Source organism: Streptomyces sp. NPDC037271 (genome assembly GCF_055603605.1).
Genome location: NZ_JBVJVN010000023.1, coordinates 54,048 through 104,995 on the forward strand (window position 1 = coordinate 54,048; position 50,948 = coordinate 104,995).

The window sequence follows — 50,948 nt, forward strand, 5'->3', positions numbered from 1 at the left end:
CCGAAGACCCTACGGAGTCCCCCGCGATGCACAGCCCCCACGACCCCTACGTCCGGGTGCGCGACGCCCGCGAGCACAACCTCAGGGGCGTGGACGTGGACGTCCCCCGGGACGTGGTGGCGGTGTTCACCGGTGTGTCGGGGTCGGGGAAGTCGTCGCTCGCGTTCGGGACGGTCTACGCGGAGGCGCAGCGGCGCTACTTCGAGTCGGTCGCGCCGTACGCCCGCAGGCTGATCCACCAGGTCGGCGCCCCGAAGGTCGGCGAGATCACCGGGCTGCCGCCCGCCGTGTCGCTGCAGCAGCGCCGCGCGGCGCCCACGTCCCGTTCCTCGGTCGGCACGGTCACCAACCTGTCCAACTCCCTGCGGATGCTGTTCTCCCGCGCCGGTGACTACCCGCCGGGCGCCCCGCGGCTCGACTCCGACGCCTTCTCGCCCAACACGGCGGCGGGGGCGTGCCCCGAGTGCCACGGGCTCGGCCGGGTGCACCGCACGACCGAGGAACTGCTGGTTCCGGATCCGTCGCTCTCCGTCCGGGACGGCGCGATCGCCGCGTGGCCGGGCGCCTGGCAGGGCAAGAACCTGCGGGACGTCCTCGACGCGCTCGGGTACGACGTGGACCGGCCGTGGCGGGAGCTGCCCGCCGGGCAGCGGGAGTGGATCCTGTTCACGGACGAGCAGCCGGTGGTCACGGTGCACCCGGTGCGGGACGCGGGCCGCATCCAGCGGCCGTACCAGGGCACGTACATGAGCGCCCGCCGGTATGTGATGAAGACCTTCTCGGACTCCAAGAGCGCCACGCTGCGGGCGAGGGCCGAGCGCTTCCTCACCAGTGCGCCCTGCCCGGTCTGCGGCGGCGGCAGGCTGCGGCCCCAGGCTCTGGCGGTCACCGTCGGCGGCCGTACCATCGCCGAGCTGGCCGCGCTGCCGCTCACGGAACTCGCGAAAGCCCTGCCGAGGGGCGGCGAGACGGCCCGGGTACTCGCCGGGGACCTCACCTCCCGGATCGCCCCCGTCGTCGAGCTGGGGCTCGGCTATCTGAGTCTCGACCGTGCGACGCCCACCCTGTCGGCGGGCGAGCTGCAGCGGCTGCGGCTGGCGACGCAGCTGCGCTCCGGGCTCTTCGGGGTCGTGTACGTCCTGGACGAGCCGTCCGCGGGACTGCACCCGGCGGACACCGAGGCGCTGCTGACGGTGCTGGAGCGGCTGAAGGAGGCCGGCAACTCGGTGTTCGTGGTGGAGCACCACCTCGGCGTGGTGCGCGGCGCCGACTGGATCGTGGACGTCGGTCCGCGGGCGGGCGAGCACGGCGGGCGGGTGCTGTACAGCGGCCCGGTCGCCGGGCTGGCCGACGTCGGGGAGTCCGCGACCGCCCGCCACCTCTTCGACCGCTCCCCCGCGCCCGTCCGCGCGGTCCGGACCCCGCGGGGCACGGTGACGGTCGGCCCGGTCACCCGGCACAACCTGCGCGGGGTGACCGCCGAGTTCCCGCTCGGCGTCCTCACGGCGGTGACGGGCGTGTCCGGTTCCGGGAAGTCGACGCTCATCGGCGAGATCACCCAGGACCTGCCGGGGGTGGGCCGGCTGGTCTCCGTCGACCAGCGGCCGATCGGACGCACCCCGCGCTCCAACCTGGCCACGTACACGGGCCTGTTCGACGTGGTGCGCAAGGTCTTCGCGGCCACCGACGAGGCGCGGGAGAGGGGTTACGGTGTCGGCCGCTTCTCCTTCAACGTGCCGGGAGGCCGTTGCGAGACCTGCCAGGGCGAGGGGTTCGTCGGCGTCGAGCTGCTGTTCCTGCCGAGTACGTACGCGCCGTGCCCGGACTGCGGCGGGGCGCGCTACAACCCCGGGACGCTCGAAGTGGCGTACCGGGGACGGAACATCGCCGAAGTGCTGGACCTGACGGTGGAGGGCGCCGCGGAGTTCTTCGCGGACACGCCGGCCGTGGCGCGCAGCCTGGCCGCGCTGCTCGACGTCGGACTGGGCTACCTGCGGCTCGGCCAGCCGGCGACCGAGCTGTCCGGTGGCGAGGCGCAGCGCATCAAGCTGGCGAGCGAGCTGCAGCGGGGGCGTCGCGGCCACACGCTGTATCTCCTCGACGAGCCGACGACGGGTCTGCATCCGGCCGATGTCGAGGTGCTGATGCGCCAGTTGCACGGTCTCGTCGACGCCGGGCACACGGTGGTCGTGGTCGAGCACGACATGGCCGTGGTGGCGGGCGCCGACCGGGTGATCGACCTGGGGCCGGGCGGCGGCGAGGCGGGGGGCCGGATCATCGCCGAGGGGCCGCCGGCCGAGGTGGCGCGCGCGGGCGGGAGTGCCACCGCCCCCTATCTGGCCGAGGCGCTGCACGGGGGAACGCGCCGGTGAAGGCACTTCGCCGGCGCGCGCCCTCGCGGTGACGGCGGGGACGCCTACGTGCGGCCCCGTCGGGTGTCGTCGTCGGTGGTGGCCTCGGTCTCGGCCTCGATCCGCTCCTTGCGGACCTGGCCGCGTACCGTCTCGTTCTCGGTGTGCTCCTCCGTGGTCATCCGGACACGCTCCACCGGCACCGTCTCCGTGTCGACGACGGGGCGTTCCTCGTGCAGCGTGACCTCGTGCTCGTCCTCGCTGATCTCCGGGCCGGAGAGCGCCGCGTCACGGTTGGCGTCCGTGATCGGTTCGCGCTCCACCCTCACTTCCTCGTGGCTCACCGGGACGGTCTGCTGAACCTCTTCCGTGACCACGTACTTGCGCAGCCTGGCCCGGCCGGACTCACGCCGTTCGACGCCTACGTGCATCTGCTCCTCGGAACGGGTCATGGCGTCGTCGCGCATGCCCGTCCGCTCCGGGGCGTCCTGGTAGCCGGTCGTGCCGGCCGTACCGGCGGCTCCCGCGGCTCCGGCCGTGCCCGTGCCCGCGGCCCACCGGCCGTCGTCGGTCCGCTCGGCCTCGGAGAGCACGCTGTCCCAGTTGATGCCGTAGTAGTCGTAGAGCCGGTGCTCCTCGGTCTCCGACAGATGGCCGCCCGCGTCGACGTCGACGTTGGGCGCGTCCTTGACCTGGTCCTTGCGGTAGGGGACCTCGATGTGGTCCTGCACCAGCGAGGCGTCACGGATGGGTACGAAGGACTCGTTGGAGCCGAACATGCCCGTCTTGACGCTCACCCATTCGGGGCGCCCGGTCATGTCGTCGAAGAAGACGTGCTTGGCGTCGCCGATCTTGTTGCCGTCACCGTCGTAGACCGGATGGTCCAGGACGTTGGCGATCTCTTCACGGGTGATCATCTGGCATCACCCTCCTTCCGGAGTGCCTGCCTTCCGATTGTCCGCATCAGCAGTACGGAAACGGCACATACATCACAAAGCGCACATACTTTTCGAAGGTGCTTTCCCCTGGGCGGCGCGGGCGAGCGACCGCCGGTCGGGGTGCCGGCCCGCTCCGATGACCGGCCCCACCTCCACCTCGGCGGTCAGCCCGCGCGCCGAGGCCACCCGCCACAGGGAGGCGAGCAGGGTGTCCTCCCCGACGAACGCGGGCGCCGTGCTCACCGCCCGCTCCCCGCTCCGGTACCGGATACTGACCGGCTGGACCGGCACCGCGGCGTCCAGGGCGGCCTGGAAGACGGCCCGGTGGAAGTGTCCCTGGGCCCGGCCGCACCACGTGCTGCCCTCGGGGAAGGCGGCGACCGCGGCGCCCGCCCGCAGTGCCCCCGCGATCGCGGCGACCGTGTCCGGCAGGGCCCGCAGCCGGTCCCGTTCGATGAACAGCACGCCCGCGCGCGCGGCGAGCGGGCCCGCCACCGGCCAGTGCCGGATGTCGCTCTTGGCCAGCATCCTGGCCGGGCGCACGGCGGCCAGCAGGGGGATGTCGAGCCAGGAGACGTGGTTGGCGACGAGGAGCAGCCCGCCCTCGGGCGGGGCGGCCCCCGTGACGCGGACCCGGACGCCGGCGGCCCGCACGAGCCACCGGCACCAGTGCCGCACCACGGCGGCGGGGATCCTCCGCCGCGAGCGGGGGCTCCCCCGGCCGAGCGGTGTCAGCACGACCACGATCGCGGCGAGGAGCAGCACGGCGAGCACGGTGAGCCGCAGTACGGCGAGCGGTACGGCCGCCGCGGCCCGGGACGGCTCCACGCACGCCCCGGGGGTACAGGGCGCGGCGGGCAGCCAGGCGCTCATCAGGCCGGGACGAGCGAGAGGAAGTGCCGCAGATAGCGCGGGTCGACCCGGCTCATCGGCAGCAGCACGTACAGGTCGGCGACGCCGAAGTCCACGTCGTGCGCGGGTTCCCCGCAGACCCAGGCGCCGAGGCGGAGGTAGCCGCGCAGCAGGGCCGGCAGTTCGGTGCGGGCCGCCGGCCCCGCCGCGCGCGGGATCCACGGGAGCAGCGGCCGTACCCGGTACTCCTCGGGTGCCAGGTGCTTGGCCCGCACCCGGTCCCAGGTGCCGGCGGCGAGGGCGCCGCCGTCGGCGAGCGGGATCGAGCAGCAGCCTGCCAGCCACTCGTGGCCCTGGTCGGTCATGTAGCGGGCTATGCCGGCCCAGATGAGTCCGATGACGGCGCCGTCCCGGTGGTCGGGGTGCACGCAGGAACGGCCGACCTCGACGAGACCGGGCCGGATCGCGTCCAGCGCCGCGAGGTCGAACTCGCTCTCCGCGTACAGCCGCCCGGCGACCGCCGCGCGCTCCGGCGGCAGCAGCCGATAGGTGCCGACGACCTGCCCGGTCGTCTCCTCCCGCACCAGCAGGTGGTCGCAGTACGCGTCGAAGGGATCGACGTCGTACCCGGGCTGCGGGCCGGCGAGCAGCGCGCCCATCTCCCCGGCGAAGACATCGTGCCGCAGCCGCTGCGCGGCCCGCACGTCCTCCTCGTCACGGGCGAGGGCGACGGTGTAGCGGCGGGGTGCGGCAGGCTTCGGGGGACGGTCTGCGGTCAGTACGCCGGGCATGGCACTCTCCTGGTCACGGGCCGGGGCGGCGACGGCGGACCGACGGTGTACGGTCTGCCGCCCCTGTTCTTCCGCTGCCGGTTGGCCGGTGCGTGACCTGGGCCGGGAGAGTGGATGTGGGCCTGTTGAATGCCAGGAGCGGGAAGCGAGACGGGGCCGGGAGGAGCACCTCTCCCGGCCCCGTCCGTCCGCACCTTCCGGCGAACGTCCGGTCGGGCCTTGGCTAACGCCTGGCCACCTTGCGCGTGGCCCGCAGCCACTCCTTGTTCATGCTGGTGATGGACACCAGGGGGATGCCCTTCGGGCACGCCGTGGCGCATTCGCCGGCGAGGGTGCAGCCGCCGAAGCCCTCGTCGTCCATCTGCGCCACCATGTCCAGCACCCGGGTCTCGCGCTCGGGCGCCCCCTGCGGCAGGACGTTCAGGTGGTTGACCTTCGCCGAGGTGAACAGCATCGCCGCCCCGTTCGGGCAGGCCGCGACGCACGCGCCGCAGCCGATGCACTCGGCGTGTTCGAAGGCCAGCTCGGCGTCCGGCTTCGGCACCGGGGTCGCGTGGGCCTCCGGCGCGGCGCCCGTGGGCGCGGTGATGTAGCCGCCGGCCTGGATGATGCGGTCGAAGGCCGAACGGTCGACGACCAGGTCCTTCACCACCGGGAAGGCGGACGCCCGCCACGGCTCGATGTCGATGGTGTCGCCGTCCTGGAAGGACCGCATGTGCAACTGGCAGGTGGTGGTGCGCTCGGGCCCGTGGGCGTCGCCGTTGATGACCAGCGAGCAGGCGCCGCAGATGCCCTCGCGGCAGTCGTGGTCGAAGGCGACCGGGTCCTCGCCCTTGAGGATGAGCTCCTCGTTGAGGGTGTCGAGCATCTCCAGGAAGGACATGTCCCGGGAGATGCCGTCCACCTCGTACGTGGACATGGCGCCGTCGGCGTCGGCGTTCTTCTGCCGCCAGACGCGCAGGGTGAGCTTCATGCGTAGCTCCGCTGAGTGGGGTGGACGTACTCGAAGACCAGGTCTTCCTTGTGCAGGGCCGGGGCCTGTCCCGTACCCGTGAACTCCCAGGCGGCGGCGTACCCGAACAGGTCGTCCCTGCGGGCCGCCTCGCCGTCCGGGGTCTGGGACTCCTCCCGGAAGTGGCCGCCGCAGGACTCGGCCCGGTGCAGCGCGTCGAGGCACATCAGCTCGGCGAGCTCCAGGTAGTCGACGATGCGGTTGGCCTTCTCCAGGGACTGGTTGAACTCCTCGCCGGTGCCGGGGACCTTGATGCGCCGCCAGAACTCCTCGCGGATCTGCGGGATGCGCTCCAGGGCCTTGCGCAGGCCGGAGTCGGTGCGGGCCATGCCGCAGAACTCCCACATCAGTTCGCCCAGTTCGCGGTGGAAGGAGTCCGGCGTGCGGTCCCCGTCCACGGAGAGGAGCAGGTTGAGCCGGTCCTCGGTCTCGGCCAGCACCTCCTGCACCGCCGGGTGGCCGTCGTCGACCTCGTCCTTGTGGGGGTTGCGGGCGAGGTAGTCGTTGATGGTGGCCGGCAGGACGAAGTAGCCGTCGGCGAGGCCCTGCATCAGCGCGGAGGCGCCGAGCCGGTTGGCGCCGTGGTCGGAGAAGTTGGCCTCGCCGATGGCGAACAGGCCCGGGACGGTGGTCTGGAGGTCGTAGTCGACCCACAGTCCGCCCATCGTGTAGTGCACGGCGGGGTAGATCCGCATCGGTACCGTGTACGGGTCCTCGTCGGTGATCCGCTGGTACATGTCGAAGAGGTTGCCGTACTTGGCCTCGACCGCCCCCCGGCCCATGCGCTTGATCGCGTCGGCGAAGTCCAGGTACACGCCCTGGCCGCCGGGCCCCACTCCCCTGCCCTCGTCGCAGACGTTCTTGGCGGCGCGGGAGGCGATGTCGCGGGGGACGAGGTTGCCGAAGGACGGGTAGACGCGCTCCAGGTAGTAGTCGCGCTCGTCCTCGGGGATCTTGTTCGGCGGGCGGTCGTCGCCCTTGGCCTTCGGCACCCAGATCCGGCCGTCGTTGCGCAGCGACTCGCTCATCAGCGTCAGCTTGGACTGGTGGTCGCCGGTGCGCGGGATGCAGGTGGGGTGAATCTGCGTGAAGCAGGGGTTGGCGAAGTACGCGCCGCGCCGGTGCGCCCGCCACACGGCGGTCGCGTTGGAGTTCATCGCGTTGGTCGACAGGTAGAAGACGTTGCCGTAACCGCCGGAGGCCAGGACCACGGCGTCGGCGAAGTACGTGTCGATCTTCCCGGTGATCAGGTCCCGGGCGACGATGCCGCGCGCCCGGCCGTCCACGACGATCAGGTCCAGCATCTCGGTGCGCGGGTGCATCTCGATGTTGCCCGCCGCGATCTGCCTGCTGAGGGCCTGGTAGGCGCCGAGCAGCAGCTGCTGGCCCGTCTGGCCGCGGGCGTAGAACGTGCGGGAGACCTGGACGCCGCCGAACGAGCGGGTGTCGAGGAGGCCGCCGTACTCGCGGGCGAAGGGCACGCCCTGCGCCACGCACTGGTCGATGATCTCGACCGAGATCTGGGCGAGCCGGTGCACGTTGGACTCGCGGGAGCGGAAGTCGCCGCCCTTGACCGTGTCGTAGAACAGGCGGTGGACGGAGTCGCCGTCGTTGCGGTAGTTCTTCGCGGCGTTGATGCCGCCCTGCGCGGCGATGGAGTGGGCCCGGCGGGGCGAGTCCTGGTAGCAGAACTGGACGACGCGGTAGCCCTGTTCGGCGAGCGTCGCGCCGGCCGAGCCGCCCGCGAGGCCGGTACCCACCACGATGACGGTCTGCTTGCGCCGGTTGGCGGGGTTGACCAGCTTCGCCTCGAAACGGCGCGTGTCCCAGCGCTCGTTGACCGGCCCGGCGGGGGCCTTGGTGTCGGCGACCGGCGCACCGGTCGTGTAGTCGGCGTAGGTTGTCATGTCAGCTCACCACTCCGGTCATGACGCCCACGGGTACGGCGACGAAGCCGGCCGTGAGCAGCAGCGCGAGGACGTTGGCGACGGTCTTGAGGGCGCGGTCGCGGGTGCGGCTGCCGGCGCCGAGGGTCTGGGCGGCGCTCCAGAAGCCGTGCCGGACGTGCATGCCGACGGCGAGCACCGCGACGATGTAGATGACGTTGCCGTACCAGGTGGAGAAGGTGTCCACGACGTTCTGGTAGGGCTTGCCCGTCTCGAAACCGCCGGAGTGCACGGTGCCCGTGGTCAGGTCCAGGATGTGCCAGACGATGAACAGCGCCAGGATGATCCCGCCCCAGCGCATGGTGCGCGTCGCGTAACTGGAACGCGGCTTCCTGTGCACGTACTTGCTGGGCCGCGCCTTGATGTCGCGGCGGCTGAGCTGGTACGCGGAGACGGCGTGGGCGACGACGGCGACGACCAGCACGACGCGGACCAGCCAGAGCGTCCACTCGTAGTGCATGAACGGTTCGCCGACCGTGCGCAGCCAGTGGGCGTAGTGGTTGAACTCGCTCGCCCCGAAGAAGATCTTCAGGTTACCGATCATGTGGGCGACCAGGTAGAGCAGCATGACGAGACCGCTGACCGCCATCACTGTCTTCTTGCCGACGGTCGAGTCCCACACGGTGCGCGCCATGGACGGCCGTCGGTCCGTCCGCGTTGCCAGAGCCATGGCACAGGACGCTACGGGTCCACGACCCCATCGGTCCAAGACATGGAACGCCTTGTTTCCATAGTTGATCCCTATCAACCCCGTATGCTTGCCGTATGCAGCTGCAACAGCTCCAGTACTTCGTGGCGGTCGCCGAGACCCGGCACTTCACCCGGGCCGCGGAGACGGTGCACGTGGCCCAGCCGTCCCTGTCCCAGCAGATCAAGGCGCTGGAGCGGGAGCTGGGCGCCGACCTGTTCCTGCGTGCGCGGGGCAACATCACGCTCACCGACGCCGGCGAGGCACTGCTGCCACTGGCCCGGCGCATCCTGGCCGACGCGGACACCGCCCGCCACGAGGTCCTGGAGCTGGTGCAGCTGCGCCGCGGCCGGGTCCGGCTGGGCGCCACCCCGAGCCTGTGCACGGGGCTCCTGCCGGACGTGCTGCGCGCGTTCCACGACCGGTATCCCGGTATCCGGCTGCTGATCGAGGAGGGCGGTTCGCACGACCTCGTACGCGGGCTGGCGCGCGGCGCGCTCGACCTCGCCCTGGTCGTGCTGCCCCTGCCCACCGCGTCGCCGGCGCTGACCACGGTGGAGCTGCTGCGGGAGGACCTGGTGGTGGTGTCGTCCCCGGAGTCGCCCCGGCCGGGCGGCGGACGGCGCGCGGTGCGGATCGCCGACCTGGAGGGCGAGCGGCTGGTGATGTTCCGGCACGGATACGACCTGCGGGAGCTGACCGTGGCCGCGTGCCGTGCCGAGGGCTTCGAACCGGACTTCGCGGTGGAGGGCGGGGAGATGGACGCGGTGCTGGGGTTCGTGCGGGCGGGGCTGGGGATGGCCGTGGTGCCGCGCATGGTGGCGGCGCGGTCGGGGCGGGGGCTGCGGGTCACGCCGCTGGTCCGGCCCGGGCTGCACCGGACGATCGCGCTCGCCCACCGCAGCGATGTGGCTCCGCCGCGGGCGGCTCGGGAGTTGCAGCGGATGTTGCTGGAGCGGTGACGGTTCGAAGGCCATGGGTGCCCCGCGTGGGCGGCGAGGTACGCCTCCCGCAGCCTTCGCGGGCAGGCCCCGGGGGCGCCCCCGTTGTCCGGCGCCCCCGGTTCGTCGTGGCTGGTCGCGCCCGCGCGGCGGAGCCGCACCGTGTCACAGCCCCGCGCCCCTCGCGGGGCGCTCCCCGACGCCCGCGGCCGGGCGCCCCGGGAGTCAGGCCGTCGCGTCCACCAGTGCCAGTTCGTGGAGGCGTTCCGGCGGGCCCGGGCGGGCGTAGTACCAGCCCTGGGCCGTGTCGCAGCCGAGTATGCGGAGCTGCTCGGCCTGGGCACCGGTCTCCACGCCCTCCACCGTGACCGTGAGGTCCAGGCTGTGGGCCAGGGCGACGATGCCCTCGACGATCTTGAGGTCGACCGGGTCCGCCGGGAACCGCTGCATGCTCTGGGTGAACGAGCGGTCCAGCTTGAGGACGCTCACCGGCAGCCGGCGCAGGTTGGCGAGGTTCGAATAGCCGGTGCCGAAGTCGTCCAGAGCGATGTCGACGCCCATCTCGGCGAGCCGGCGCAGCGGCTTCAGCAGGTCGTCGTCCGCGCCGATCAGCGCCGATTCCGTGACCTCCAGGCAGAGCGCGTCGGGCGTGACCCCGGTCCGCTCCAGGATGTCCACGGTGTCCTGGACCAGGCCGGGATGGGTGAGCTGGCAGGGCGAGAGGTTGACGTTGATCCGCAGCGGACCCGCGGGGGTCGTCCCGCCGTACCGCTCCCGCCAGGCGCGGGCCTGCCGCACGGACTGCTCCAGCACCCAGCGGCCCAGCGGCACGATCAGCCCCGTGTGCTCCGCGAGCGGGATGAACCGGTCCGGGCCGAGCACACCGTGCTGCGGGTGCAGCCAGCGCACCAGTGCCTCGGCGCCGTGCACGCTGCCGTCGCCGAGGTGCACCAGCGGCTGGTACTCGATGAAGAACTCACCCCGTTCCAGGGCCGCCGGCAGCGCGGTGGTCAGGCCGTGCCGGGTGATGACGCGGGCGTCGGCCTCCGGGTCGGCGAGCTCGAAGCGGTTGCCGCCCGCCGACTTGGCCCGGTACATGGTGATGTCGGCGCTGCGCAGCACCTCCGCCGGGCTGCGCTCGCCCGCCGGGCCCTCCACGACGCCGATGCTGCCGCGCACGGTCAGTTCGCGGCCGTCGATGCTGATGGGGGCGAGCAGCGCGTTCATGATCCGCCCGGCCAGCTCGTCGGCCTCGTGCCGGGTGTCCGTGCCGGTGGTCAGCGCGACGAACTCGTCGCCGCCGAGCCGGGCCACCATCTCGCCGGGCGCGGTGGCGCAGGCCTGCAGGCGGTCGGCGACCTCCACGAGGAGCCGGTCACCGGCCGCGTGACCGAGGCTGTCGTTGACGGTCTTGAAGCCGTCGAGGTCGAGATAGCACAGGCCGAAGCGCCGGCCGGGCCCCGCGCTCAGGGCCTTCTCCAGGCGTTCGAAGAAGAAGCTGCGGTTAGGCAGGCCCGTGAGCGCGTCGTGCGTGGCCTCGTAGCGCAGCCGCAGATTGAGCAGCCGGCGCTCGGTGGTGTCCTCCATCAGCGCGAGCTGGTACTGCGGGGTGCCGTCGGCGTCGCGCAGCAGGGAGACGGTCAGATTGGTCCACAGGACCGTTCCGTCGGGCCGGTAGAAGGCCTTCTCCACGTGGTAGTGCTCGCGCTCGCCGCGCACCAGCTCGTCGTAGAGCCGCCAGGTCTGCGGCGCGTCGTCGGGGTGCGTCCACTCCACGGCCCTGCGGCCGCCCAGGGTCGGGTCGGCGATGCCGAACATACGCATCAACGCGTCGTTGACCTGGAGGATGTTGCCCTCCAGGTCGGCGATGCCGATGCCTATGGCGGCGCCCTCGAAGACCGCGCGGAAGCGGGCCTCGCTGGCGTGCAGGGCCTCGGCCACCACACCCTGTGCCTTCAGGGCGGCCTGCGCGATGGCCTCCTGTTCGGCCAGGGTCCGGGCGCGCAGCGCCCCGGCGAAACCGGCCGCCATGGCGTGCTGGAGCCGCGCCGAACGGGCCAGCAGGTCCTCGGGGTCGCCGCCCTCCCCGCAGTAGAGCACGAGGTAGGCGTCGACGCAGTCCAGGGTCCGGGCGAGCGCTTCGGGGTCGGTGCAGTGCGAGTCGACGAGCGCCGCGCCGACCGCCCTGGCCTCCTCGGCGTCGAGGCTCCGCGCCCGCAGCACCTCGCTCAGCCGGCGGGCCAGCGGCAGCAGTTCCTCCTCGAACTCGGGCCGGGTCGACGACGTCGAGGTCACCGGGAACACCGCTCGGCTCCAGATCGTCGCGAACCGGCGCAGTCTGCCCTCCGGCCCGTCCGGCTCCGCGATCACGCCGTACGCCCCACGCCGGCGAACCCCGAGAACGCATACGGGTCCTCGTCCTCCGGCACCCCTTCGGGCCGCCAGCGCGGCATCGGAACCAGTCCGGGTTCCACCATGTCGTACCCCTCGAAGAACCGCGCGATCTCGTCGCGCGAACGCATGATCAGCGGATGGCGGATGCCCTTGTACACGTCCACCGCGCCCCCGGCCCGCTCGGCTGGCAGGGGGATTCCCTCGTACGAGGCGTGCGTGAGGACCAGCAGGCTGCCGGGCGCGAGCGCGTCGCTCAGCTCGGCCACCGCCGCGTACGGGTCGTCCGCGTCTTCCACGAAGTGCAGTATGGCAACCAACAGCAGGGCCACCGGCCGATTCAGGTCGATCAGCCGCTCCACCTGCGGGCTGGAGAGGATCTCCCGCGGCTTGAGGAGGTCGGCGGCCACGACGTCCGCGTCGTCGTGGCCCGCCAGGACGGCCTCGCTGTGCGCGACCGCCACCGGGTCGTGGTCGACGTACACGACACGGGCCCCGGGGCGGCTGCGCCCGGCCACCTCGTGGACGTTGCCGAAGGTGGGGATGCCGGAGCCGATGTCGAGGAACTGGTCGATGCCCTCGGCGGCCGCGAAGCGCACGGCGCGCCGCATGAACGCCCGGTTCGCCTGCATGATCTTGGGGAGTCCCGGCAGGAACTCCATGGCCTCGCGGGCCGCTTGCCGGTCGACCTCGAAGTTGTGCGAACCGCCCAGGTAGAAGTCGTAGATCCGGGACACGCTGGGCACCGAGATGTCGATGCTGCGGGGGGCCCAGGCGGGACGCTCCATCTAGCTCTCCAAGGCATAGGCGATCCGGTGTTCGAGGTGAGGCTACTGATCGTCCGGCAAAGGGGCGAGCCCAAACGGAAATTGACAGTCCGTTCCCGGTCACTGCCCGGGGCACGTGCCGCGCGCCAAGACACACCAAAGCACGCGAACGGGGCCGCTCCCTCCGCCTTGGTACGGAGGGAGCGGCCCGCTGTCCGCGCTGGGGGCGTCTCCGACGCCCACGGGCCGGTCCGGGGACCGCCCTCGGCGCCGGCCGACGCCAGGTCCTACTTCCTCGGCGCGCCGACCGGCTTCCCGTCGGGCGCGACGGCGTACCAGGTGCCGCCGACGCCCTGGCCGTTGGTGTCGCCGGCCTTCTTGTCACCGGCGAAGGTGTAGACCGGCCAGCAGTCCACCGTCTGCTGCTCGGCGCCGTCGGGCCGGGTGAACGTCATCAGGTCCTCCTTCACGACTCCCTCGGTGTCATCGGGCTCCACGGGCGCCACGACCGGCCACTTCTCCAGGCAGGCGCCGGTGCACGCCGAGACCGGCTTCGGCCAGGCCTCGTCCTTCATGAAGCGGTAGACGGTCATGCCGTTCCCGTCGACGACGATCTCGCCGAGCTCCGGATCGTCGCGGGTGGACAGTCCGGGCCGGTCGGCCGCCTCGGCCTTCCCGCCGTCGGCGGCGAGGGCGTACCACGTGCCGCCCACGCCCTGGCCCTTGACGTCCCCGGCGGCGGTGTCCTTGGCGTAGCGGTACGCCGGCCAGCCGCCGATGGTCAGCTGCTGGGTGCCGTCGGGCCGGGTGACCTCGCCGAGCAGCGCCTTGTCGATGCCCTCGCCGGCGAGGGCGTCGTCCGCGGCCACGGGGGGCCATGCGGTGGCGCAGTCGGCCTCGCACGTGGTTTTGGGCGGCTTGGCGGTGTCCTCGTCGAAGCGGTAGAGGGTGCGGCCCGCTCCGTCGGTCACCAGCTCGCCGATCTCGGCGTTCGTGGAGACGGACAGCTTGCCCGCGGGCTGCGGCGGGCTCGCCGGCGCCTGTGCGCCGTCCGTGCCGGTCCCGAGTCCGTCGCCGGCGCCGATGGTGCCGACATCGCCGGGCGCGGCCGTGGCACCCACGTTCTGGCTGCCGGTGGCGCTGCCGCCGTCCTGGCCGCACGCCGTCGTCAGCGCCAGCACCACCGCGGCGCTCGCCACGAGTGAGGCGCTCCGCCAGGAGGTCTTCATCGTCAATCCCCGATCATCACGAAGGTGTTGGGACGGCCGCTGCGCCGCCGCACGACACTGGGTACGCACGGGAGAGCGGGTCGTGTTCAACGGGGCGCGGTTTTCCTTCCGGGGCCTCCCCGGCCCGCTGCCGCGCCCCGTACGCCCGGTACACCCGGTACGCCCGCTCGTACGCGGGTGCGAGCCGCGGCGCGAGCGGGTGTGCGCCGGTCAAACCGCCAGGGGGCCCGTGTACCTCCTTCGGGTCAATCGTCCGGTAATCGGGCGTGGCCCCGCGCGTCAGGCTTGATGATCTGCGTCGTGCATGGACTCGAACCGACCCGACCCGCCTCTGCCGGACGGGTGCTGGCCCTGGTGACACTGACGTTCACGCTCGTCGGTGCCCCCATCGGCCCGGCGCAGGCCGACGCCTGCGCGTACGTGTCGACCGGACCGGGCGGCATCGACGTGGTGGCGGTCGCCGGAAGCGGCTCCTGGCCGACCTTCCCGCCGTGCCCCGAGCCCTCACCGCCGCCCCCACCCACCCCGACTCCGACTCCGCCGCCACCACCGCCTCCCCCTCCCCCTCCCCCTCCCCCTCCCCCTCCCCCTCCGTCACCGTCTCCGCCGAAGCCCACGCCCCCGCCCCCGCCGAAGCCCGAACCGCCGGCGCCGCCCACTCCGAAGCCCGAGCCTCCGCCCGCCCCGCGGCCGGTGCCGGCCCGGCCGACGCCGGCCCCGACGCCCAGCCCCACCCCGACGCCGGTCCGTCCCGCGGCTCCCGCGCCCGCCCCGTCGGCCACGCCCACGCCCCGGCCTTCGCTCAGCCCGGTGCACTACCCGCGCTACCGGGCCGCACGCCAGCAACAGCGCCCCTCACGCGGTGCCACGTCGCCGCTCGTCTTCGTCCTGCTCATCACGGTGCCCGCGGTGGTCGCCGTCGCCGCGCTCCGTGCGCGCTGATCCCTGGAGGCCCTCTTGCCGGAATGGCTTGTTCTCACCCTCGCGATGCTGTCCGCCTGCGTCGTGGTCGTCATCATCACCGTCGTACGGCACCGCAGGGCGTCCGACGACGAGGACATCACCGAGACTCCGGACGTCATCGAGTACATGACGATGTGGATCGGCGTGGTGTACGCCATCGTCCTGGGTCTGGCCATCGCCGGGGTCTGGGAGGCACGCAGCGCCGCACAGGACCACGTACAGGCGGAGGCGGTCGCGCTGCACGAGATCTCGGAACGCGTCCGGGTCTATCCGCCCGACGTCCGTGACCGCATCCGGGAGGATGTCAACGCCTATGTCGGACACGTCGTCACCACCGAGTGGAAGGCCATGGCCGACCGCGGCGAGGTGACCGAACGCGGCACCGAGCTCCTCGACCGCGTCCGCGCGGACGTCACCGACTACGAGCCGAGGTCGGACTTCGAGGCCCAGGCGTACCAGCCGCTCGTCGACCAGGTGACCGCCGCGGACCAGGCCCGCATCGCCCGGGCGGAGTCGACCGGGGCGACCATGCCGGGTGTGGTGTGGTTCGGGCTCGTGACGGGAGGCGTCATCACGGTCGGCATGGTCTTCGCCCTGCAGATCCGGCGTACGACACGCGAACTGGTGCTCGCCGGGCTGTTCTCGGCGCTGATCGCCTTCCTGCTCTTCCTGATCTGGGATTTCGACGCACCGTTCAGCCGCGGCGTCGCGGCGTCCACGGATCCGTTCCTGAGCCTCTTCCCCGGGGCCGAGGGCTGACGCACCCACCCGTGCGTCCCCCGGCGGCCCCTGCACCGGGAAGCCGCCGGGGGATGCCCGACACACCGTCACGGTCCCCTGAGCGGCCCACACGTTTGCCCCATTCGCGCGACTGCGATCGCGCCGACGCGCACGGCTTCCTAGCGTTTCGGGCATCGAGGTGCATTTCTGGCGCGAGCGGAACAGGTCCGCCGCCGCTCCTCGGGGACCCGGAGGATTCACCATGCGCGCGATACCCGTCGCCTCGGTCGCACTGCTGGGCGCCGCCGCCCTCGCCGCCTGCGTACCGGCCGGGGCGGCCACAGGCGGCAGCCCGACGTTCGGCTTCCTCGTCCACCCCGCCACCGTCGCGCCGGGAGGCGAGGTCACGCTGGGGGTGGGCCGCGGTGCCGACGGCTGCCGGGGACGCGTGACGGTCTCGTCGCCGGTGTTCGACACGGTCACCATCCCCCGGCACGAGTCGTCGGCGACGACGCGGGTCGACCGGGACGCCAGGCGCGGTACGGTCCACCAGGTGAGGTTCGCCTGTGACAGGCGGACCGGGACCGTGAACCTGACCATCGCGGGCGGCCACTCGCACCGCCCGCCCGCCGAATCCCGCCACCCCAAGGGCGTGCACGCCGGCGAGGGCGGCAGCACCGCCGGGTTCGACGTGCGGGAGACCGGGCTCGGCGCCCTGTTCATCGCGGGCTCGGTCGGGGCGGCGTACCACCTCTCGCGCCGGCGCTCCGGCGAGGACGGCGCCTGATCTCCCCGCCCCGCGCGCCGGCACGGCTTCGCCCCGGACCCGTCGAGGGTCCGGGGCGAAGCCGTGCCGGGGCGCGGTCCGGCCGTGCGACGCGGGCGCGCGATCCGCAGGGGCCGGACGGGCCCGCCCCCGAAGGGCAGAGCCCGTACGGTGACTGGCCGAAGACGGAAGGGGACCGGGGGCGGCGGGGAACGGGTCAGATCCTCCGCTCGGCCCGGCGGCGCATCCAGAACAGTCCGCCACCGGCGACGGCCGCGGCGACGAGCCCGCCGCCGATCGCGATGTCGGCCGGGGTCGCCCCGCTGGAGCTGCTGCCGCCGAGGCCACCGCGGACACCGCCGATGACGGTGAAGGCGGCCGGACGCGTCAGTCGCCTGCCGGAGCAGTTGACGGTGATGTCGTACGAACCCGGCCGGGCGTCCTCCTTGATGGTGGCGGTGCCCTTGGACGTCTCGTTGGCACCCCTGACCGGGGTCAGGTGGGTCGTCCGGAACGCGTCCGAGGTCATCGTGCCACCCTGCGGGCAGCCGTCGACCGTGACGGTCATCTGCCCACCGCGGGCGATCACGCTGGGCAGGGCGACGATGTTGGACGGCTGGTTGTGGTCGCCGCCGGCGGTGGCCGTGGGGGCGGCCAGCCCGAGGACAGCGACCGCGGCGCCGGCTGCCGCGAGGGCACGAGTGTTACGCATGTGATCCTCCGCGGAAGACGCCCCGGGTCCCGTCCCCGGTCGATCGGCGAGAAAGCGCCTCCCAGAAAGACCCTCAGTTGCCTTGCTCTGCACCGCATTTCGGGAATGGTCCGTCCTGGTGAGGGGGCGTGCCGGGCGGGTGGCGCACGAGTGGATAACGCCGCAGGTCACGGACCGTCAGACAGGTCCTTCCGGGGAAATCCCGGATGGCTCACGGAAGGGCGTCCGCGCCACCCGTTCGCCGCCGCCCCGTCGCCGGTCGGGCGCACGGCGCTTAGCGTGCTCGTATGCGCACGAGACACGGCGACGGCCGGGTCGAGAGGGGATGACGAATGGATGCGTCCGAGTGGGCCGAAGAGGAGGAGCGGCAGAGGAAGCGCGCTCCCTGGGGCGTGATAGCGCTTGTTCTGCTGACCGGACTCGCGCTCATCCGGAACGGTTCGGGGGAGTTCGACGCGGGCCCGCCGCAGCCGGCGTCGGCCGCCGCCTCGAACACCCGCGCCGCCGGTGAGGACAGCGCCACCGCGGGCATCGCGCCGCTGCCGTACGCCGTACCCGACCGGGTCTCCGTCCCCGCCATCCACGTCGACGCGCCGATCACGCCGGTCGGTCTCGACGCGGACGGCTGGATCGACGCGCCGCCGCCCGAGGACCCGAATCTGGCCGGCTGGTTCACCGGTGCGGTCTCCCCCGGGGAAAAGGGCACCGCGGTCGTCGTCGGCCACGTGGACAACCAGCAGGGGCCTGCTGTCTTCTACGGACTCGGCGCCCTGGAAAAGGGAAACAAGGTGGAAGTGCACCGCCGGGACGGAAAGACGGCGGTCTTCGAGATCTACGGCATCGAAGTGTTCGAGAAGGACAACTTCCCCGGCGACCGGGTCTACGCGTCCAAAGGCAGCCCCGAACTGCGGGTGATCACCTGCGGCGGCGGTTTCTCGAAGCAGGACGGGTACCAGGGGAACGTCGTCGCCTTCGCCCGCATGACCGGGACTCGCTGAGCGCGTCCCGGCCCGGCGGGCGTGCCGGGCGTCAGACGTGGCGTCGCCGGGGGACGGTCAGGTGGTAACCGGAGTCCAGCAGCTCGGGCAGATAGACGCGCAGGGCGCGGACGCTCTGCGAGCGGTCGCCCCCGGCGTCGTGCGAGAGCACCACGACGCCGGGGGCGGCGCCGTCCTCGACCCGGTCGACGATGGTGCCGGTGCCGGGGGTGGTCCAGTCGAGGGTGTCCACCGTCCAGGCGAGCGGTTCCATGCCGAGTTCGGCACCGAGCTGGAAGGCGGCGCGGTTCCACGCTCCGTACGGGGCCCGGAACCAGCGGGGCGGCTCACCGTAGGCCTGTTCGACGACCTCGCTGGTCCGTTCCATCTCGGAGCGGATGCGGCGTCGGCCGAGGCGGGTCAGCAGCGGGTGGGACCACGTGTGGTTGCCGACGACGTGCCCCTCGTCGGCCATCCGGGAGAGCAGGTCCCGGTTGTAGTCCGCCATCTCGCCGCACACGAAGAACGTCGCGCGCACGCCGTACCTCGCCAGCGTGTCCAGGATGTCCGGGGTGTAGCGGGGGTCGGGTCCGTCGTCGAAGGTGAGCATCATGGTGCGTCCACGGCCCGACATGCGCAGGATAGGTTCGCTGCGCACCGGGGGCCGCAGAGGTACGGCACGGGGCGCGCCGTATCCGGTCAAGGGCTGGAGGCGGTAGGCGGAGGGTCCCAGCGGCCGGTGCGCCGGAGGGCCCGGGGCGGGGGTGACCGGCCGGACCGGACCGTCCCCCGAGGTCACCGCGAGCGCACCGGCGGTGCCGGCCGCTCCCACGGCGGCGGCGCCGGCGAGCAGTGCGCGGCGCCGGGTGAGCAACTGATCCTTCTTCATGACCCATCAGTCGCCCGGCCGCGGTCCGGCGCACCTGAGCAACACCGGTGCGGCGGCACGGAACCACCCGCACGGCTCAGGATCGGGACGGACCGGATAGCCTCGCCGCGTGACGGAACAGCACTCCCAGCAGTTCGAACGGGGCACGGACGGGCCGAAGGTCATCGTCGCCGGGGTCGACGGCTCCGGCTCCTCGCTCCGGGCCGCGGCCTACGCCGGCGGTCTGGCGCGGCGGCAGCACGCGCTGCTCGCCGTGGTGTACGTGCAGCCGGTGCTGGCGGCGGGGGCGGCGCTCGGGGCGCCGGTGGCGGAGACGACGGACGAGATCGCCGAGGACCTGGTGGCTCAGATCAGGGAGGCGACCGAGCGCACCAGGGGGATATTCGACGTGCGCTGGGAGTTCCACACCTTCCGCGGTGACCCCTACAGCGGTCTGGTGAAGGCGGCCGACGAGCTGAAGGCGGACGCCGTGGTCGTGGGCGCCTCGGAGCAGGCCGGGCACCGGTTCGTCGGCTCCGTGGCGGTGCGGCTGGTGAAGGCGGGGCGCTGGCCCGTGACAGTGGTGCCGTAGCGCCCTTCGGGTGGCGCGTTCGTCGTGGCTTCCGGCACGGGCGGGTGTGAGTCGTCATGATCCACCGTCAGTCGTTCGCCGTGCACGAAGAGGTGAGGCCCGTGGCCGGGTTCCGCGTGGGTGAGGGTGTTCTCCGCCGCAAACCCATCGAGCACATCGAGGACACCGAGGGCGGTGAGGGCGCCGGCCTGGTGCGGTCGCTCGGGCTGTGGCAGCTCACCGCGATCGGTGTGGGCGGCATCATCGGGGCGGGCATCTTCACCCTGGCCGGCACGGTCGCCGGCGGCACCGCGGGGCCGGCGGTCCTCGTCTCCTTCCTCGTCGCGGGCGTCGCGAGCGCGGCGGCCGCGCTGTCGTACGCCGAGTTCGCCGGGCTGATCCCGAAGGCGGGCTCCGCCTACACCTACGGCTACGCCGTCCTCGGTGAGCTGGTGGGGTGGTTCATCGGCTGGGACCTGCTGCTGGAGTACACGGCGATCGTGGCGGTGGTCGCGATCGGCATCTCCGGCTACTTCAGCTTCCTGGTCGGTGAGATGGGCGCCGACCTGCCGAACTGGATGCTGGGCGCGCCCGGCACCGGCGACGGCCACCGGGTCGACCTCTTCGCGGCGGTGCTGTGCCTGCTGATCGCGTACCTGCTGACTCTCGGCATCAGGAACGCGGCCCGCTTCGAGATGGTCGTGGTCGTGCTGAAGGTGCTGGTGGTGCTGCTGGTGATCGGGGTCGGCGTCTTCCACATCGACGCCTCGAACTACCACCCGTTCTTCCCGTTCGGGGTCGGCGGGGCGTTCACCGGCGCGGCGACGGTGTTCTTCGCGGTCTTCGGCTACGACGCCATGTCGACGGCGGCCGAGGAGTCGAAGGACGCCCAGCGGCACATGCCGAAGGCGATCGTCTACTCGCTGATCATCTCGATGGTGCTGTACGTGGCGGCCTGCCTGGTGCTGACCGGCATGCAGGACTACGAGGACATCGACCCGGAGAGCGGCTTCTCGACGGCGTTCAAGTCGGTGGGGCTGGGCTCGCTGGCCGACGTCATCGCGGTGGGCGCCATCATCGGCATCCTCACGGTGATGTTCACGTTCATGCTGGGCGTCACCCGGGTGTGGTTCAGCATGAGCCGGGACGGCCTGCTGCCCAGGTGGTTCGCCAAGACCCACCCCACGCGGCACGTGCCGACCCGGGTCACCTGGATCGTCGGGTTCGCCTCGGCCGCGCTCGCCGGGTTCCTGCCGATCGGCGAGGCGGCCGAGCTGACCAACATCGGCATCCTGCTGGCGTTCGTGGTGGTGTGCGCGGCGGTGATCGTGCTGCGTTACCGGCAGCCGGATCTGCCGCGCACCTTCCGTACGCCGTTCATGCCGGTCGTGCCGGCGGTGGGGATCGCCTTCTCGATCTGGCTGATCACATTCCTGCAGTGGCAGACCTGGGCGCGGTTCGCCGTGTGGTTCGCGGTCGGCCTGGTGATCTACTTCGCGTACTCCTACCGCAAGTCGGAGCTGGCGCGCCGTTAGAGGCCGCGGAGGAAGCCGGCGACGATCTCGCCGAAGACCTCGGGCTTCTCCATGTTCGGGTAGTGCGCGGTGCCTTCGACGGTGACGGAGCGGCCGTCCGGGACCGTACGGGCGAGCCGTTCCGCCTCGGCGATCAGGTCGGGCGCGTCCAGGTCGCCGTTGACGGTGAGGACCGGAACGTCGATCTTCGGGACCCGGGCCCAGGTGTCGGTCAGGGGCACGTGGTGGTTCTCCTCGTCCGGGGTGTGCTTGGAGAGGGTGCCGAAGGCCATCTCCCGCAGCCGGCGCGGGATGTCCGGGTCGATGTCGCCGAGGGTGCGGGACTCCCCGGCCACGAAGCGCAGGAACGCGGTGAGCCAGCCCTCGACGTCGCCCGCGGCCAGTGCGTCGGCCTGCTCGCCCTGCACCCGGCGCACCCACGGGTCGGTGTACTCGAACTCGCTGGTGGCCGCGCCGACGGCCACCACCGCGCGGACCAGCTCCGGATACTCCAGCACCGTGTCGGTGGCGATGGCGCCGCCCATCGACACACCGACGAGCACCGCGGGGCCGGCGTCGAGGTGGCGCAGCAGGCCGGCCAGGTCGTCGGCCCACCGGAACGGCTCGGTCGCGTTGGCCGAGGCGCCGTGGCCGCGGACGTCGGGGGCGATCACGCGGTACCCGGCGGCGGCGAGGGTCGGAATCTGGGCGTCGAAGACCCGGTGGTCCGCGAACCCGGAGTGCAGCAGGACGACCAGGTCCCCGGCACCGGTGTCGCGGTAGGCGAGGTCGCCGTCGGCGGAGTGGAAGAAGCGCAGATCCGAAGCAGCAGTCATGACAACCAAGGTGTCATGACCGGTCGAATTTGGCAACCAGGGTGTCATGATGGCGGGATGAAGGACATCGACGCACCACTCCCCCCGGACGCGCTCGCCCGGCGCCTCACCGAGGTGTACGACCTGGTCGGCCCCCTCTACCGGCGCGCGCAGCGCAGCGTCGAGCAGGGCCTGACCACCGACGGCCTGTCCGTCGGCGTCCGGGCCGTGCTGACCCTGCTGCACCGCAACGGGCCGATGACCGTGCCGCAGATGGGCCGGGCACAGTCGATCAGCCGTCAGTTCGTGCAGCGGATGGTGAACGACGCCGCCGGCCGGAGCCTGGTGGAGAGCGTCCCGAACCCGGCGCACCGGCGGTCGTCGCTGATCCGGCTCACGGACGAGGGCCGGGCGGCGATCACCGGTGTCCTCGACCGGGAGCACCTGCTGTTGCGCGAGGTCGGCGGGAACCTCACGGACACCGACGTCGCCACGTGCCTGCGGGTGCTCGGGGCCATGCTGACGGCCCTCGACCACGTGGACGACGCCTGACCCGCGCGGACACCTGCCCGCCCGCGCGGACACCTGCCCGCCCGCGCGGACACCTGCCCGCCCGCGCGGACATCTCCCCGCCCGCGCGGATGCCACCCGACCCGCACAGACGCCTCCCGATCCCCACAGACGCCGCCCGCCCCACGCGGGCGCCACCCGACCCCCACAGACACCACCCGCCCCACGCGGGCGCCACCCGGTCTACTCCCCCATCACCAGCCCGTCCTCGGCCGCGCCCCGGCTGAGTACGACGTCGCGGATGCGGTCGCGCACGGCCCGCACGTCGGCACCCTCCTTCAGCGCGCGGTTGAGGTTCACCACCCGGCCGGCGTCGACGTCGAACAGCTGCGGGACGAACTCGGCCCTGGTCACCTGCCAGCGTTCGCCGGGCCGGACGGGCGGGGCGAAGGTGAAGCGGCCGATGGTCGACTGGTTGCCGCGCGGATCGCGGACGCCCTCGTCGTTGATCATCTCGCCCGCGATCTGATCGCCCATCCCGTAGATCACCCAGGTGCCGTTGACCTTCTCGTACGCCTGCGGGACATGGGCGTGGGTGCCGAGGATCAGGTCGATGTCGGGGCGGTCGCCGCTGCGTGCGGCGGTCAGGCTCCGGGCCAGGTCCAACTGGTCCCGGTCGGGCTCGTCCTGCCATTCCGTACCCCAGTGCAGGGACACGACGACGATGTCCGCGCCGGACTCCCGGGCGGCCCGGGAGTCCGTGACGATCCGCTCCTCGTCGATCATGCCGACCGCCCAGGGCTGCCCCTCGGGAATCGGGTGACCGTTGGTGTGGAGGGTGTAGGCGAGGTGGGCGACCTCGGCCCGGCCCGCGCGCAGGACCGTCACGGTGCGCGCCTCGGCCTCGGTGCGCGCCGTCCCGGCGTGCCGTACGCCGGCGCGGTCGAGGGCGTCCAGGGTGCGGCGGATGCCGTCGGCGCCGTCGTCGACGCTGTGGTTGGAGGCGGTGGAGCAGCCGTCGTAGCCGGTGGCGGCCAGTGCCTCGGCCACCTCGGGCGGGGACTTGAAGAGGGGGTAGCCGCTGTAGTGGCCGGGCGCGCCGTACACGGTCTCCATGTGGCACAGGGCGAGGTCGGCGCGCGAGACGACGGGTTCGGCACCGGCGAGCATCGGGCGGAAGTCGTAGCCGGTGCCGCCCGCGTCGAAGCGCGCCCGCTCGATGATCGAGTCGTGCGGCAGTACGTCGCCGGAGGCGACCAGGGTGAAGACGCCGGTGTCCGCGGCGGACGGGGCCGGGGCCGGTCGTCTCGGCGGTTCGTGGTCGCGGGCCTGACAGGCGGCGCCCGCGGTGAGGAGGGCGGTCAGGGCCAGGGCCACCAGCCGACTGCGTGTGATCATCCGTTCACTCCGCTGTGGTCGCTCACACCAATGAAAAGTCACATTTACTTACAAATAGATAAGGAGGCCGTCTCGTCACGGACGGCTCCGACACGCTCATTAGCCCGTCCGGCGTGCGTGAAGGGGGCGCGCACACGGTTCGAACGGGGCGCGCCGCCGGTGCGTACGGGGCGCGCCGACCGTTCGTCGAACCGTTCGTCGACGCGATCGACCGTCCGTCGCACGCCCGTGCGCGCGCCCTGTCCCCGGGCGGCGCCCTGGGGTGCCATACGGCCATGACGGCCGGAATCACCCTCATGGACAGGACGAACGGGACGACCGCCGAGCACGAGCTCGCCGCACTGCAGCGCGAGCACGGCCGGCCGCTCTTCGCGCTGCTGCTGCGGCTCAGCGACGGCGACCGGCAACGTGCCGAGGACCTCGTACAGGAGACCCTGGTCCGCGCCTGGCAGCACCCCGAGGCCCTGCGCGCCCACGACTTCGACTCGGTGCGGCCCTGGCTGCTCACCGTGGCCCGGCGCCTCGCGATCGACGCGCGCCGGGCCCGGCAGGCACGGCCCGCCGAGGTCGGTGACGCCGTACTGGAGAACGCCCGGGTCTGCGCCGATCACGCCGAACGGGCCGCCGCGGCCCTGGACGTGCGCGAGGCTGTGAAGACTCTCACTCCGGAGCACCGTGAAGTCCTGGTGCTGGTGTACTTCCAGGGGGCGAGTGTGGCGGAAGCCGCGGCAACCCTGGGCATCCCGCCCGGTACCGTGAAGTCCCGCGCGTACTACGCGCTGCGCGCCCTGCGCAGGGTACTACCGGGATACGCCGCCGACCTGCGGTGAAACCGAAGGCAGAGTCAAGCCTTCGCAAAGCGCCTTGCCCTGGACCCCGGTTGGGTAATCGGCTGTCCTCATCCGTGTTTCGGACGGGGGCCCATGACCCGGATCGGGCGACGCGCACGCACCGGAGGAAGGCAGGAAGGGATGCTGCACAGAGGTCAAGAGAGCACGGACGGCGCCGGAAGAGGCGAACTGGCCGTGCCGATGGCGTGGTTCTACGCCGAATACATCGCCGACGAGCTGCTGCGGACCGGTGACCTGATGCCGCCGACGTCCTTCGAGTTCCGCGCCGGACGCGACGCCCTGGCGCTGACCGTCTTCCTGTCCGACACCGACGACGAGCTCAGCGGCATCCGGGTCATCACCCATCTGGAGACCTGGCTGTCACTGACCGCCTACGACCAGCCGTGGCACGAGTGGGTGCGGGAGCGCCTGACCGAGGCCACGGCCGACGCGGTCGCCGCCGGCCGGCACTCGCCGGACCTGGAACTGGCACGGACGGCCTGGCGCTGGCTGGAGGAGACCGAGCTGCTCGCCCCGGACCTGAACGCGGTGCCCGGCGGTGCGCCGGTGACCGGGGAGGACGAGGGACCGAAGGTGTGGACGCCGGCCTGGCAGCTGGGGCTGCCCCTCGGCCATCTCGCCATCCACCTCTTCTAGCCGCCCCGGCCGGTCTCCCCCGGAGCCCGGCCGGTTCACGGACGGTTCCGGGACCGGACCGGTCCGCGGGCCCGGCCGCGTCGGCCCCTCGGTCTCGAATCCGTCCGTGGCTTGAGTGATTCGGCCGTCCGGTGCGTACGGGTGGGAGCAAGGAGCAGCCCCACCCGCACCCAACGGCACGAGGATTCGGCATGAGGTCCCTGGGAAGGCATCGTGACGTCGGCGCCTACGCGCTCGGCGTGCTGGACGAGGCGGACGCGTTCCGGTTCGAGGACCACCTCGCCGAGTGCCACCGGTGCGCGGCGCGGCTGACCGGATTCGGCCCCGCCACCCGTCAGCTGATGCTGTACCGGCAGGCGACGCCCCGCCTCGTCCACCCCATGACCGGGCCCGGCACCGGGCTCCTCGACCGGCTGCTGTCCGAGGTGGCGGCACGTCACCGGGCCGGCCGCAGACGGGTGCTGTACGCCGTGACCGCCGTGGTCGTGGGTGCCGTGGCCGGCCCCGGTGTCGTGATCCACGCGAGCCAGGCCGACACGGCGGCGCGGGTCGACGCGACCGACGTGCGCACCGGAGTGTGGGCGCAGGTCACGACCGAGGACGAGGCCTGGGGCACCGGCGTGGAGCTCGAGGTCAGGGACGGGGCGGGCCCGCGCTCCTGCCGGCTGGTCGCCGTCGGCCGCGACGGCACGGAGCAGACGGTCACCAGCTGGAACGTCCCCGGCCACGAGACCCGGCCGAGCATCATGCACGGCGGGGCCGCCCTGCGTCCCGACCAGATCGCCCGCTACGAGGTGCGGACCACGGACGGGAAGCGCCTCGTGACCCTGCCCACCGGATGACCGCTCGACGACCGACCGGCGACCCGCCACCTGAGCAGCTACTTGAGCAGCCGGGACAGCCTCCGGTCCGCCAGCGGCTTGCCGCCGGTCTGGCAGGTCGGACAGTACTGGAGCGAGGAGTCGCTGAAGGACACCTCCCGCACGGTGTCGCCGCACACCGGGCAGGGCTCGCCGGTACGGCCGTGGACGCGCAGGCCGCTCTTCTTCTCGGCCTTCAGCCGGCCGGCCGCGATGCCCCTCGAGCGCTCGACCGCCTCGGTGAGCGTCGTGCGCAGGGCCGCGTACAGCAGTGCGGTCTCCTCGTCGGTGAGCGACGCGGCCAGTTTGAACGGGGACATCTTCGCCGCGTGCAGAATCTCGTCACTGTAGGCGTTCCCCACGCCCGCGATGAGGCTCTGGTCGCGCAGGGCTCCCTTGAGCTGCCGTCGCTCGCCGTCGAGGAGGGCGGCGAAGCGCGCCTCGTCGAAGTCGTCGGCGAGCGGGTCGGGCCCGAGCCGGGCCACGCCCGGCACCTCCTGCGGGTCGGCCACGACGTACACGGCGAGCCGCTTCTGGGTGCCGGCCTCCGTCAGGTCGAAGCCGGCACCGGTCTCCAGGGCGACGCGCAGGGCCAGGGGCCCCTTGCCGGGGCGCGGAAGGCCGCCGGGGAGAGCGTCCCTCCAGTGCAGCCAGCCGGCTCGGGCCAGGTGGGTCACCAGGTGCGGGCCCCCGGCGGTCTCGACGTCGAGGAACTTGCCGTGGCGGTGCACGGCGGCCACCTGGCGGCCCTCCAGGGCGGTGAGCGGAGGGTCGTACGTCTTCAGGACGCTGATCGCCACGGGCAGCACACGGACGATCTCGCGGCCGGCGAGATGCTCGGCCAGGAAGTCCCTGAGCGCCTCGACCTCGGGCAGTTCGGGCATACGTCCAGGGTGCCACCGGGGCTCCGGAGCGCCAGTGGGGTTCAGCCCGCCCGGTGGGACACCAGGAACTCGGACCACACGCACTTGCCGCCGCCGCGCGCCTCCACCCCCCACCCGTCGGCGAGCGCCTCGACCAGGAGCAGCCCCCGTCCGGAGACACCGGAGTCCCCGGCCTCGCGGCGGCGCGGCAGGGCGCTGGAGGTGTCCTCGACCTCGACCCGCAGTCGGCGGTCGGTGCCGGTGAGCAGCCGCAGGGTGACGATCGCGGAGCCCTCGGTGTGCATGAGGGCGTTGGTGACCAGCTCGTCGGCGACCAGTTCGATCTCGTCGCTCTGGTCCCCGGCGCCCCAGGACCGGACCGCGGCGCGGATCATGTGCCGGGCTTCGGTGAGGGCCTCGGGATCGCCCGGGGAGACATGCTGCTGGAGCCGGCCGAAGGTGCGGGGAGCGCCCGTCCCGTGGCGGTGCAGCAGGAGCAGCGCCACGTCGTCGTCGCCGCGGCGCTCCTCGGCCACGTCGATGAGCCGGTCGGCCAGGTCGCTCACGTCCTTCGGCCCGGAGGCGACCAGCCCCGTGAGGATCTCCGTTCCCTCGTCGAGGTCGGCGCCGGGCTGCTCGACCAGACCGTCGGTGCACAGCAACAGGGTGCTGCCCGGGTCCAGCTCGACGGTGGCGACCGGGTAGGCGAGGCGCCCGAACTCGGCGGACAGGCCGAGCGGCAGCCCGCCCTCGACGGGGACGCGGCGGCAGGAGCCGTCGCCGTACCGCAGCAGTGGGTCGATGTGGCCGGCGCGGACCACCTGGACCACTCCGGTTGCCAGGTCGGCCTCCGCGTACAGGCAGGTCGCGAAGCGGTCGGTGTCGAGTTCGTGGAGGAAGACGGAGGCGCGCGCCATCACCGTGGCCGGGGGATGGCCCTCGGCGGCGTAGGCGCGCAGCACGATGCGCAGCTGGCCCATGACGGCGGCGGCGTGTGTGTCGTGGCCCTGGACGTCGCCGATGACGGCGCCGACACGTCCGCCGGGCAGTGGGATCACGTCGTACCAGTCGCCGCCGATGTCGCGGCCGAGGGCGCCGCCGATGGTGGCCGCGCGGTAGCGGACGGCGACGTCGCAGCCGGGCACGCTGGGGATGGTGCGCGGCAGCATGGCCTGCTGCAGGCCCTCGGCGAGGTCCATCTCCTGCTCGTAGAGCATGGCCCGCTGGAGGCTCTGCGCGATGCCGCTGCCGAGCGCGACGAGTACGTTGCGGTCCTCCGCGGAGAAGCCGTGCCGGTCGCTGTAGAGCAGCCCGATCGCGCCGATCGGGCGGGCCTGGGCGATCAGCGGCAGGTAGGCGGCCGCGGTGATGTTGAGGTGGGTGATGTCCTTCCACAGGCGGGGGTAGCGCTCCGCGAACTCCTCCGGCGACTCGATGAAGCGGGGACTGAGGGTCCGTACGGCCTCGCTCATCGGGTACGGCTCGTCGATCCGGGTGACGCGGGTGCCGGGGACGAAACTGTTGTCGGGGCCGTCGGCGACCAGCCGGATGCGGTCGGCCTCGACCAGGCCCATGACGAGGCTGGCGGCGCCGAGCCGGGTGAGGCCGTGGGTGTCCCGCAGGACGTCGATGACGTCGTCCACGGTACGGGCGTGCGCGAGTGCGGCCGTGGCGAGCTGGACGACGTTGGTGAGCCGGCGGCGGGCCTCGTCCTGTGCGGCCTGCTCGCGGCGGGCCTCGATGTCCGCGACCTCCTGGGTGGCGTCGCGGACGATGCCGATGATGCGGCGCGGCCGGCCGGTCTCGTCGCGGCGGATGTAGCCCTGGGTGCGGGTCCAGCGCAGGGTGCCGTCGCGGCAGCGCAGGCGGAAGTAGGTGCCGTAGTTCTCGCTGCCGTCCTTCATGGCCTGGGCGACCAGGGCGTCCAGGCGGCTGCCCTCCGCCGCGGGAACGCGCGCCGACAGCGACTCGGGGCGCCCGTCGTACTCCTCGGGGCGCAGGTCGAACACCTCGTAGGCCTGGGCGTCCATGTGGAAGAGTCCCGTGTCCAGGTCCCAGTCGAAGCTGCCCATGCGGTTGAGCGCCAGGATGGGGTCCGGGTGGGCGGGCCAGTCGTCCGGGAGTGACGGGGCACTCGCTCCCCGATCAGCCATGGGCCCCACCTTGCCAGGATTCGCCTGATTCTTCGACTGCTGGTCCGCCACCGGGCCCTGCCTCCGGGAAACCTCCGGCCGGCCGGGGTACACCGAGCGTTATCGTACGAGAGGAGCGCGGCCGTGGAGTGGTTCACCGCACCCGACTACTGGCTGAGCCGGCTGGTCTTCCAGCGGGCCCTGGCCGTCGTGTACCTGGTCGCGTTCCTGACGGCGGCCCTCCAGTTCCGTGCGCTGATGGGCGAGCGCGGCCTGACGCCCGTGCCCCGGTTCGTCGAGCGGGTGCCGTTCGGACGGGCGCCGAGCCTGTTCCAGCTGCGCTACTCGGACCGTCTCTTCGCGGCCGTGGCGTGGGCGGGCTGCGCGGTGTCGGCGGCGCTGGTGGCGGGGCTGGACTCGCTGCTGCCGCTGTGGGGCGCCATGCTGCTGTGGCTGGTGCCGTGGGTCCTGTATCTGTCGATCGTCAACGTCGGGCAGACCTGGTACTCCTTCGGCTGGGAGTCGCTGCTGCTGGAGACCGGTTTCGTCGCGGTGTTCCTCGGCAACGACGAGGTGGCGCCGCCGATCGTCGTGCTGTTCCTGCTGCGCTGGCTGCTGTTCCGGGTCGAGTTCGGAGCGGGGCTGATCAAGATGCGGGGCGACGAGTGCTGGCGGAAGCTGACCTGCCTGGACCACCACCACGAGACCCAGCCGATGCCGGGCCCGCTGAGCTGGTTCTTCCACCACCTCCCGCGGCCCGCGCACCGGGTCGAGGTGGCCGCGAACCATGTCACCCAGCTCGTGGTGCCCTTCCTGCTGTTCACGCCGCAGCCCGTGGCGACGGCCGCCGCGGCACTGATGATCGTGACCCAGCTGTGGCTGGTGCTGTCGGGCAACTTCTCCTGGCTGAACTGGATCACCATCGTGCTGGCCCTGTCGGCGGTGGAGTTCCCGGCCGATCCCCCGTCCGTGGCCGCCGCGCCGCTCTGGTACGAGGTGGTGGTCCTCGCGGTGGCGGCGCTGCTGGTGTTCCTGAGCCACCGGCCGGTCCGCAACATGCTCTCCCGCGGCCAGGTGATGAACCGCTCCTTCGACTCGCTCCACCTGGTCAACACCTACGGTGCCTTCGGAACCGTCAGCCGGGTCCGCTACGAGGTGGTGGTCGAGGGGACCGCCGACGAGGTGGCCCGCGAGGACGGGGACTGGCGGGAGTACGAGTTCAAGGGCAAGCCCGGGGACCCGCGGCGCTGGCCGCGCCAGTTCGCGCCGTACCACCTGCGCCTCGACTGGCTGATGTGGTTCGCCGCGCTGTCGCCCTCGTACGCCGCGTCCTGGTTCGGCACCTTCGTGGAACGGTTGCTGGAGAACGACCGGGCGACGCTGAGGCTGCTGCGCCGCTCCCCGTTCCCGCCCGACGCGCCGCCGCGTTTCGTCCGCGCCCGGCTGTTCCGCTACCGGTACACGACGTGGCGGGAGCTGCGGGAGACGGGCGCGTGCTGGGAGCGGACGTACGTGCGGGAGTATCTGCCGCCGACCCGGCTGGCGGGAACCGCTCGGCGACCATGACGAGGCCCCGGCCCGGCCGACGGGCCGGGCCGGGGCCTCGTCGAGGCGCTACGCGCGCGTCAGCCGCAGCGTCATCAGCTGGAACGGACGCAGTCGTACGGCGATCCGGTCGCCGTCTGCTTCCACCGCGGCCTCCTCCCCGGCGAGCGGGCGTTCCAGCAGGTCGGTGACCGCCACGCCAGCGACCGGGAAACCTGCCGTCAGGGTGGCCCTCGCCCGGCCGCCGTGGGCCTCGTGGAAGCGGACCACCACGTCGCCGCTGCCGTCGTCGGCCAGCTTGACGGCGGTGACCACGACCGCGTCCCGGTCGGCCGCGATCAGCGGCGCGACCTCGCCGGCGCCCGTCACGCGCCGCTCGGGCAGGTTGATCCGCCAGCCCTCGCGCACGGCGTCGCCGATGCCCGCGCCCGGCACCAGCGCGTGCCGGAACCGGTGCACGCCCTGGTCGGTCTCGGGATCCGGAAAACGCGGGGCGCGCAGCAGGGAGACCCGGACGGTGGTGGTCGTACCGGCGTCGCCGTCGGTGCGGACGGTGCGGGTCACGTCGTGGCCGTACGTCGAGTCGTTGACGACGGCGACTCCCCAGCCGGGCTCCTCGAGGTGGACGAAGCGGTGGTTGCAGGCTTCGAACTTGGCCGCCTCCCAGCTGGTGTTGGTGTGCGTGGGCCGGTGGAAGTGCCCGAACTGGGTCTCCGACGCGTACCGCTCGGCGTGTACGTCGAGCGGGAAGGCGAGCTTGAGGAACTTCTCCGTCTCGTGCCAGTCGACCTCGGTGTCCACCTCCAGCCGCCGTTCCCCCGGTGCGAGCGTCAGCACCTGGGTGACGCGGGAGGAGCCGAAGGAGCGGACGATCCGCACCGACGCGCCGTCGTCGCCGGGGACGGCCTCGTCCGCGTCGGTGAGGTCGGTGGCCGTGTTGCGGTAGAACGCGTCGACGTCCCAGGCGTCCCACTTGTTCGGGACGTCGGGGTGGAGCTGGAGCAGGTTGCCCGCACCGCCGGGCGCGATCGTCTCGCGGTCGGCGCCGATGTCGTACGCCGAGACGACCAGCCCCCGGTCGTCGATCCCGACGCGCAGCAGACCGTTGTCCAGGACGTACCCGCCGCCCGGGCGGGGGGTGAGGAGGGTGCGGCCCTCGGTGGCGGGGGTCGCGGCGGCTCCCGCCCGGACACCGGCCCGGGTGTGCGGGGCGGCGTTGAAGACCAACGGGGTGTCGCCCTCGCCGGCCAGGGCGCGCTGGGCGGCGTCGATGATGCGGTTCAGCTCGGCGGCGATCCGGTCGTAGGTCGCGCGGGCCTCGCGGTGCACCCAGGCGATGGAGGAGCCCGGCAGGATGTCGTGGAACTGGTGCAGCAGCACTGTCTTCCAGATCCGGTCCAGGTCCTCGTACGGGTAGGGGAACCCGGTGCGCACGGCAGCCGTGGCCGCCCACAGCTCGGCCTCGCGCAGCAGGTGTTCGCTGCGGCGGTTGCCCTGTTTGGTCCTGGCCTGGCTGGTGAGGGTGGCGCGGTGCAGTTCGAGGTACAGCTCGCCGACCCAGACCGGCGGCTCGGGGTTCTCGGCCTCGGCCTTCTCGAAGAAGGCGTGCGGGGTCTCCCATTCGACCGTCGCCGAGCCTTCGAGGTCGCGCAGCCGGGCCGCCTTGGCGATCATCTCGCGGGTGGTGCCGCCCCCTCCGTCACCCCATCCGGTGGGGGCGAGGGAGTGCCGGGCGACGCCCTTGTCCTTGAAGTTGCGGGCGGCGTGCGCGATCTCGCCGCCCTTCATGGAGCAGTTGTAGGTGTCGACCGGCGGGAAGTGCGTGAAGATCCGGGTGCCGTCGATGCCCTCCCAGCGGAAGGTGTGGTGCGGGAACTTGTTCGTCTGCGACCAGGAGATCTTCTGCGTCAGCAGGTACTTGGTGCCGGCCGCCTTGATGATCTGCGGCAGTCCGGCCGCGAAGCCGAAGGTGTCCGGGAGCCACGCCTCGTCGTTCTCGACGCCGAACTCGTCGAGGAAGAACCGCTTGCCGTGCACGAACTGCCGGGCCATCGCCTCCGAGCCGGGCATGTTGGTGTCCGACTCCACCCACATGCCGCCGGCCGGCACGAACCGGCCGTCCGCGACGGCCTTCTTCACCCCGGCCCACACCTCGGGCCGGTGGTCGCGGATCCACGCCCACTGCTGGGCCTGCGACATGGCGAAGACGAAGTCCGGCTCGTCCGCCAGGAGGGCGGTCATGTTGGAGGCGGTACGGGCCACCTTGCGCACGGTCTCGCGCAGCGGCCACAGCCACGCCGAGTCGATGTGCGCGTGGCCGACGGCGCTGAGGCGGTGCGCGGAGGGGACGGCGGGGGCGGACAGTACCTCGGTGAGGCGGGAACGGGCCTCCTCCGCCGTGCCGTTGACGTCCTGGAGGTCGATGGCGTCCAGTGCCTTGTCCACGGCCCGCAGGATCTCCCAGCGGCGCGGCGATTCCACGGGCAGTTCGGCCATCAGCTCACCGAGCACCTCCAGGTCGAGCACGAGGTGCCACACCGTCTCGTCGAGGACGGCGAGGTCCATGCGGGTGAGCGTGTACTGCGGTTCGCTGCCCGCGGTGTCCTTGTCGCCGAGCGGCGTGGGCACGAAGGGGCGGTAGCCGAACACGACGGGGTTGGAGGCGGCTTCGATGTGCAGGCGCACCTGCTCGCCGCCCTCCGCGGGAGCGGCGATCCGCACCCACTGGTTGCGCGGGTTGAGGCCCTTCACCGGGGTGCCGTCGGGCCGGTAGACCAGGCCCTCGCACTGGAAGCCGGGCATGTTCTCGTCGAAGCCGAGGTCGAGGACGGCCTCCACCGTCCGTCCGGCCCATTCCTCGGGGACGGTTCCGGTGACGCGGAACCAGCTGGTGCCCCAGGGGGCGCCCCAGCGGGCTCCCACCTCGATGGGACCGGGTTCGGCCGCGAGCCCTTCGGCGACCGGCACGGGTTCGTCGGGCGCGTGCCACACCGCCACGTCCAGCGGCACGGACTCGGGGTACACGGCAGGGCGGACGCGCTCGTCGAGAACGCGCTCGAGGCGGGCTTCGACCAGGTCGCGGTCGTCGTGCATGCGGGACGCTCCGTGGTTGAGGGGGCGGGTGAGGACGAGGGTGCGGGGGGTACCGGGTGTGTCACGGCGGCGGGTTCCGACGTGGTGTACAGCTCCCCCACCGCACGCGGTTCGAACCGTGCGGCGCGCTCGCTCCGCTCGGGGGAAAGCCGCCGGCGAACCAGGCACGCCGGCAACGGCAGAGCCGCCGAGGGCGCGGCGGGCGCCGGGCGGACGGACACGGTGGAGGGTGCGGTGGCGTACGTCGTCACCGTGCGCGTGGTTCCAGGGCGGAGCGCGGGTCGCCGGGGGCTCGCCGCGGTGATCCGCAGGACCGTGGGCGCGGCGGGTGCTGTCGTCCAGCCGGTGCGGACGGCGAGGCCGCCGGTCCGCCTGTGCGCGGGGCCGGGCCTCTCGGCCGCGGGGAGCCGCACGCCGATCGCGTGCAGAATGCCGGACAGGCCCGGGAGCGGTACGGTCACCGGCGAGGGCCGGGAGGCCGCGCCGGCGCCTGGCGCCGTTCCCGGCCGGGTACGACGTCCTGCCCACCCCGGCGCCGGCCCACCGCTCCCCCGGGGCGGGCCCTGGCACGAGCGGGGCCGGCGGGGGGACACGGCGGCCAACTCGGCGTACTCGCCCTGCACTCCGTCCTGGAACCTGACCGGCCGGCCCGCGACGGTGGTCCCGTTCGCTCGTGCGGCACCCTGCGCCTCGGGCCCGCGCCCCCGCGCCGTACGGCTGGTGGGGCTCCCGGGGCCGGAGGCCGCGCCGCCGGAGCGTGCGGAGCGGATCGAGGCGCCGCGTCCCTGGCGGCGGCCGGCCCCGCCGGCCTGAGGGTCCCTACAGCGCGCGGTGCATGACGTGCAGGCCGACCCGCCCGTGCCGCGGGTGGTCGAAGGCGTCCGGCACCGTGCCCAGGACGGTGAAACCGAGGGAGGTCCAGAGCTTTACGGCGGGGTTGGTCTCGACGACGGCGTTGAAGACCATGCCCCGGTACCCGTCGGCCCTGGCGGCGGCCAGGACGTGTTCGGCGAGGGCCCGGCCGGTGCCCCGTCCGGCCCGGTCGGGGTCGACCATGAATCCGGCGTTCGCGATGCGGGCGGCGGGGCCGCCGTAGTTGGGGGTGACGTAGGCGGAGGCGACGACGGTGCCGGTGTCGTCCTCCGTGACGTAGACGCGTTTGGCGGGGTTCATCCACAGGGCCCGGGCGTCCTCCTCGGACGTGTCCGGCTCCCAGGCGTAGGTCTCGCCGGCCGCGACGATGCGGTGCCAGAACGGCCAGATGTGCGGCCAGTCGTCGGCCGTCGCTTCCCTGATCAGCATGGGCGCGAGTCTCGCACGCCCATGCGTCCGGCACGTCCTGAGGGTGGTGGCGCGGGTCAGTCCACGCTGGGCAGGATGTGGGGCTCGGCGAGGTCCTCCTCGTAGCCCGCGAGTCGGATCGGGGCGGACCGGGCCCACACGTCGAGGCTGCCGATCTCTCCGGGCCGGCGGACCGCGCGCTCGGTGCGTTCCTCGGGGCGTTGCTCTGGACTCGTCGTCGTCTCCGGTGTCACCGCGCACTCCTTATGTGTCGGGTCACCCTCGGGGCCTGTCGGCCAGTCTCCTGTCCGGCACCCGGCGCCCGCTCGGGTGTGGGTCGAATGCAGTTCGGACGCGGTGGCGCCGGCAACTCGTGCGAGAGCGGGCCGTTGTGAACCGGCTTGCCCCATGACGGACCTTGGGTGTGGGTAGTGCCCTTGTACTGCCGTCCATCCGCTCCAGATTAACCAGATGAGCGGGGGTGCGCTCTATGGGGCTCAAAACATGAGAGAAGCATTGCCCTTCGTTCCACGTACAGTTGGCCCCAGTTCGCCCCGGTTCACCCGCTTGTGCACCGCTCACAGCTCACCCGTTCGGCCCACATCATCGACCTGACCTTCGAATGACGTCGGCGGCGGGTCGCGCAGTTAAGTTGCCGTTGGCTGCGGCGCAAGCTCGCCATGGTCTGCTGCTGGTCGGCAACGGCTGTCTCGTGGGAGGACCGAGGCATGGAACTGCGCAGCGTCGAGGAGCTGATGGACCTGCTGTACGCCTGCCGGGGCGAACGGTCCTCGGCGGAGCACGGCAGCGAGCCCGTGGACCTGCACGGACACGCACTGCGGACCGCCGCGCTGCTGCGCCGGCGCCGCCCCGCCGACAAGGAACTCCAAGTGGCCGGCCTGGTGTCGCCCGTGGGCCGGCTGCTGTGGCCCGGCAACCCGGCCGGCCGGACGGCGGACGCGGTGCGGCCGCTGCTCGGCTCACGCGTCGCCCGCCTGGTGCGCCGGCACGCCCACCCGGACGCCTGGGCCCACGACGACGACCTGGCCAGCCTGCGCCAGGCCGACGAGGAGGCCCGCACCACCGTCTTCGACGCCGGGGTGCTGGAGGACTGGCGCACGATACTCGAGCTGACGGCGGCGCGGCACTCGCGGATCGGCGCCGTCGACTTCAGACGCCCCTGAGGAGGGTTCGCGTGCGAGCGCGCGAGGGGCGCCCGGGATCCCGGAGGCCACGCGGTGGCCCCGACGGGCCGCGGGCGCGCGGCGGGGTCTGTACGGGATCACGTCACGCAGTACGCGTGACCGACGCGCCGGGCACACCGGCGTTCGCCCCGACGGTGGCCGGGGGCCCGGCTGGCGGCCTCCAGATGGGACACCGTCGGCCCGTCACCACGATCACCACGGGCCGGGTGGGTGGCCCTTCGTGATCACCACGGGCCGGGTGCGTGGTCCTTCGTGATCACCACGGGCCGGGTGGTGATCCCCGGCGATCACCATCCGGGTGCGTCAGTCCCCCGCGGTCACCACTTGCCAGGTGCGTAGTCCTTGAGGAAGACGCCGTACAGGTCCTCGCCCGCCTCGCCGCGCACGATCGGGTCGTAGACGCGGGCCGCGCCGTCGACCAGGTCGAGCGGGGCGTGGAAACCGGCGTCGGCCAGGCGCAGCTTGTCGTAGTGGGGACGCTCGTCGGTGATCCAGCCGGTGTCGACCGAGGTCATCAGGATGCCGTCGGTGTCGAACATCTCCTGGGCACTGGTCCGGGTCACCATGTTCATCGCCGCCTTGGCCGCGTTGGTGTTCGGGTGGCCCGCGCCCTTGTAGCCGCGGGCGAACACGCCCTCCATCGCGGAGACGTTGACGACGTAGGCGCGCCCCGCGGGCGCCTTGCGCGCGGCCTCGGCCATCGACGACCGCAGCGCGCTGATGAGGATGAACGGCGAGGTGTAGTTGCACAACTGCGTCTCGAGCAGTTCCACCGGGGAGATCTGCTCGATGGTCTGGACCCAGGTGTTGGTGTCGACGACGTCGGGGACCAGACCGCCCGCGTCGATGGCGGTGCCCTCCCGGTGCCGGACCACACTGGCGTTGCCGGCGACCAGGGCGAGGTCGGCCACCTGCTGCGCGTCGAGCCCCGTGACACCCGCGGGCAGCGCGGCCAGTCCGTCCACCGCACCGGAGTTGAAGGCGCCGATGACGTGGTGGGCGGGGAGCTCACCGGCCGGCAGCGGGGCGCTCTCGCCCTCGACGAGCGCGGCGTACGCGGAGGGCAGGCGGCGCACGGTCTGCGTCGCGTTGTTGATCAGGATGTCGAGCGGGCCCTGCTCGGTGACCTGCTCGGCGAGGGCCACGGCCTGGGCCGGGTCGCGCAGGTCGATGCCGACGACCTCCAGGCGGTGCATCCAGTCCGCGGAGTCGTCCATCGCCTTGAAGCGGCGGATGGCGTCCTTGGGGAAGCGGGTCGTGATCGTGGTGTGCGCGCCGTCGCGCAGCAGCCGCAGCGCGATGTACATGCCGATCTTGGCCCGGCCGCCAGTGAGCAGCGCCCGCTTGCCGGTGAGGTCGGCGCGGGCGTCGCGGCGGGCCCGGTTCTCGGCGGCGCAGCTCTGGCAGAGCTGGTGGTAGAAGTAGTCGACCTCGGTGTACCGCTGCTTGCAGATGTAGCAGGAGCGGGGACGCTGGAGTATCCCCGCGATGCTGCCCTCCTCGGTGCGGGAGGAGGGCAGGAGGCCTTCGGTCTCGTCGTCGATGCGTTCGGCGGAGCCGGTGGCGGTGGCCTCGGTCACCGCCTTGTCGTGCGCGGTCTTCGCGGCCCGGCGCTCCTGGCGCCGGCGCTGCTTGACCATCCGGTAGATGTGCGAGGTGGCCCGGCGGACCCGGACGGCGTCCGGGTGGTCGACGTCGAGTCCGTCGAGTTCCTCCAGCACACTCAGGCAGACGGCGAGCCGCTCCGGGTCGATACCGGGGCCGTACCCCGCCTCGTTCCCGGGCTCCTGCGCCACCTCGTCCGTGGTCGCCGAACCGTCCTGTGTCACCGTCATCGCCGCTGCCGTCCCTGGTCACCGTCGCGGCGCTCCGAGACGCGTCCGCTTTCGAACAGCGGATTTTATTCGGCGCCGGGGCACGGAGCCAAACCCGTCCGCCTCAGGGAGCGCAGGCGGTGAGCAATGTCTCCACCTCCTCCGCCAGGGCCAGGGCGAACCGGTCGAGGTCCGGCACCGCCTTGGCGTCGGCGACCAGGCCGTAGTGGACCTGCCCCCGGTAGGTCGAGACGGCCACCGCCATGGAGTGGCCCCGGGCCAGCGGCGCCAGCGGGTAGACCTCGGTGAGCGGGTGGCCGCCGAGCCGCAGGCCGAGGCTGGGCAGGGGGACACTGGTGACCAGGATGTCGAACCACAGACGGGCTGCCTGTCCGACCAGCGGTCCGCCGAGCCGGTGGCCGAGCGCGGGGACGTGATCGGCGAGCAGGGCGACGGCGCCGGCTCCCCGGCCGGGTCCCGCGTCCTTGTTGCGGTCCATGGCCGCGCGGACCGTGCCGAGGCGGGACAGCGGGTCGGGGTCGCCGACCGGAAGCCGTATCAGGTAGCCCGAGAGCCGGTTGCCCTGTGGGTGGGCGGCACGCGGGCGGCGTTGGGACACGGGGATCAGGGCGCGGGGCGCGACGCCCTCGCTGCCGTCGCCGCGCTCGTCCAGCCAGCGGCGCAGGGCGCCGGCGACGACTGCGATCAGGACGTCGTTGACGGTGCCGCCGACGGCCTTGCGCACGCGGTGGACGTCGTCGAGGTCGATGGCGACGCCGGCGGTGCGGCGGGTGCCGGAGGATCCGGCGGTGAGCGCGGCCGAAGAGCGCACGTCGAGGGTGGACAGGGCCGCGGCGGCGCCGATGTCGAGGGCTCGGCCCGCGTCGGACAGGGCGCCGCGCACCCTGCCCGGCAGTCCGCGCACGTCCGGCAGGAGACCGCGCGGGGGCCGCGCGGGGCGGGGCCTGGGCGCGGGAAGGTCGATCGGGTCGAGGACGCCCGCGGCGAGGGTCAGGGCCCGCAGGCCGTCGGCGAGGGCGTGGTGGAACTTGAACAGCACGGCGAAGGAGCCGCCGTCCGCGCCGGGCAGCACGTGCGCTTCCCACGGTGGCCGGCCCCGCTCCAGCGGGCGCTCCATGAGGCGGCCCGCCCGGGCGTGGAAGTCCGTCGTCGGCGCGTGCAGCCGGACGTGGTCGAGCGGGTCGAAGCCGGGATCGGGTTCACGGGTGGCGCCACCGAACGCGAACGGCCGCCGCAGGGCGAGCGGCGGCTGCCAGGTGTCCCGGATCCGCATCCGCAGTCCGGGCACGGAGGGGGCGCGGGCGGCGAGCAGGTCCGCCGCGTGGGCGCCCGCCGTGGACGAGTGGGCCGTGAACACCCCGAGCGCGCCGAGGTGCATGGGGTGCTCGGCGGACTCGATGTTCCAGAACGCGAGGTCGAGGGGAGCGAGCGGGTCGGGAGTCAAGGGCTTGCCTCGCAAGGACGACGCATGGACGACGGATGGACAAGCAGTCAATCGCCCTCTGCCGATTACGGTCAAGTACGATCAGGCTACGCACAGTTAACAACAGATTAAAGTCCCACCCCTGTGTGAAGGGCGGGATTCCAGGGACTCATGGGGTGTCTGTGCTCAGGTCAGGGGGTGGCGGCGCCGCCGCCGCGGGGGTTCCCCACCCGGACGGCTGCGGGCCGACCGTGGACCCGGGCGACCGGAAGGAGCGCAGGGCGTCGGCCGTCAGGCAGGTCCGGTCGTAGGCCGCGCCGTCGGCGCGGGCCGACGGGACATAGCGGTCGGTGTCCGAGGTGCCGGGCGCCGTGACGGTCGGGGCAGCCTCGTTCTCCGTCCCGACGAACGGGTTCACCAGGTCGGTGAGGTGCTGGTGGGCGGCTGTGCGGCCCGGGCCGCCGGGGCGGTGACCAGCGCGGACGCTGCCACCACCCCGGCCACGCACAGGCGCAGACGCCGGATGCCTCCCGTGTGCGGTGCCCTCCGGATAGTCTGCGGTGTCGTGCGGGATGCCGTACGGGGATGCCGTGCGCGGGCTCAGCCGGCCGGGCACCCCGCCGGGGTGGGCTGGGACGCGTCGTGGATCAGGGCCTCGTGGGCGGCCTTCACCCGCTCGACGTCCGGCTTGAGGACCTTGCGGTCGTAGGTCGTCAGGCCGTTGAGCTCGCCCTCGACGTCCGAGATCTGGGTGTAGACGGCGCCGTTGCTTCCCCGGCAGACCAGGGCGCGCACCTCGTCGAGCTTGGTGAGGTAGCCGTCGGTGTAGGCCTGGGGGTCGACGTCGACGTACGACTGCTGCACGGACCAGGCGTGTCCGGGCACCGCGAGACCGAGGCCGCCGTACTCGCCGCTGACCAGGGCGCGTTCGCCGTCCGGCGAGGGCGGCAGGGCGGGGCTCGGGTAGCCGTGCTCGTCCATGATGTCGCCGGCGCCTCCGTCGGCCCCGAGGTTCAGGCCCGACTGGTTGTTGACGAGGCGGGTCGGATCCCAGGCCTTGGCCTGCTCGGCGACGCGCTTGATGTCGTACTGGCCCCAGCCCTCGTTGAAGGTGACCCACATGATGATCGACGGGTGGCTGATGTGTTCGTCGATCATCTCCTTCATCTCACGCTCGAACTCGGCCCGGGAGGCGGCGTTCGGGTTCACCCCCGGCGTCATCGAGGGCATGTCCTGCCACACCATCAGACCCAGCTTGTCGGCCCAGTAGAACCAGCGGTCCGGCTCGACCTTGATGTGCTTGCGCACGGAGTTGAAGCCGAGCTGCTTGTGCAGCTTCAGGTCGTGCGCGAGGGCCTCGTCGGTGGGCGCGGTGTGCAGGCCGTCCGGCCAGAAGCCCTGGTCGAGGGTGGCCATCATGAAGACCGGTTCACCGTTGAGCATCGTGCGCGGCACGCCGTTCACCTTCTCGACGGCGATGGAACGCATCCCGAAGTAGCTCTCGACGCGGTCGTGTCCGACGGTGACCTTCAGGTCGTACAGGAACGGGTCGTCGGGCGACCACAGGCGCGGGTCGTGGATCCTCAGCGTCAGCGGCTCGCCGGTGCGTCCGCTCGCCGTGGCGACCTTGCGGTGTCCGGCGTACGCCGTCGCGCGGACCCGTACGCCGTCGCGCACGCCCTTCGGCTCGACGGTCAGGGTGCCCGCCTCCCCGTCGATGTGCGGGGTCAGCTTCAGCGAGTCGACGTGGTCCCGGGCGACCGGCTCCATCCAGACCGTCTGCCAGATGCCGGAGCTGGGTGTGTACCAGATGCCGCTCGGGTCCAGGCTCTGCTTGCCGACCGGCGGGTTCTCGGCGCCCCGCGCGTCGGTCGGGTCGTAGACGCCGACGATCAGTTCCTGGGTGCGGCCGGGCTTGAGCGCGTCGGTGACGTCGGCGCTGAACTTGTCGTAACCGCCCTTGTGGTCGGCGACCTTGACGCCGTTGACGTACACCTCGGACTGCCAGTCCACGGCACCGAAGTTGAGCTTGAGGCGCTGGCCGCGGCCGATGTGCCAGTCGCGGGGCACGGTGAAGGTGCGGCGGTACCACATGCGGTCCTCGTGCCGCTGGATGCCGGAGAGCTGGGACTCCACCGGGTACGGGACGAGGATGCGCTCCTTCAGGTTCTTGCCCACCGGCGGCTGCTCGCCGGCCTCGGCGGCGGCGAACTGCCAGCGGCCGTTGAGGTTCCGCCAGTCGTCGCGGGTCAGCTGCGGACGCGGGTACTCCGGGAGGGCGTTGTCCGGGCCCACCTCGTCGGCCCAGTCGGTGCGCAGTTCGTGGGTGGACTTGTTGCCGCCACTGCTCCAGAAGGCGTTGACAACGTTGCCCGCGGCATCGGTGAGGCCGCCCTCACCGTCGTAGCGGACGTCGGCGGTGCCGGGCGCGTCGCCGTCCTTGTTGCCGACGACCGGCTGGTCGAGGGCGACGAGGAGGGCGGTCGGGTCGGCGGGGTCGACCTTCGCCTCGCCGAGCGGCCACTGGGCGCCGCCGATCACCGCTTCGAGGTGGTCGGTGAGACCGGCCGGGGCCGCGGCGAGCGGGCGCGGGAAGTCGAGCTTGAGGGTGCGGCCGGTGGACTGGACGGTGGTCGCCGTCGCGCCGTCGTAGTCGAAGCCGTCGGGCAGGCGGAACGCCGACTGCGGGACCGGCTCCTTGCTGCCACCGGGCTCGGTCCAGCGCAGGTGCAGGTTGGAGCCGCCGTAGTGCTCGAAGTACTCCAGCTTGATGTCGTAGGGCTGACCGGCCGTCAGCTCGATGGGCTCGGCGGTCTGCTCACGGTCCCAGTCGTCGACCCAGTGGTCGATGGCGAGTTGTCCGCCGATCCAGAGGCGGAAGCCGTTGTCGCCGATGACCGAGAAGGTGTGGGCACCGGTCTTCTCCGGCACCAGCTTGCCGGTCCAGCGGACGCTGACGTCGTCCGACTGCCCGGTGGCGAAGGCCAGCCGCGGCTCCAGGGTGTTGAAGTCGAGCTGCGGGTCGAATCCGGTGGCCTTGAGTTCGTGGAAGTCGAAGGCGCCGGGGGCCGAGTGGGTGTAGTACTCGCCCTTCAGCCCGTGGATCTCCGCGGCGGCGTCGTCCGCCGCGCTCGCGTGCGGCACGGCGGCGAGTCCGGTGACGCCGAGTGCGGCGGCGAGCAGTAGTGCCAGTCGGTCTCTGAGTCGTTTGGTGCGCACTGACCCTCTCCTCGAGAACGGGTGGTGGCTGATGGCTCAGGACATCGATGTCATACATCGATGTAACAGCGAGGTGCAGAGGCATGACAGCACGGATTGCGCGTGGCGTCCAGGGACATGACAACGGTCCCGGATGTGTCGCGCGTATCGCGCACCTCGCACGCCCCGGGGCCGCCCCCACAGCAGTCGACCGGTCGTCACCCGTTCGTCACACCACCCGCTGCCCCTTGCCCAGCGCGATCACGCCACCCTTGGAGACGGTGTACAACTCGGCGTCCCGCTCCGGGTTGACGCCGATCGTCGCCCCCGGCGGCACGTCCACGTTCTTGTCCAGCACAGCCCCGCGCACGACCGCTCCCCGGCCGATGTGCACGTTGTCGTGCAGCACCGAGCCCTGCACGACCGCTCCCGGGTCGACCACCACGCCCGGCGAGAGCACCGACCGGGTGACCTGCCCGCGGACCAGAGAGCCCGCGCTGACGATCGACTCGCCCGCGATGCCGCCGGCGTTGAAGCGCGCGGGCGACAGCTGCGCGGAGTGGGTGTAGATCGGCCAGTCCCGGTTGTAGAGGTTGAAGGCAGGCCGCTCGGCGATCAGGTCCATGTGGGCGTCGTAGTAGGCGTCGAGGGTGCCGACGTCCCGCCAGTACCCCTGGTCCCGGGTGGTCTCCCCCGGCACGTGGTTGGCGCTGAAGTCGTACAGCGCTGCCTCGCCCCGGTCGGTGAGCCGGGGCAGGATGGAACCGCCCATGTCGTGCACGGAGTCCTCGTCCTCGGCATCGCGGTGCAGGGCTTCGACGAGGGCCTTGGTGGTGAAGACGTAGTTGCCCATCGAGGCGAAGACGCGCTCGGGGTCGCCGGGCAGCCCGGGAGGGTCGGCGGGCTTCTCCAGGAAGCCGGTGACGGTCCGGCCGTCGGAGCCCGGGGTGATCACCCCGAAGGACGACGACTCGGTGCGCGGCACCCGTATCCCGGCCACGGTCACGCCCGCGCCGGACTCGATGTGCTGGGCGAGCATCTGGCGCGGGTCCATCCGGTAGACGTGGTCGGCGCCGAAGACCGCGACGTACTCGGGCTGTTCGTCGTGGACCAGGTTCAGGGACTGCAGGATCGCGTCGGCGCTGCCCAGGTACCAGCGCGGGCCCAGGCGCTGCTGGGCGGGGACGGGGGTGACGTAGTTGCCGAGCAGGCTGGACATCCGCCAGGTGGTGGTGATGTGCCGGTCCAGAGAGTGCGACTTGTACTGCGTGAGGACGCAGATCCGCAGGATGTCGCCGTTGACCAGGTTGGACAGCACGAAGTCGACCAGCCGGTACGTGCCGCCGAAGGTGACCGCGGGTTTGGCGCGGTCCGCGGTCAGGGGCATCAGGCGCTTGCCCTCCCCGCCCGCCAGCACGATCCCGAGCACCGAAGGACCTCCACGACGCATGGCCGCTCCCCTCACCCTCGTTCACCCCTGGCCGCCCCGGGCGGGGCGGCCTCAAGCCTGCTTGAGGATCTCCTCGTAGAGCCGGACGGTGCGGCGGGCGACCGCGTCCCAGCCGAACTCCTCCACCGCGCGCTGCCGGCCCGCCTCGCCCATCCTCCGGGCGGCCTCCGGGGCGCCGAGGAGGGAGTCCAGTGCCCGGGCGAGGCCCGCCTCGAAGACGTCGTCGCCGTCGCCGTCCTTGGGGACGAGGACCCCCGTTTCGCCGTCCGCCACGACCTCGGGGATGCCGCCGACCTCGGAGGCGACCACCGGCGTACCGCAGGCCATCGCCTCCAGGTTGACGATGCCGAGGGGCTCGTACACCGAGGGGCAGACGAAGACCGCGGCATGGGTCAGCAGCTGGATCACCTCCGGGCGCGGCAGCATGCGCGGGATCCAGTGCACCCCCTCCCGGGCGCGGCTCAGTTCGGCGAAGAGGTCGCGGAACTCCTGGTCGATCCCGGGGGTGTCCGGGGCGCCGGCGCACAGCACGATCTGCGCGGCCGGATCGATGCCCCGTACGGCGCGCAGCAGGTGGGGCACGCCCTTCTGACGGGTGATGCGGCCGACGAACAGGACGTACGGACGGGAGCGGTCCAGGCCGATCCGGTCCAGGACGCCGGTGCCGGGGTCGGGGCGGTAGAGGGTGGTGTCGATGCCGTTGTGGAGGACGTGGACCCGGGAGGCGTCCAGCGCCGGGTAGCAGCCGAGGATGTCCTCGCGCATGGCGCCGGACACGGCTATCACCGCGTCCGCGCTCTCGACCGCGGTGCGCTCGGCCCAGCCGGAGAGGGCGTAGCCGCCGCCGAGCTGCTCGGCCTTCCAGGGCCGCAGCGGCTCCAGGGAGTGCGCGGTCATCACGTGCGGGACGCCGTGCAGGAGCTTGGCGAGGTGGCCGCCGAGGGCCGCGTACCAGGTGTGGGAGTGGACCAGTTCGCGGCCTTCGAGGGCGGCGGCCATGGCGATGTCCACGGAGAACGTGCGCAGCGCGTCGTTGGCGCCGTCGAGCGCGGACCAGGAGCGGTGGCGCAGCACGCCGTCGGTGCGGCCCTCGCCCCAGCAGTGCACGTCCAGGTCGACGAGGCGGGCGAGCTCCCGGGCGAGGAACTCCACGTGGACCCCCGCCCCGCCGTACACGTCCGGCGGGTACTCCCGGGTCAGCAGTCCCACGCGCACCCGGAACCTCCCGTCTCGGCGGCTGGTCCCTTCATGGTCACTCAGACGGGCCGCCCGGGGAAGGGCGCGTCGGCTGCGGAGACCGCGGAGACGCCGGCGGCCGGGAGAAGCAGCAGTCGCCGCAGACCCCTGCGCCGGGCGCCCGGTAGTACAGGCAGCAGCTGCGGCGCCGGAACGCGGTGCCGGTGAGGACGCCGGTCCCGGCGAGCAGGGGGTGGGCGAGCAGACCGGTGGTCAGGGAACGGGCGCGGGCGGCGGTGTCCCCGCGGCCGTGGCGGCGGGCCCAGCGGTCCAGTTCCCGGCCGGCGCCGGCCAGCGCGGAGGCGGCGTTGCCCCACAGCAGCCCGGTCGCGACGCGGTAGCGGGCGTGCAGGGCCGCCGTCAGCGGCACCAGATGGCCGTGGAGCACGAGCTCCGCGATCGCGGCGACGTCGCCCGGCAGGGGGCGTACCCCGGCGAGCCACAGGTCGTCGGGGGCGGTGGCGTCGGGGTCCCAGCGCAGCAGCGGCGGGGCGAGGTCGGGGACGCCGCCGTAGAGGGCGGCGCACCCCAGCGTCACCGACCACAGGCGGGCCGCGAGCCCCTGATGGGCCACGGAGGCGGCGACGCGGGTCTCGGGGACGCGGAGTGCGGCGGCGACCTTCTGGACGCGGAAGGCCAGTGGGTCCTCCCGCATCTGGATCCGAACCTGCGCCCGCGCGTCCGGCGTCGCGTCTCCGTGCCCCGGCGCGTGTCCCGGCGCGTAGGCGTGTGCGAGGGTGGGGAGCGGCCGCGTCGGCGACGGCCGCGACGGGTGCGGGGACGCGTGCAGGACGGAGAAGCCGCCCAGCGGGCGGAGGGCGGCGAGGCCGGGGTCGAGGTCCACGAAGAGCAGTAGTACCAAGGCCCCTGGGGGGCCCGGGTCAGGGGCCCCCACCTGAAGTCGCCCACCCTGGGGAGGACGGCACCGCCGTCCTACTCCATCGGCAGTATGACCCAATGAGTGCTCAGGGACGACGACGGGAAGACGCGGAGACGGCATCGTGTTGTCCATGGAAGACGACCGTTCGCCGCGCCGGGCCCAGGGCCCCCGCCTCACGCAGAGGAGCAGCCGATGAGCGCCCTCGCGTTGTCCGTGCTGCTCTCGCTCGTCTCCGCCGTGGCGTACGCGGGCGGAGCGATCGTGCAGGAGCAGGTCGCGGCGTCCTCCCCGGGTGCTCAGTACGCTCCGCTGCGCCGGCCCGGCTGGTGGGCGGCGGTCGGACTCAACGGCCTCGGTGGCCTCCTGCACGTCGTGGCCCTCGCCCTCGGTCCGCTGAGCCTGGTGCAGCCGCTGGGCGCGCTCACCATCGTGTTCGCCCTGCCCATGGCAGCGCTGTTCGTGGGCCGCAAGGCCGGCGCGACGGCCTGGCGGGGCGCGCTCATGGCGACGGTCGGTCTCGCGGGTCTGCTGTCCCTGGTCGGCGCGTCCGACGCGCAGTCACTGGACACGGAGCAGCGGATCGGGGCGTCCGTCGTCACCGGTGGTGTGGTCGTGGCCCTGATGATCGCCGGTCGGGCCGTGCACCGGCACCCGGCGGTGCGCAGCATCCTGCTGGCGACCGCGTCCGGCATAGCCTTCGGCATGTCCTCCGTCTTCACCAAGACGGTCGCGGTCGACTGGACCGGTGGTGTTTCAGCCGCCGACCTGCCGTCCCTGGCCGTGATCGGCGTGCTCGCCACGGCCGGCATGCTGCTGTCGCAGGCCTCCTACCGGGGCGCCGGTCTGGCAGCTCCGCTGGCCACGCTGACGGTGGTGAACCCGGTGGTGGCCGCCGCGGTCGGCATCACGATGTTCGGTGAAACCTTCCGCTACGGCACGACCGGCACCGCGCTCGCCCTGAGCTGCGGCGTGGTGGCCGCGGGCGGGCTCATCCTGCTGACGACGGAACGGATCGCGCGGGAGGCCGCCGGGGAAGCCCCGGCGCCCGCCGGCGACGAGGCCCCTGCGACGCCTCCCGGACCAGGGCCGGAGCCGGGCGAGGACACGCCTGCGCGGGAAGAGGCCGGGCAGCGGGTCACCCCGCTGCCCGACAAGGTCTGCGTGCCCGGGCCACGGCGGCCGGTGTCCTCGCAGGTGCCGGACACCGTCCCCGCCGAGGAGACGTACGAGGCCCGGGAACCGGCGGAGAGCGACGACGCGCCGCTCTCCTACGGCCCCTTCTACGGTGGCCCGTTCGTCCCGCCGCCCGTTCTCGGCCGGCATCGGGTGCGGATCAGATCCTGACCCCGCCGGCCCGCAGGTACGCCACCGGGTCGACGTCCGAACCGAAGCCGGGCCCCGTCCGCACCTCGAAGTGCAGATGCGGGCCCGTGCTGTTGCCGGTGGAGCCCGAGCGGCCGATGCGCTGTCCGGCGCCCACCGACTGGCCGTCCTTCACGGAGATCGCCGAGAGGTGCGCGTACTGGGAGTACCGGCCGTCGCCGTGCCGGACGACCACCTGGTATCCGTAGGAGCCGCCCCAGCCCGCGCTGACGACCTGGCCGGCCGCGACCGACTTCACCGAGGTGCCGGTGGCGACGGGGAAGTCGACGCCGGTGTGGTAGCCCTTCGACCAGGAGGAGCCCGCCTGGTGGTACGGCGTGCCGGTGGGAGCGTCGACGGGGGCGACGAAGCTGTGGCGGGTGGTGGCCTTGTCCGCCTTGGACGCCTTCTCCGCCTTGTCTGCCTTGTTGTTCTTGGCCTTGCCGCTGTCCGGAGACGACTTCTTCGGCTGCTTCTGCTGCGGCTTGGCGGGCGACTGCTTGGCGGGCGACTGTCCGGTCGCCTTCGTCTTGGGCTTCGCGGCCGTCCCCGACTCGCCGCGGGACGCCGTAGCGGTCCCCTCGCCACGCAACTTCAGGTGCTGGCCCGGAAGAATCACGTCGGGATCCGCGCCGATCGAGCCGCGGTTGGCGTCGTACAGCCGCTGCCAGCCGCCCCGGACCTGCTGTGCGTCGGCGATGCCGGACAGGGTGTCGCCGGTGACCACCGTGTACATCTTGGCCTTCCCGGCCCGGGACTGCGGGGTGGTCTGGGGCTGGACGTCCTTCATGGAGTCGGACTTCCCGGCGGACTTCCCAGTGGGCTTCCCGGCCGATTTCCCGGTGGCCCGCTCCGGACTCTTCCCGGCCTTCGCGTCCCCGGCCGGCCGGATGTCCAGCGTGTCACCGCCCCGGGTCAGTCCGGCCCGCTGCGAGCACACCGGCCAGGCACCGGGTCCCTGGCCGTCGAGTACCTTCTCGGCGACGGCGATCTGCTGGTCCTTGGTGGCCAGGTCCGCGCGCGGGGCGTACCGGGTGCCGCCGAACGCCTCCCAGGTGGACTGGGTGAACTGCAGCCCGCCGTAGTAGCCGTTGCCGGTGTTGATGTCCCAGTCATTGGTGGACTCGCAGGCGGCGACCTTGTCCCAGGTCTCCACGTCGGCCGCCTGCGCCGTGCCGGTACCGATGAGCGGGAGCGCCAGTCCCGCACCGCCGGCGGTGACGGTCAGTGAGGCGCGGTTGATCCTGTTCGGCTGATACCGGCGGTGCCGGCCGCGTACGGCCATGGATATCCCCCTCGACATTGCGTCAGGAGGGGCAAAAGTAAGCGCTGCGAACAGGCCAGGACAAGACGGCAATCGGCCGGTTGGTCACGCCAAGTGGCCGGGAAAGACCCCCCGTTGGCCGAATGCGCCGTCCTCCGGCTGAGGCACCGGACCCCTCCGGCCCGTACTGGAGTCCGCCGGTCCAGAACGTGCGACCTGCGGACCGGCACGTCAGGATGGTCGTGCGGCGAAACCGGCGATACTGGCGGGCACGACCGGCGCCACGGACACACAGGCATCCCGGCGCACAGACACACGAGGCACCGGCGCACGGACGCACAGGACACAAGGCACAGGCGCACAGACACACACGGCATGGGCGTACGGACGCACAGGACACGGGCGTACGGACGCACAAGCGCACAGAGGCAGACACCGACACAGGGCATCGCCCCCACCAAGGTCACCAGGAGCCAACTCGATGAGCACTACAGCGCAGATCGGCGTCACGGGTCTCGCGGTCATGGGCCGCAACCTCGCCCGCAACTTCGCCCGCAACGGCTACACGGTGGCGCTGCACAACCGGACCGCGTCGCGCACGCACGCGCTGGTGGAGGAGTTCGGGCGCGAGGGCGACTTCGTCGCGACCGAGACCGCCAAGGAGTTCGTGGCCGCGCTGGAGCGGCCACGACGCCTGGTGATCATGGTGAAGGCCGGTGACCCGACAGACGCGGTGATCCAGGAGTTCGCGCCGCTGCTGGAACCCGGCGACATGATCATCGACGGGGGCAACGCCCACTTCGCGGACACCCGGCGCCGGGAACGCGAACTGCGCGAGCAGGGCATCCACTTCGTCGGCACCGGCGTCTCCGGCGGCGAGGAGGGCGCGCTCCACGGCCCGAGCATCATGCCGGGCGGCTCGAGGGAGTCGTACGGCTCGCTCGGCCCGATGCTGGAGAAGATCTCCGCGAAGGCGGCGGACGGGACGCCCTGTGTCACGCACGTCGGTCCCGATGGCGCCGGACACTTCGTGAAGATGGTGCACAACGGCATCGAGTACGCCGACATGCAGCTGATCGGCGAGGCGTACCAGCTGCTGCGCGATGTCGCCGGGTACTCCCCCGCGCAGATCGCGGACATCTTCCGCACCTGGAACACCGGCCGCCTGGACTCGTACCTGATCGAGATCACGGCGGAGGTGCTGTCGCACGTGGACGGGGCGACGGGGGAGCCGTTCGTGGACGTGGTGGCCGACCGGGCGGAGCAGAAGGGCACGGGCCGCTGGACGGTGCAGATCGCGCTGGACCTGGGCGTTCCGGTGTCCGGCATCGCGGAGGCGGTCTTCGCCCGCTCCCTGTCCGGGCACGCGGCGCTGCGGGAGGCCTCACGCGGCCTGGCGGGCCCGAAGGCGTCGCCGCTCGGCGAATCGGAGGCGGCCGCCTTCGCCGACCGCGTCGAGCAGGCGCTGTACGCGTCGAAGATCGTGTCGTACACGCAGGGCTTCCACGAGATCGCGGCGGGCAGCGAGGAGTACGGCTGGGACATCGACCTGGGCGCGGTCTCCGCACTGTGGCGCGGCGGCTGCATCATCCGCGCGGCCTTCCTGGACCGCATCCGCGCCGCGTACGACGCCCGGCCGGACCTGCCGAGCCTGCTGTCGGACGGGACGTTCGCGCAGGAGATCGCCGACGCCCAGGACGACTGGCGCGAGGTCATCGTCGCCGCGACCCGGCAGGGCGTCCCGACACCAGGCTTCGCCGCGGCCCTCGCCTACTACGACGCCCTGCGCGCGGAGCGGCTGCCGGCCGCGCTGACTCAGGGGCAGCGGGACTTCTTCGGGGCGCACACGTACCGGCGGACCGACCGGGACGGTGCGTTCCACACGCTGTGGGGCGGGGACCGGTCTGAGGTCACCGCGTAGGCGTACCAGGCGGGTAACGGGCGGGCGGGCAGCGCGGTGAGCGAGCGCCGGCTACTGGGGGGGGGGGGGGGGGGGGGGGGGCACCACCACCCCCCCCCCCCCCTTTTTTGTGGCGTTTTTCGCGGATTCAGGGGGGGGTGGGTTCCGGTTCGGGGTGGGGAACAGATTCCGCACCCGCGGGGGCGGGGAGGGG

Annotated in this window: 41 protein-coding genes and 1 pseudogene; 16 read left to right on the forward strand and 26 right to left on the reverse strand. The window is 72.5% G+C overall.

Annotated elements, in window-relative coordinates; all coding sequences use genetic code 11:
* Positions 1-26 precede the first annotated feature (26 nt).
* Positions 27-2,372 carry an ATP-binding cassette domain-containing protein gene (locus tag ACZ7G3_RS28910; protein WP_470928958.1) on the forward strand — a complete coding sequence of 782 codons (2,346 nt, stop codon included), beginning with the start codon at positions 27-29 and terminating at the stop codon, positions 2,370-2,372.
* A 44-nt stretch (positions 2,373-2,416) separates the two neighbouring features.
* On the opposite strand, the gene ACZ7G3_RS28915 is transcribed toward ACZ7G3_RS28910, so the two are convergent.
* The 6 genes from ACZ7G3_RS28915 to ACZ7G3_RS28940 all read right to left on the reverse strand — a co-directional run bounded on the left by ACZ7G3_RS28915 (position 2,417) and on the right by ACZ7G3_RS28940 (position 8,524).
* Positions 2,417-3,268, reverse strand: coding sequence for a DUF2382 domain-containing protein (locus ACZ7G3_RS28915; RefSeq protein WP_470928960.1), 852 nt, complete (start codon positions 3,266-3,268; stop codon positions 2,417-2,419).
* Between the two features lie 72 nt (positions 3,269-3,340).
* On the reverse strand, positions 3,341-4,162 hold the full coding sequence (locus tag ACZ7G3_RS28920; RefSeq protein ID WP_426599978.1) for a lysophospholipid acyltransferase family protein: 822 nt from the start codon (positions 4,160-4,162) through the stop codon (positions 3,341-3,343).
* Entirely contained in the window at positions 4,162-4,932 is a 771-nt protein-coding gene (locus ACZ7G3_RS28925; RefSeq protein WP_426523294.1) for a GNAT family N-acetyltransferase, read from the reverse strand. Before ACZ7G3_RS28925 ends, ACZ7G3_RS28920 begins: the two co-directional genes overlap by 1 nt.
* A 223-nt stretch (positions 4,933-5,155) precedes the next feature.
* Complete coding sequence (locus tag ACZ7G3_RS28930; RefSeq protein ID WP_426599980.1) at positions 5,156-5,905, reverse strand: succinate dehydrogenase/fumarate reductase iron-sulfur subunit; 750 nt, start codon at positions 5,903-5,905, stop codon at positions 5,156-5,158.
* Positions 5,902-7,851, reverse strand: a complete 1,950-nt coding sequence (locus tag ACZ7G3_RS28935; RefSeq protein WP_470928963.1) for a fumarate reductase/succinate dehydrogenase flavoprotein subunit — start codon at positions 7,849-7,851, stop codon at positions 5,902-5,904. Before ACZ7G3_RS28935 ends, ACZ7G3_RS28930 begins: the two co-directional genes overlap by 4 nt.
* Before the next feature lies 1 nt (position 7,852).
* The gene (locus ACZ7G3_RS28940; protein ID WP_426600026.1) at positions 7,853-8,524 is read right to left on the reverse strand and encodes a succinate dehydrogenase; all 672 of its coding nucleotides are present in this window, start codon (positions 8,522-8,524) and stop codon (positions 7,853-7,855) included.
* A 131-nt stretch (positions 8,525-8,655) separates the two neighbouring features.
* Here ACZ7G3_RS28940 and ACZ7G3_RS28945 point away from each other — a divergent pair, with 131 nt between their 5' ends.
* Complete coding sequence (locus ACZ7G3_RS28945; protein WP_470928965.1) at positions 8,656-9,540, forward strand: LysR family transcriptional regulator; 885 nt, start codon at positions 8,656-8,658, stop codon at positions 9,538-9,540.
* A gap of 204 nt (positions 9,541-9,744) precedes the next feature.
* Here the strand turns inward: ACZ7G3_RS28945 and rmdA are convergent, their stop codons facing one another.
* The 3 genes from rmdA to ACZ7G3_RS28960 form a co-directional block, all read right to left on the reverse strand.
* Positions 9,745-11,889 carry a cyclic Di-GMP phosphodiesterase RmdA gene (gene rmdA, locus ACZ7G3_RS28950; RefSeq protein ID WP_470928967.1) on the reverse strand — a complete coding sequence of 715 codons (2,145 nt, stop codon included), beginning with the start codon at positions 11,887-11,889 and terminating at the stop codon, positions 9,745-9,747.
* Entirely contained in the window at positions 11,886-12,698 is an 813-nt protein-coding gene (locus ACZ7G3_RS28955) for an SAM-dependent methyltransferase (RefSeq protein WP_470928969.1), read from the reverse strand. Before ACZ7G3_RS28955 ends, rmdA begins: the two co-directional genes overlap by 4 nt.
* A 266-nt stretch (positions 12,699-12,964) precedes the next feature.
* Positions 12,965-13,906 carry an SCO0930 family lipoprotein gene (locus tag ACZ7G3_RS28960; protein ID WP_470929039.1) on the reverse strand — a complete coding sequence of 314 codons (942 nt, stop codon included), beginning with the start codon at positions 13,904-13,906 and terminating at the stop codon, positions 12,965-12,967.
* Positions 13,907-14,716: 810 nt separating this feature from the next.
* Here ACZ7G3_RS28960 and ACZ7G3_RS28965 point away from each other — a divergent pair.
* The 3 genes from ACZ7G3_RS28965 (at position 14,717) to ACZ7G3_RS28975 (ending at position 16,376) form a co-directional block, all read left to right on the forward strand.
* On the forward strand, positions 14,717-14,848 hold the full coding sequence (locus ACZ7G3_RS28965) for a hypothetical protein (protein ID WP_345590120.1): 132 nt from the start codon (positions 14,717-14,719) through the stop codon (positions 14,846-14,848).
* A gap of 15 nt (positions 14,849-14,863) precedes the next feature.
* On the forward strand, positions 14,864-15,628 hold the full coding sequence (locus ACZ7G3_RS28970; RefSeq protein WP_470928971.1) for a bestrophin-like domain: 765 nt from the start codon (positions 14,864-14,866) through the stop codon (positions 15,626-15,628).
* A gap of 223 nt (positions 15,629-15,851) precedes the next feature.
* On the forward strand, positions 15,852-16,376 hold the full coding sequence (locus ACZ7G3_RS28975; RefSeq protein WP_470928973.1) for a hypothetical protein: 525 nt from the start codon (positions 15,852-15,854) through the stop codon (positions 16,374-16,376).
* 196 nt (positions 16,377-16,572) lie between these two features.
* Here the strand turns inward: ACZ7G3_RS28975 and ACZ7G3_RS28980 are convergent, their stop codons facing one another.
* A complete protein-coding gene (locus tag ACZ7G3_RS28980; RefSeq protein ID WP_426599987.1) occupies positions 16,573-17,067 on the reverse strand; it encodes a hypothetical protein in 495 nt (164 codons plus the stop codon).
* Between the two features lie 332 nt (positions 17,068-17,399).
* Here ACZ7G3_RS28980 and ACZ7G3_RS28985 point away from each other — a divergent pair, with 332 nt between their 5' ends.
* Positions 17,400-18,065 (forward strand): class F sortase, encoded by a 666-nt coding sequence (locus ACZ7G3_RS28985; protein ID WP_470928975.1) that lies wholly within the window; start codon positions 17,400-17,402, stop codon positions 18,063-18,065.
* 31 nt (positions 18,066-18,096) lie between these two features.
* Here the strand turns inward: ACZ7G3_RS28985 and ACZ7G3_RS28990 are convergent, their stop codons facing one another.
* Positions 18,097-18,933, reverse strand: coding sequence for a polysaccharide deacetylase family protein (locus ACZ7G3_RS28990; protein WP_470928977.1), 837 nt, complete (start codon positions 18,931-18,933; stop codon positions 18,097-18,099).
* Positions 18,934-19,042: 109 nt separating this feature from the next.
* Between ACZ7G3_RS28990 and ACZ7G3_RS28995 the strand changes: the two genes are divergently transcribed.
* Together ACZ7G3_RS28995 and ACZ7G3_RS29000 are read left to right on the forward strand one after the other, a co-directional pair.
* Positions 19,043-19,504 (forward strand): universal stress protein, encoded by a 462-nt coding sequence (locus tag ACZ7G3_RS28995; protein ID WP_426599990.1) that lies wholly within the window; start codon positions 19,043-19,045, stop codon positions 19,502-19,504.
* 101 nt (positions 19,505-19,605) lie between these two features.
* Positions 19,606-21,018 (forward strand): amino acid permease, encoded by a 1,413-nt coding sequence (locus tag ACZ7G3_RS29000; protein ID WP_470929041.1) that lies wholly within the window; start codon positions 19,606-19,608, stop codon positions 21,016-21,018.
* Here the strand turns inward: ACZ7G3_RS29000 and ACZ7G3_RS29005 are convergent.
* Positions 21,015-21,833 carry an alpha/beta fold hydrolase gene (locus ACZ7G3_RS29005; protein WP_470928980.1) on the reverse strand — a complete coding sequence of 273 codons (819 nt, stop codon included), beginning with the start codon at positions 21,831-21,833 and terminating at the stop codon, positions 21,015-21,017. The two genes, ACZ7G3_RS29000 and ACZ7G3_RS29005, sit on opposite strands and share 4 nt — an antisense overlap.
* A gap of 57 nt (positions 21,834-21,890) precedes the next feature.
* Here ACZ7G3_RS29005 and ACZ7G3_RS29010 point away from each other — a divergent pair, with 57 nt between their 5' ends.
* Positions 21,891-22,364, forward strand: a complete 474-nt coding sequence (locus tag ACZ7G3_RS29010; protein WP_426599992.1) for a MarR family winged helix-turn-helix transcriptional regulator — start codon at positions 21,891-21,893, stop codon at positions 22,362-22,364.
* A 201-nt stretch (positions 22,365-22,565) separates the two neighbouring features.
* Here the strand turns inward: ACZ7G3_RS29010 and ACZ7G3_RS29015 are convergent, their stop codons facing one another.
* The gene (locus tag ACZ7G3_RS29015) at positions 22,566-23,720 is read right to left on the reverse strand and encodes a CapA family protein (RefSeq protein ID WP_470928982.1); all 1,155 of its coding nucleotides are present in this window, start codon (positions 23,718-23,720) and stop codon (positions 22,566-22,568) included.
* Between the two features lie 275 nt (positions 23,721-23,995).
* On the opposite strand from ACZ7G3_RS29015, the gene ACZ7G3_RS29020 reads away from it, so the two are divergent.
* The 3 genes from ACZ7G3_RS29020 to ACZ7G3_RS29030 all read left to right on the forward strand — a co-directional run bounded on the left by ACZ7G3_RS29020 (position 23,996) and on the right by ACZ7G3_RS29030 (position 26,049).
* The gene (locus tag ACZ7G3_RS29020) at positions 23,996-24,550 is read left to right on the forward strand and encodes a sigma-70 family RNA polymerase sigma factor (RefSeq protein WP_470928984.1); all 555 of its coding nucleotides are present in this window, start codon (positions 23,996-23,998) and stop codon (positions 24,548-24,550) included.
* Between the two features lie 141 nt (positions 24,551-24,691).
* Entirely contained in the window at positions 24,692-25,207 is a 516-nt protein-coding gene (locus ACZ7G3_RS29025; protein WP_426599995.1) for a hypothetical protein, read from the forward strand.
* 191 nt (positions 25,208-25,398) lie between these two features.
* Entirely contained in the window at positions 25,399-26,049 is a 651-nt protein-coding gene (locus ACZ7G3_RS29030; RefSeq protein ID WP_470928986.1) for a zf-HC2 domain-containing protein, read from the forward strand.
* A 38-nt stretch (positions 26,050-26,087) separates the two neighbouring features.
* On the opposite strand, the gene ACZ7G3_RS29035 is transcribed toward ACZ7G3_RS29030, so the two are convergent.
* A complete protein-coding gene (locus ACZ7G3_RS29035) occupies positions 26,088-26,951 on the reverse strand; it encodes an Fpg/Nei family DNA glycosylase (RefSeq protein ID WP_470928988.1) in 864 nt (287 codons plus the stop codon).
* Positions 26,952-26,992: 41 nt separating this feature from the next.
* The gene (locus ACZ7G3_RS29040; RefSeq protein WP_470928990.1) at positions 26,993-29,083 is read right to left on the reverse strand and encodes a SpoIIE family protein phosphatase; all 2,091 of its coding nucleotides are present in this window, start codon (positions 29,081-29,083) and stop codon (positions 26,993-26,995) included.
* Between the two features lie 123 nt (positions 29,084-29,206).
* Between ACZ7G3_RS29040 and ACZ7G3_RS29045 the strand changes: the two genes are divergently transcribed.
* Positions 29,207-30,628 (forward strand): lipase maturation factor family protein, encoded by a 1,422-nt coding sequence (locus ACZ7G3_RS29045; RefSeq protein ID WP_470928992.1) that lies wholly within the window; start codon positions 29,207-29,209, stop codon positions 30,626-30,628.
* Positions 30,629-30,676: 48 nt separating this feature from the next.
* Here the strand turns inward: ACZ7G3_RS29045 and ACZ7G3_RS29050 are convergent, their stop codons facing one another.
* The 3 genes from ACZ7G3_RS29050 to ACZ7G3_RS29060 form a co-directional block, all read right to left on the reverse strand.
* Positions 30,677-33,700, reverse strand: a complete 3,024-nt coding sequence (locus tag ACZ7G3_RS29050) for an alpha-mannosidase (protein WP_470928994.1) — start codon at positions 33,698-33,700, stop codon at positions 30,677-30,679.
* Positions 33,701-34,519: 819 nt separating this feature from the next.
* A complete protein-coding gene (locus ACZ7G3_RS29055) occupies positions 34,520-35,002 on the reverse strand; it encodes a GNAT family N-acetyltransferase (RefSeq protein WP_470928996.1) in 483 nt (160 codons plus the stop codon).
* 56 nt (positions 35,003-35,058) lie between these two features.
* The gene (locus ACZ7G3_RS29060) at positions 35,059-35,235 is read right to left on the reverse strand and encodes a hypothetical protein (RefSeq protein ID WP_426600002.1); all 177 of its coding nucleotides are present in this window, start codon (positions 35,233-35,235) and stop codon (positions 35,059-35,061) included.
* A gap of 474 nt (positions 35,236-35,709) precedes the next feature.
* On the opposite strand from ACZ7G3_RS29060, the gene ACZ7G3_RS29065 reads away from it, so the two are divergent.
* Positions 35,710-36,165 (forward strand): hypothetical protein, encoded by a 456-nt coding sequence (locus ACZ7G3_RS29065; protein ID WP_470928998.1) that lies wholly within the window; start codon positions 35,710-35,712, stop codon positions 36,163-36,165.
* Between the two features lie 338 nt (positions 36,166-36,503).
* Here the strand turns inward: ACZ7G3_RS29065 and ACZ7G3_RS29070 are convergent, their stop codons facing one another.
* From ACZ7G3_RS29070 to ACZ7G3_RS29100, 7 genes and pseudogenes are all read right to left on the reverse strand, one after another.
* Complete coding sequence (locus ACZ7G3_RS29070) at positions 36,504-38,021, reverse strand: SDR family NAD(P)-dependent oxidoreductase (protein WP_470929000.1); 1,518 nt, start codon at positions 38,019-38,021, stop codon at positions 36,504-36,506.
* A gap of 103 nt (positions 38,022-38,124) precedes the next feature.
* The gene (locus ACZ7G3_RS29075; RefSeq protein ID WP_470929002.1) at positions 38,125-39,465 is read right to left on the reverse strand and encodes a wax ester/triacylglycerol synthase family O-acyltransferase; all 1,341 of its coding nucleotides are present in this window, start codon (positions 39,463-39,465) and stop codon (positions 38,125-38,127) included.
* Positions 39,466-39,613: 148 nt separating this feature from the next.
* A pseudogene (locus ACZ7G3_RS29080) lies at positions 39,614-39,996 on the reverse strand (hypothetical protein).
* 48 nt (positions 39,997-40,044) lie between these two features.
* Positions 40,045-42,663, reverse strand: coding sequence for a PA14 domain-containing protein (locus tag ACZ7G3_RS29085; protein WP_470929004.1), 2,619 nt, complete (start codon positions 42,661-42,663; stop codon positions 40,045-40,047).
* 208 nt (positions 42,664-42,871) lie between these two features.
* Positions 42,872-44,092 (reverse strand): glucose-1-phosphate adenylyltransferase, encoded by a 1,221-nt coding sequence (gene glgC, locus ACZ7G3_RS29090; RefSeq protein ID WP_470929006.1) that lies wholly within the window; start codon positions 44,090-44,092, stop codon positions 42,872-42,874.
* Between the two features lie 51 nt (positions 44,093-44,143).
* On the reverse strand, positions 44,144-45,307 hold the full coding sequence (gene glgA, locus ACZ7G3_RS29095) for a glycogen synthase (protein ID WP_470929008.1): 1,164 nt from the start codon (positions 45,305-45,307) through the stop codon (positions 44,144-44,146).
* Positions 45,308-45,344: 37 nt separating this feature from the next.
* Positions 45,345-46,172: a (2Fe-2S)-binding protein gene (locus tag ACZ7G3_RS29100; RefSeq protein WP_470929010.1), complete on the reverse strand. Its 828-nt coding sequence runs from the start codon at positions 46,170-46,172 to the stop codon at positions 45,345-45,347.
* Positions 46,173-46,400: 228 nt separating this feature from the next.
* Between ACZ7G3_RS29100 and ACZ7G3_RS29105 the strand changes: the two genes are divergently transcribed.
* Positions 46,401-47,552: a DMT family transporter gene (locus ACZ7G3_RS29105; protein WP_470929012.1), complete on the forward strand. Its 1,152-nt coding sequence runs from the start codon at positions 46,401-46,403 to the stop codon at positions 47,550-47,552.
* Here the strand turns inward: ACZ7G3_RS29105 and ACZ7G3_RS29110 are convergent.
* Positions 47,542-48,855, reverse strand: coding sequence for a transglycosylase family protein (locus tag ACZ7G3_RS29110; protein ID WP_470929014.1), 1,314 nt, complete (start codon positions 48,853-48,855; stop codon positions 47,542-47,544). The genes ACZ7G3_RS29105 and ACZ7G3_RS29110 overlap by 11 nt on opposite strands.
* Positions 48,856-49,315: 460 nt before the next feature.
* On the opposite strand from ACZ7G3_RS29110, the gene gndA reads away from it, so the two are divergent.
* Complete coding sequence (gene gndA, locus ACZ7G3_RS29115; RefSeq protein WP_470929016.1) at positions 49,316-50,755, forward strand: NADP-dependent phosphogluconate dehydrogenase; 1,440 nt, start codon at positions 49,316-49,318, stop codon at positions 50,753-50,755.
* The last annotated feature ends 193 nt before the right edge of the window (positions 50,756-50,948 follow it).

Bases quoted from the DNA above. Each gene is read 5' to 3' on its own strand.
- ACZ7G3_RS29025 (WP_426599995.1), top strand. From the start codon at position 24,692: ATGCTGCACAGAGGTCAAGAGAGCACGGACGGCGCCGGAAGAGGCGAA.
- ACZ7G3_RS28915 (WP_470928960.1), bottom strand. From the start codon at position 3,268: ATGATCACCCGTGAAGAGATCGCCAACGTCCTGGACCATCCGGTCTAC.
- ACZ7G3_RS29030 (WP_470928986.1), top strand. From the start codon at position 25,399: ATGAGGTCCCTGGGAAGGCATCGTGACGTCGGCGCCTACGCGCTCGGC.
- ACZ7G3_RS29055 (WP_470928996.1), bottom strand. From the start codon at position 35,002: ATGCTGATCAGGGAAGCGACGGCCGACGACTGGCCGCACATCTGGCCG.
- ACZ7G3_RS29005 (WP_470928980.1), bottom strand. From the start codon at position 21,833: ATGACTGCTGCTTCGGATCTGCGCTTCTTCCACTCCGCCGACGGCGAC.
- ACZ7G3_RS28930 (WP_426599980.1), bottom strand. From the start codon at position 5,905: ATGAAGCTCACCCTGCGCGTCTGGCGGCAGAAGAACGCCGACGCCGAC.
- ACZ7G3_RS28920 (WP_426599978.1), bottom strand. From the start codon at position 4,162: ATGAGCGCCTGGCTGCCCGCCGCGCCCTGTACCCCCGGGGCGTGCGTG.
- ACZ7G3_RS29110 (WP_470929014.1), bottom strand. From the start codon at position 48,855: ATGGCCGTACGCGGCCGGCACCGCCGGTATCAGCCGAACAGGATCAAC.
- ACZ7G3_RS29015 (WP_470928982.1), bottom strand. From the start codon at position 23,720: ATGATCACACGCAGTCGGCTGGTGGCCCTGGCCCTGACCGCCCTCCTC.
- ACZ7G3_RS28960 (WP_470929039.1), bottom strand. From the start codon at position 13,906: ATGAAGACCTCCTGGCGGAGCGCCTCACTCGTGGCGAGCGCCGCGGTG.
- gndA (WP_470929016.1), top strand. From the start codon at position 49,316: ATGAGCACTACAGCGCAGATCGGCGTCACGGGTCTCGCGGTCATGGGC.
- ACZ7G3_RS29020 (WP_470928984.1), top strand. From the start codon at position 23,996: ATGACGGCCGGAATCACCCTCATGGACAGGACGAACGGGACGACCGCC.
- ACZ7G3_RS29010 (WP_426599992.1), top strand. From the start codon at position 21,891: ATGAAGGACATCGACGCACCACTCCCCCCGGACGCGCTCGCCCGGCGC.
- ACZ7G3_RS28945 (WP_470928965.1), top strand. From the start codon at position 8,656: ATGCAGCTGCAACAGCTCCAGTACTTCGTGGCGGTCGCCGAGACCCGG.
- ACZ7G3_RS28925 (WP_426523294.1), bottom strand. From the start codon at position 4,932: ATGCCCGGCGTACTGACCGCAGACCGTCCCCCGAAGCCTGCCGCACCC.
- ACZ7G3_RS28940 (WP_426600026.1), bottom strand. From the start codon at position 8,524: ATGGCGCGCACCGTGTGGGACTCGACCGTCGGCAAGAAGACAGTGATG.
- ACZ7G3_RS28990 (WP_470928977.1), bottom strand. From the start codon at position 18,933: ATGAAGAAGGATCAGTTGCTCACCCGGCGCCGCGCACTGCTCGCCGGC.
- ACZ7G3_RS29070 (WP_470929000.1), bottom strand. From the start codon at position 38,021: ATGACGGTGACACAGGACGGTTCGGCGACCACGGACGAGGTGGCGCAG.
- ACZ7G3_RS28910 (WP_470928958.1), top strand. From the start codon at position 27: ATGCACAGCCCCCACGACCCCTACGTCCGGGTGCGCGACGCCCGCGAG.
- ACZ7G3_RS29065 (WP_470928998.1), top strand. From the start codon at position 35,710: ATGGAACTGCGCAGCGTCGAGGAGCTGATGGACCTGCTGTACGCCTGC.
- ACZ7G3_RS28935 (WP_470928963.1), bottom strand. From the start codon at position 7,851: ATGACAACCTACGCCGACTACACGACCGGTGCGCCGGTCGCCGACACC.
- ACZ7G3_RS29105 (WP_470929012.1), top strand. From the start codon at position 46,401: ATGAGCGCCCTCGCGTTGTCCGTGCTGCTCTCGCTCGTCTCCGCCGTG.
- ACZ7G3_RS28980 (WP_426599987.1), bottom strand. From the start codon at position 17,067: ATGCGTAACACTCGTGCCCTCGCGGCAGCCGGCGCCGCGGTCGCTGTC.
- ACZ7G3_RS28955 (WP_470928969.1), bottom strand. From the start codon at position 12,698: ATGGAGCGTCCCGCCTGGGCCCCCCGCAGCATCGACATCTCGGTGCCC.
- ACZ7G3_RS29050 (WP_470928994.1), bottom strand. From the start codon at position 33,700: ATGCACGACGACCGCGACCTGGTCGAAGCCCGCCTCGAGCGCGTTCTC.
- ACZ7G3_RS29040 (WP_470928990.1), bottom strand. From the start codon at position 29,083: ATGGCTGATCGGGGAGCGAGTGCCCCGTCACTCCCGGACGACTGGCCC.
- glgC (WP_470929006.1), bottom strand. From the start codon at position 44,092: ATGCGTCGTGGAGGTCCTTCGGTGCTCGGGATCGTGCTGGCGGGCGGG.
- ACZ7G3_RS28985 (WP_470928975.1), top strand. From the start codon at position 17,400: ATGGATGCGTCCGAGTGGGCCGAAGAGGAGGAGCGGCAGAGGAAGCGC.
- ACZ7G3_RS28975 (WP_470928973.1), top strand. From the start codon at position 15,852: ATGCGCGCGATACCCGTCGCCTCGGTCGCACTGCTGGGCGCCGCCGCC.
- ACZ7G3_RS29035 (WP_470928988.1), bottom strand. From the start codon at position 26,951: ATGCCCGAACTGCCCGAGGTCGAGGCGCTCAGGGACTTCCTGGCCGAG.